Here is a 57671-nt window from a genome sequence, read left to right as displayed (position 1 = left end):
TGACCTGGCCGCCGCTGTTGAGGAAGTCGCCGCCGCCGATGGCCAGGCGGTCGTTGGCGAACAGGCTGCCGCCGTGGTTGTTCAGCGTGTCGCTGCGCAGGTCGATGGCCTGGGCGGTGATGCCGCCCTGCTGGTTGTCCAGGCTGCCGACGCGGCCGTCGATCCGGCCCTGGCTGCTGAGCAGGCCCTGCTCGCGGTTGTCCAGGTGATCGAGGTCGAGGCTCAGGCTTTGACCGGCGGCGAACAGGCCCTGGCGGTTGTCGAGGCTGCCGCCGCTGAGGCGGATGAGCTGACCGCCGATGCGGCCGTTGCGGTTGTCCAGGGTCGCGGCGCTAGCGTTCAGATCGCGTGAGGCGATCAGGCTGCCGGCGTTGCGCAGGGTCTGGGCGGTGATCGAGAGATCGCCCTTGCCTTCCGGACTGACGCCGGCTTCGATCACACCGCTGTTGCTGAGGCGCACGGCGCTCAGCTGGACACGGGAGCCCGCCGCCAGGCTCTGCGCATTGCTCAAGGTGCCAGTGGCCTGCACCGAAGCGCTGCCACCGGCATAGGCCGGGCCGCTCAGCGCTATGTCCTGGCCTTTCAGTGCCAGGTCGGCGCTGGCCGAGGCCTGGGCCAGCTCCAGCTTACCGTTGGCGTCGATGCGGATATCGCCGGCACTGGCCGCCATGTTGCCGGCCAGTTTCACGCCGATACCGGCCTCGGTGCCCACCAGGCGGATGCTGTTGGCGTACATGCCGCCGAGTGCGGAACTGTCGATGGCCAGTTGCGGCTTGGCGCTGCCGTCGTCGGGTTTGGTGCTGGCGGCCAGGGTCTCGGCGTCCACCTGGTTGCGCCCCGCCACCACGCTGAGCTGCTTGGCGTACAGGTCGGCGTTGAGCTTGGCGCTGCGGGTGATCAGTTCGAACTGGTCGACGTTGCCAGCGTTGAGCCCAGCGCCCTCGATGCTGATCGCGCCGCCATCGACGTCATAGCCCTGCAAACGCTCGCCGGCGAGGATCGGCTTGCCGGTGGTGAGGGTGATGCGTGGCGTGTTGATGAAGCCGCAGCCGTTGCACGTCACGCCGTGCGGGTTGGCGACGATGACGTGGGCACCCTGCCCGGCCACTTCGGTATAGCCCTGCAATCGCGAAGGGTTGCCGCCGGTGACCTCGTTGAGGATCTTCTGCGCCGCCTGACCCTTGAGGTTGGGGTTGCCCAGCACGATGCCGCCCAGCTGGGTGCTGGCGGTCTTGCCGGTGGCGTTGTTGAGGATCAGGCCCTGCTGGCCGACGGAATAGTCGCTGAACTTGTTGTGCGAGAGTCCCGCGCCATTCGGCGTGGCGATATTGACGATGGGCACCCCGTTGCCCGCCGCGCCCAGGCTGGCGTTGCCACCAGCGGCCGCGTCCACCGCGAGCTGCGCCGCCGTGGCGACGATGGGGTTGAGGAACAGCAGGCCGGCCAGGACGCTGGCCAGCGCCTGGCAGAGGGGGTGACGGATATTCATTCGGATTCGCGGAGGGCAGTTGCAGACCCGCGAACCCTAGGGGGAGTTCATCCGTCAGGCGTTAAGGAGCGTCGCTGTTCGCTGTAGGGCGCATCCCGATCGCGGATCCTGGTCCAGCCCCGCTGGCCCAAGGCTCAGCGCAGCGTGGCGGCGAACGCCTCCAGTTGGGTGATGACGGTGTTCCAGCCGTCGAAGAAACCCAGCTCTTCGTGGCGGTCGCGGGTGGCCGGGTCGGGGTGCATGACCCGCGCGGTGTAGCGGCAGCCGGGGCCTTCGTCGGCCATTTCGATGATGGCGCTGAAGCCCAGCCAGGGCGTGTGCGGCCGCCAGCCGGCGGTGAGCAGCGAGGTGAATGCCAGGCGCTGCTGCGGGACCACTTCGAGGAAGCTGCCGGGGTTGTCGCTGCGGCCGCCGTCGGGGCCGGTCATCAGGGTGTGGAAGGCGCCGCCGGGGCGCAGGTCGAAGGCCAGCACCTCGGTCTGCCAGGGTTTCGGGCACCACCACTGCTTCAGCAGCTCGGGCTCGGACCAGGCGCGCCACAGGGCGCTGCGCGGCGCTTGCAGGACACGGGTGATGATCAGGTCGCGGGGATCAGGGTTTGCGGACATCGCGGGTTTCCTCCTGGTGCAGGCGTTCGACGAATTCCACCATGCGCTCGGCCCGCGCTTCCCACAGGGCGCGCTGCTCGGCCAGCCAGCCCTCGGCTTCGGCCAGGCGCGCCGGGACCAGCTCGCAGGTGCGCGTGCGGCCATGCTTGCGGCTGCGGATCAGCCCGCTGCTTTCCAGCACCCGCAGGTGCTTGAGGAACGACGGCAGGGCCATGTCGAAGGGCTCCGCCAGGGCGGACACCGACCGCGCGCCACGGCCGAGCGCGCCGACGATGGCGCAGCGGGTCGGGTCGGCCAGGGCGTGGAAGACGTCGACGAGGGCGGTGTTTTTGTTAGCCATATGGCTAACTGTAGTCGCCCTTGGGAAAAAGCCAAGCGCCGGAAAGCACGATGCCCTCCGAGGAGGGCATCGCACGACTTACCGGGCGGCGCGCATCACTGCTGGTTCTGCTTGATGCTCACCTTGCCCGCCGACTGGATGTTGACCCCGGTGGACTGGTGGCTGGAGCCCACCTGCAGGTCCAGCGAGCTTTCGCCTTCCGGGCCCTCCTCCTCTTCCCCGGCCTTGGCACCCTCGGCGGCTTTCGCCGGTTCGGCCTTCTTCGCCGGCTGGGCGGCCTTGCTGTCGCCGCCGGAGGCCGGCTCCGAGCTGCTCTTGCCACTGACCGAGGCCTCGGCCTGGATACCGAAGCTGGACGAGCTACTCTGCGCGGCCTCCTGCTTCACCTGGCCGCCGGCGCTGATCGAGGTGTCGCCGCCGGACTGGATCTGCGTGCCGACCAGGGTGGTGTCCTTGCCGCTGCTGATGCTCACGCCCTGGCCGCCGCTGATCGAGCCGACCCGCGCGGTATCGCTGGACGCGGTGCTGTAGCCCACGCCGACGCCCGCCTCGCCTTCCTTCTCGGTGCCGCCGCTGTCGCTCTTGCCCGAGGAGGCGCTGCCGCTCAGGGAAAGCCCGACCTCGGAGCTGCTGGAGGTGTCCCGCGCTTCCTTGAAGGTGGCGTTGCCGCCGGCGTCCACGCTGGCCTTGCCGCCGGCGGCGATGTCGGTGCCTTCGAAGGTGGCGTCGCCGCCGGTCTTCACCGTGACGTTGCCGCCGGCCTGGATGCTGCCGGTGCGCGCGGTGCTGGAGCTTGAGCTGGAGTGGCTCATGTCGTAGCTGGCCGAAGCGCTGGCGTCGCTCTCGGAGACCTTCACCTCGACGCTGATGTCGTGGCTGCTGCCGCTGGAGCTGCTGGTGTCCTGGGCCGCCTTGTAGTCCAGGGAGCCGGCGCTGATCGAGGTGTCGCCGCCGGACTGGAACTGTGTGCCGACCAGGTTGGTCTCGTCCTTGCTGGTGGAGCTGATGTTGCCGCCGGCCTTGAAGCCGCTGGTGACGGCGGTGCTGGATTTCTCGCTGTCGCTGGAAATCGAGCCCTCGTAGGAGGCCTTGCCGCCGATCCCGCCGCCGGCCGAGCTGCCGCCCGAGGCGCTGGCGCTGGCCTCGACCCCGGCGGATACGCCGATGCGCGCATCGTGGCTCTGCGCGTCGCTGCTGGACCAGCTGGAGTCGGACACCGCCTCGTCGTGGATCGCCCGCGCGGTCTGGGTGATGTTGCCGCCCGCCTCCACCTGGGTGCCCTGGTCGGTGATGGTGTCGCTGGCGTTGCGGGTGAAGTTGCCGCCGGACTTGAAGCTGTTGGTGACCTGGGTCACCGAGCCTTCGCTGTTGCTCTCCGCCTCGTAGGAGTAGCGCAGGCCGGCGCTGACTTCCGCCGAGGCGCTGCCTTCGGCGTCGGCCTTGCCGGTGGAACTGGCCGAGGCGCTGCCCGACGCCGAGGCGCTGGTGCCCACATAGACGCCGGCGGTGTGGGTCTGCGCCGAGCTGCTGCTGGTGCTCACGTCCTGGGCGGCGACGTTGCGGATGTCGGTGGCGTTGATGTCCATGTTGCCGCCGGATTCCACCTGCGCGCCCTGGAAGGTCGCGGTGCCCTTGGCGTTGATGCTCATGTCGCCGCCGGACTTCAGGGTCGAGGCCGAGTTGCTCAGGTTGTAGCTGGACTCCTCGGAATGCTCGTGGCGCGCGCCTATGGTGGTGGTGGTGCTCGCCTCGGCACCGGCTTCGGCGCCCGCGCCGGCCACGCCGAGGCCGCTGACGCCGGCGGAAGCCGAGGCCCCGGCCTTGGCCGACGCGTCGTTGTAGATGCCGACGGAGGTGGTGTTGGTGGTGCTGTCGTGCCACTCCTCGTTGCGCCCGGTGAGCACCTGCACGTCCTTGGCGTCGACGTTCAGGTTGCCGCCGGCCTCGACGTTGGAGCCCTGCACGGTGACGGTGCCGTCGCTCTTCATGTCCAGGTTGCCGCCGACCTTGAGGTTGGAAGCGACGCTGGTGTTCTTGCCGTCGTGGCTGGTGGTCACGCTGGTTTCGGCGAGCTTGAGGTTCGCCGAACCGCCGGCGCTGGCCTCGGCCGAGGCGCCCGCCTGCATGCCGCCGGCGCCGGCCAGGGCCTTGGCCTCGGCGCCGCCGGAGCTGTCCGCCTTGAGGAAGGTGGTGGTCTCGGTGCGGGTGGTGGTGCGCTTCTCGTCCAGGCCGTCGAGCACCGAGATGCCCTGCTTGGCGTCGAGGCTGGCGTTGCCGCCGATGTCGACGTCGGAGCCCTGGATGACCATCGACTTGCCGGCGTTGACGTCGGCGTTGCCGCCCACGCTGAGGGTCGAGCCGACGTTGGTGCCGGTGAAGTCGGTGGTGGTGGTCTTCTGCGTGCCGTAGAGGCCACCGCCGACGCCCAGGCCGGACTTGCTGGTGACCGTGGAGACGGTTTCCTTGTCCTGCCGCGCTTCGACGCGGAAGTCGCCGCCGGCGTCGACGCCGAGGTCGCCGCCGACCTTGGCCTGGCTGCCGGCCAGCACGGTGTCGCCGCCGCTGCTGATCTTCAGGTTGCCGCCGGTGGACAGGGTCGAGCCGATGTTCTTCTCGGTCTGTACGTTGGTGGTGGTCGAGCTGCCGCCGAGGAAGCCGCCGTGGGACACGGTGTCGGTGGTGGCGCGGGAGTCGACGATGGTGTCGACGGTGACGTTGCCGCCGGCCGCCAGCGAGGCGTCGCCGCCGGCGCTGACATTGGCGCCCTTGACGTTGATGTCCTTGGCCGCGTCGATGTTCAGGTCGCCGCTGGACTCGATGCTGGCGGTCTTGCCGATGGCGGTGCCGCGCGAGGCGTTGTCGCCGTTGGTGATGGCCAGGGTCTGGTTGGTCACGCTGCCGCCGGTGGAGGTGACGCTGACGTCGCCACCTTTCAGGGTGCCGCTGGTGTTGGTCACGTCGCCGCTGGTCTTCACCGTCAGCGAGTTGCCGCCGGCGATGGTGCCGCCGGTGTTGTTCAGGGCGTCGCCGGCGATGTTGACGTTGCTGCCGGAAATCACCGCGCCGCTCTCGACCGCCGCGACAGTGGTCGGTGCCAGGTAGACGCGCGGGGCCAGGACCTTCTGCCCGCCGACATCCACCTCCTCCATCCAGACGATGTCCTGGGTCAGGTTCGCCGCCTGCTCCGGGGTCAGCGCCTTGCCGAATTCCAGGCCCAGGCTCTGGCCCTGCTCGTAGGCCTGGTCCATCAGTTTCTGCATCTGCGCGGCTTCGTTGTCGTAGCCGGCGATGACGTTGTTGCCGGTCAGCTGGATCAGCTGCTGGCGGATCAGGTAGGCCTCGTAGTTGGCGTCGCCCAGGCGCTTCTGCACGTCGTCCGGGTTGTAGCCGTAGCGCTCGGCCAGGTAGTCGGAGCCGACGAAGTCCGAGCCCACGGCGTAGTTGGGGTTGGTCTCGACCAGGTACTTGGCCTTCGGGTCCTTGCTGACCACGAAGTAGCCGTTGGGGTTGGTCGGCAGGCTGATGTTCAGGCCCGGCAGCACGGAGCCGCCGGACACGCCGCTACCGCTGCCCGCGCCCGAGGCGCTGTTGCTGCCGGTCGCGCTGCCCGCCCCGCTGGCACTGCCGGCGTTGCTCCCGCCGCTGGTGCTGTTGACGCTGGCGCCGACGCTGGAGCCCCGCTTGACCAGGCTCTCGTCGTCCGGCCAGGGCGAGCCGATGTTGTTCAGGGTGCCAGAGGTAAAGTTCACCGTGCCGCCATAGATGCCCGCGCCGCTGGAAGCCACGGTGCTGGCGCCGACGAAGGCCGCGCCGGCGATGGCCGCTTCCTTCGCCTGGTTGACATCCCGGTACGACACCCAGCCTTCGCCGACGGCCCAGTGGCCGCCACCGGGGGTCCAGTTGTCCCAGTTGAAGTCGTCGTCGTCCGGGCCGTTGGGGCCGCCGTCGTCCTTGCCGGTGCAGCCGGCGGTGCCGTTGTTCCAGTAGCACAGGTACTGCGGGTCGCTGTCGATGCGCGCCCAGTAGATCCAGTTGCCGCCGTCCTCGATGGCGATCCAGCGGCGGGTCAGGTTGTACTTGTAGAGCACCAGGTCCTGGTTGGTGAAGGTACCGCTGCCACCGATGTTCACGGTATTGGCGGAAATCACCGCGCCATCGTTCAGGCCGCTGGCGCCGTAGTTGATGGATAGCGTGCTGCCGGCGCCGTTGGCGATGATCTGCGCCTTGGTCAGCCCGGTCACCAGGGCGGTGTCGAGGGTGTTGCCGTTGCTGTCGACGAAGTGCTCGGTGCGGGTGATGTCCTGGTTGTAGACGTCGGCGTTCATGCCGTCGCTGCCGGCGCCGTCGTCGGCGATCTCGACGCTGTGTTCGCCCCCTGGCACCGCCACGGCACCGTCCCAGGCCTTGCCGATGGCGCCGCCGTTGTACAGGGTCTGGTTGACGAAGGAGTTGCTGGTGGTGATGGTGCCGTTGCCGGCGATCACCACCGCGCCGTTGTTGACGAAGTCGCGGCTGCTGGAAGTCAGCGAACCGCTGCTGTTGATCTCGGCGTTGCTGCGGTTGCGCACGGTGCCCGAGCTGGCGGTGAGCTTCAGCGCGGTGCCGGCGTAGAGCGAACCGTAGTTGTCGATGTTGCCGCTGGAGGCGGTCAGTGCCAGCTGTTGCAGGCCGGCGATGCCCGCGGTGGCCGAGTTGTAGAGGCTGGCCGCCTGCACCGTCAGGTTGGTGTTGGCGAGGATCAGCGCGTAGTTGTTCAGGGCGCCGCTGGCGTTCAGGGTGACGCTGCCGCTGCGGGTGGCGCCGACGATCTTCGCGCTGCTGTTGCTGGCGCCGCCGTTGGTGAGCGAGGCCAGGGTTGCGGTCAGGCTGCCGTTGGCCTGCAGGGTGCCCTGGTTGTTCAGGACCACCGCGCGACCGGCTTCACCGAGGGTCAGGTCGGCATTGGTTACCAGGGTGCCGTTGTTGTTCAGCTGGCTGGCCTGGACGTCCAGGTCGCCGTTGGAATGCAGGCTGCCATAGTTGGCCAGGGTGCCGCTGATATCGAGGTTGCTGGTACCACCGAGCACGGCGCTGTTGAGGCTGGCGGTGGTGTTGCTGGCGCTGCCGTTGGTGAGCGAGGTCAGGGTCGCGGTCAGGGAGCCGTCGGACTGCAGGGAACCCTGGTTGTTCAGGGTCAGGGCGCGGCCGGTTTCACCGAGGATGAGATCGCCCTTGCTGACCAGGGTGCCGTTGTTGGTCAACTGCGTGGCCTGGATATCCAAGTCCGAGTTGGACTGCAGGGTGCCGTAGTTGCTCAGGTTGCCGCTGACGTCCAGGCTGCTGGTACCACGCAGCACGGCGCCGCTGAGCTGCGCGGCGGTGTTGCCGGCGCCACCGTTGGTCAGCGCGGCGAGGGTCGCGGTCAGGTTGCCGTCGGCGGTGAGCTTGCCCTGGTTGTTCAGGGTCAACGCCGGGCCAGCGGCTCCGAGGGTCAGCTCGCCGTTGGTGCCGAGGGTGCCGTAGTTGTTCAGCTGGGCCGCCTGGATATCCAGGTCCGAGTTGGACTGCAGCGTGCCGTAGTTGCTCAGGTTGCCGCTGATGTCCAGGCTGCTGGTGCCGCGCAGCACGGCCGCGTTGAGTTGTGCGGCGGTGTTGCCGGCGGCGCCGTTGGTGAGCGCGGCGAGGGTCGCGGTCAGGCTGCCGTCGACGGTCACCTTGCCCTGGTTGTTCAGGGTCAGCGCCGGGCCGCCGGCGCCCAGGGTCAGGTCGCCGTTGACCGCCAGGGTGCCGTTGTTGTTCAGCTGGCTGGCCTGGACGTCCAGGTCGGCGTTGGAACGCAGCGTGCCGTAGTTGCTCAGGGTGCCGCCGACCTTCAGGTCAACGTCGCCGCTGTCGTGGGCGCCTTCGATCACTGCATTGGCGTTGCCGGCGCTGCCGTTGCTCAGCGAGTCGAGGGTGGCCTGCAGGTTGGCGGCGCTGCGCAGCGTGCCCTGGTTGTCCAGGGTCATCGAGTGGCCGCTGGCGCCGAGGGTCAGGTCGCCTACCGACTCCAGCGAACCGCCGTTGAACAGGCTGGCGGACTGGATGGTCAGGTCGGTGCTGGCGAGCAGCTTGCCGTAGTTGTTCAGCGCGCCGCCGACCTGCAGGTTGGTGCGGCCGTCGCGGTTGGCGCCCTGGATGCTGGCGCTGGAATTGCTGGCGCTGCCGTTGGCGAGCGAGTCGAGCTTGGCGGTCAGGCTGCCGTCAGCCTGCACCGAACCCTGGTTGTTCAGCCCCAGGGTATGGCCGTCGGCGCCGAGGTTCAGGTTGCCGCTGGTCTGGATCGAGCCGCTGTTGTTCAGCTGCGCCGAGGCGTCGCTGGCCTTGAGGGTCATGTCGCCCGCGCTCTGCAGGCTGCCCTTCTGCTCCAGGGTGCCGGAGGCCGCCGCGGTCAGCGTGGCCTTGCTCTTCAGGCTGCCGCCGCTGCCGACCTTGAGGTCGCCGGCGCTGGCCAGCAGATTCATGTTGCCGACCGATTGCAGCGAGGCGTTGGCCAGGTCGATCTCGCCGCTGTCGGCGCTGATGCTCAGGGCGTTGCTGGCGCCGGCGTTGGAGCCGCTGTACAGCGTCGCGCCGAGGGCGCCGACGTTGAAGGTGCCGGTTTCCACGCCCAGGTCGTTGCCGGCGCCCCAGCTGGAGCCGTCGACGCGGGTCGCGCCGCTGATGTCCAGGTGGCTGTCGGCGCTGGCGAAGCGGGCCGCGCCGGACGAGCTGTCGGTGAGGCTGCCAGCCTCGATATCGAGGTTGCGGCCGGCGCTCAGCGCGCCCTCGTTGAGGGTCACGCCACCGCCGTTCTGCGCGGTCAAGGCCAGGTCCTGCTTGGCGCTCAGGCGCGCCTGGCTGCCGGAGACGGTGATGGCGCCGGCATCGCTGGCGTCGCTGCCGGTGTAGGTCACGGCGAGGTCGCGCTGGGCGCTGACGCTGCTGTTCAGCTCGATCTTGCCGGCGCTGGTGAGGGTGAAGTCGTCGGCGCTGGCCGCCGCTTCGCCGCGCATGCGCACCCCTACCCCGCCTTCGGTGGCGAGCAGGCGGATGCGGTTGGCGTACATGCCGCCCAGGGCGGTGGAGTCGATGGCGTACAGCGGCTTGTCGGCGCTGCCGGCCTTGGCCGTGACGCTGCGGTCGGCGTAGGCGAAGTCGTTGCTGCCGGCGACCACGCCGACGTCCTGGCCGTTGAGCTGGCCGTCGAGTTTCACCGAGCGCGCCACCAGGTCGAGTACCTGCTGATTGCGCGCGTCGATGCCGGCGCCTTCCACGAGGATGTCGCCCTGGGTCACCGAGAAGCCGGCCACGCGGCCGTCGGCGCCGATGGTCGGCACGCCGGTGGTCAGGGTCGCGCGGTCGCTGTTGATGAAGCCGCAACCCGAGCAGGTGATGCCGTAGGGGTTGGCGACGATCACGTCGGCCTTGCCGCCGACCACCTCGGTGTAGCCCTGCAGCGAGGAACGATTGGGCGCCACCACCTCGTTGAGGATGACCTTGGCCTCGTTGGTCAGGTTGACGTTCGGTACGATCTGCCCGGCCAGCTGCGATTGCAGCGCGCCGGCCTTGGTCAGCGCCGAGTTGTTGTTGAGCACCTGGCCGGTGGGGTCGACGTTGTAGTTCAAATAGCGGTTATGCGATACGCCGGCGCCGTTGGCGGTGGCGATGTCGACCACCTGCACGCCGTTGGGCGCGTTGTACACCTGAGTGTTGCCGCTGGCCACCTGGGTGCCGGCGGCCATCACCGTATTGATGCTCAGCGCCGCGCAGATCGGCGTGAGCAGGAACACGCCGGGGCGGCTGCCCAGCCACAGGCCGGCGCGTTCGCCGCGCTTACCGCGCACGCTGGCCAGCTCGGAGACGACCACGAAGGCACCGCGGGCGACGCTCCAGATGATCCGGAAGACATGGTTCATGGTCTATGTCCTTATAGGGCCAGGCTGACGTTGAAGAAGGTGGAGTCGCCGTCCGCGGCGGAGCCCAGGTAACCCGGCGAGCTGATCGGGTGCGATTCCAGCAGGTCGATGCTGAGCGCGCCGTAGTACAGGCCGAGGCCGGCGGAGACGCTGCTCAGCTCGCCGCCGGGGGTGTTCGGCGCGCGGTTGCGCACGCTGCCGTAGTCGGCGCCCAGGTACGGGCGCAGGGTCAGCGCGCGGCCGCCGATCAGGGCCAGCGGGCGGGTCCAGCTGAGGTCGTTGCGCAGGTAGTAGCCGTGGTCGCCGCTGATCGGCGTTTCGGCGAAGCCGCGCACGGTGAAGGGGCTGCCGATGGACAGTTGCTCCGAGCCGTAGAGCACGTCCAGTGCGTACTGGCCGGAGAACGAGGAGTTCAGCGAGAAGCTTTCGCCGGCCAGCTGGAACGGCCGGTAGTAGCTGACGCCGTACTTGAGCTTGGTGAACTGCGCGCGCGGCGCCCAGTCCGGCAGGTGGTCGGCGTCGTCCAGTGCGTCGAACCACTTCAGGCCGCGGGCCACGCCGCCGCTCAGGGTCAGGGCGCCGCCGGCGACCTGGGTGGTGAAGTTGGAGTCGAGGTCGAACACCGTCAGGTTGCGGCTGCTGACTTCCAGCAGGATGCCTTCCAGGTAGTTCTCGCTCTTCTTCTGGGTCAGCGAGCCGGACAGCGTCCACAGCGACTGCTGGCCGCGCCAGAGCACGTGGTCCAGGCGTATCGAGTAGTTCTTCGAGTTGCCGTTGGTGTGCAGCTTGGCGCCGCTGGGCGCGCTGAGCAGGCTGGCGTACTCGGAGTCGGAGGCGCTCAGGCTGAGGGTGCTGTAGCCCAGCGGGATGACGTACGACAGGTTGCTCAGGTAGGACGAGTGCTGGCCGGTGTCGTAGGGCTGCGAACGCTGGTGGCTGAAGCTGATGTAGTCGTTCAGGCCCAGCGGGTTGTCCAGCGCCAGGTTGGCGCCCAGCTGGTTCTGCCCGGTGGCTTCCTGGCCGTAGTTGTCGAAGCTCAGGCCGGCGTGCCAGCGCCGGGTCGGCGCGTTGTGGAAGGTCACCACGCTGTCGCCGGGCGCGCTGCCGGGCTGGATGTCCATGGTCGCGTCGTTGGAGCGCAGGCGGTTGATCTGGTCCAGCGCCTGTTCCAGGTCGCGCAGGTTCAGCGGCTTGCCGAGCATGCCGAGGGTCACCCCGGGCAGCCACACGGAATCCTTGCCGCCGTCGTCCAGCAGCACGCTGCGCAGCTTGCCCTCCTCGATCTGCACCTGCAGCTTGCCGGTGGTCAGGTCCTGCCCCGGCAGGTAGGCGCGCGCCGCCACGTAGCCCTTCTCGATGTAGGCGTTGGTGAAGGCGCCGAGGATGCGTTCGATCTCCGCCACGCCCAGGCACTTGTCCTGGTACGGGGCCAGCAGTTCGTCGACGCGGGCCTTGCTCAGCAGGGTCACGCCGGTCACCGAGATGCTGCGGATCTCCCGGCAGGTGGCCGAGACCCGGTCCGGGGTCGCGCGCGGCTGCACTTGCAGGCGCGTGGGCGCCGCTTCGGAGTTGAGGTCCTGCTGGCGCTGGCGCTCGATCTGTTCGCGCTGCTGGTTCTGCAGGCGGTCGGCCTGGCGCACGGCGGCGCCGATGTCCGCGCCGGGCTGGGCGGCCTGGGCGAGGTTGAACAGGCTGCACAGGGAAACCACGACAACGGGGCACAGCGGGGCCAGGGGAAAACCTCGGAAACGAGGCTCCAGGGAAGGGGCGAAGCGCATCGGGTTGCTCACAAACTGGGAAGTGTTGGTGGCGGGCCCTCGATCGTCCTGATCGGGGCGCCTTTATCGTTGATCGGCGCAGATGATAGCGTTTTGGAATTAAAACGCTATAGCTGGCCGTCACCCTTGCTGTCCCGATTTGTCACTGTCGTCCCACGAGCCGCTCTAGGCCGCGCTCGCCGGCTGATTCACAGGTGTGAACGCCCCCTTGCCATTGGCCACCGGGTGGGCCCCGGTGGCGCGTCGGGTCAGACGCCGGACTTGATGCGGCTCCAGTCGCGGGTGATCAGACGCAGGATCGCCGGCGCCGGCGGTAGGCTGACGTACATGCTCTTGACCAGCTGCGCGTCGGGGTAGACCGCCGGGTTGTCGCGCACCTTCGGGTCCATCAGCGCCTTGGCCGGCAGGTTGGCGTTGGCGTAGTGCAGGTAGTCGCTGGTGCGGGCGATCACGTCCGGGCGCATCAGGTAGTTGATGAAGGCCTGGGCGCCTTCGGGGTTCTTCGCGTCCTTGGGCACCGCCAGGTTGTCGAACCAGATATTGGTGCCCTCCTTCGGCACGCTGTACTCCACGTCCACCTTGGCGCCGGCCTCGCGGGCGGTCTTCTGCGCCTGCAGCACGTCGCCGGAGAAGCCGATGGCCACGCAGACGTCGCCATTGGCCAGGTCGGCGATGTACTTGGTGGAGCTGAAGTAGGTTACCGATGGCTTGAGGCTTTCCAGCAGCTTGGCGCCGGCTTCGTAGTCGGCCGGGTTGTTGCTGTTCGGGTCCTTGCCCAGGCAATGCAGGGCCAGCGGGATGATCTTCGCCGGCGAATCGAGGAAGGCCACGCCGCAGCCCTTGAGCTTGGCCAGGTTTTCCGGCTTGAACACCAGGTCCCAGGAATCCAGCGGCGCGTCGGCGCCGAGGGCGGCCTTGACCTTCGCCGGGTTGTAGCCGACGCCCACGGTGCCCCACAGGTAGGGCACGGCGTAGCGGTTGCCGGGGTCGGACTGCGCCAGGCGCGCCAGCAGCGCCGGGTCGAGGTTCTTGCGGTTGGGCAGCTGCGCCTCGTCCAGCGGGCGGTAGACGCCGGCCTTGAGCTGGCGGGCGAGGAAGTCCGCCGAGGGCACCACCACGTCGAAGCCGGAATGCCCGGTGAGCAGCTTGGCTTCCAGCACCTCGTCCGACTCGAAGGCGTCCAGCACCACCTTGATGCCGGTTTCCTTCTGGAAGTCGGCCAGCACCGTCGGCCCGATATAGTCGGCCCAGTTGGCGAAATGCACTTCCTGCGGCGCCGCCGACGCCTGCAGCGACACGCCGGCCAGCAACCCGGCCAGACAACCCAACGCACGCTTGTTCATAGTCTCTCCCAGGGTGAATTCTTGTTAGGCAGGAGTCTCGTCGGGCCTTGTTATGGTGGTTGCGGCCCTGGCCGCAAACTAGGCGCGCCGGGCCGCGCCGTCGTTCTTCCGGGCCCGCTCGGAATCCGCGTGCCCGCAGCGCTGGGCAGCGCACCGCGCGCGCCCTATGCTGGGCCGCACGAACCGCGGAGGATATGGATGGACGAGGAAACCGAACGCACCCGCGAGGTGGTCACCCGCTATCACCAGTGCTGGATGAACCGCGACATCGAGGGGGTGCTGGCGCTGTTCCACCCCGAGGTGCACTACTGCGACTTCTTCAACGACCTGGAGATTCCCGCCGCCGAGCTGCCCAATTACGTGCGCACGGCCATGCCGCGCAGCCCGCAGCACCGCATCGAGCACATCGACCGCATCCGCGCCGACGGCGACACCGCGTTCATCCAGTACCAGTCGCGCCTGACCCTGCGGCGCAGCAGCCGCCTGGCGTCGTTCCGCGCCAGCGAGGCGATCACCGTGCGCGACGGGCTGATCTGGCGCGTCCACGAATACGCCACGCCGGTGCGCGAGCAGAGCCTGGACGGCGGCGCCGAACGCCAGCGCCTGGGCCTGAGTTCGGCGCAGGTGGGGCAGATGCTGCTGGACATCGAGTCGCACTTCGCCAGCGCCCGCCCCTACCTCGACCCGGACATGGACCTGGAACGCCTGGCCAAGGCCACCGGCTACACCCGCAACCAGATTTCCTACCTGCTCAACCAGGTGCTCGGGCAGAGCTTCTACCGCTACCTGAACCAGGCGCGCATCGGCCACCTGCTGGAGCGCCTGAAGCAGGAACCGACGGCGCGCATCGACGAACTGGCCTTCGCCGTCGGCTTCAACTCGCTGTCGGTGTTCTACCGCTGCTTCCGTGAACACACCGGCATGGCGCCGCGCGCGTACCTGGCCGGCATGCAGGGCGGCGAGGACAGCCTTTCTTAGGAACGCGGGGCGCCCATTCCCAGTGTCACTCCCGCGGACGCGGGAGCCCAGCGACTTCGCACTCAGCCATGGGGTGGGTGATACGGACGGTGTGGCGGCGTATAACCGCGAACGGTTATACGCCCTACGTCAATCTCGACCCTGGTGTAGGGCGTATAACGCTCCGCGTTATCCGCCGCCTGGCCTCAGCCACCGGCGTTGGCCAGCAGCCGGCGGGCGCGGCCGAGCACCGGGGCGTCGACCATCTGCCCGTCGACCTGGAAGGCCGCCGCGCCGCTTTGCGCGGCGTCCACCACGCGCTTGGCCCAGGCCAGTTCCTCGGCGCCGGGGGCCAGCGCGGCGTGCAGCACGGCCACCTGCTTCGGATGGATGCACAGCGCGCCGATCAGGCCCAGGTCGCGGCCATGGCGGATGGTCGCGGCGAAGCCGTCGGCGTCGTCGAAGGCCGGGAACACCGTATCCAGCGGCGGTTGCAGGCCGTTGACCCGCGAGTGCAGCAGCAGGCTCAGACGCACCTGGTCGTAGACGCTCGCGGCGGCTGCCGTGCCGCTGCTCATGCCGATGTCCAGGGCCAGGTCGAGGCCGCCGAAGGTCAGGCGCTCGACGCCCTCGCAGGCGGCGATCTGCGGCACCGCGAGCAAGCCACGGGCGCTTTCGATGAGTACCCACACCGGCTTGCCGCCGGCCGCCGCGGCGGCCACCTCGGCGGCGCTCTCGGTCTTGGGCAGGAGGATGCCGGCGACGCCGGCCAGGCTCGCGCAGAGGGCCAGGTCGGCGGCGTGCTCGGGATGCCCGGCGGCGTTCACCCGCACACGCACGCGGGCTTGCGGGTTGGCGTCGAGGAAGGCCGCCAGGTCGGCGCGGGCGCGGGCCTTGAGGTCGGCCTCGACGGCGTCCTCGAGGTCGACGATCACGGCGTCGGCGCCGGCGGCCAGGGCCTTGGCGAAACGCTCGGGGCGGCTGCCGGGGACGAACAGGGCGGAACGGACGATCGCGGTCATGGAAATTCCTTGGTCAGGTTCGGCTCACACCGCGCCCTGCTCGTGCAGGCGCTGGATATCGGCGGCCGTGTAGCCCAGCTCGGCGAGCAGGCCGTCGGTATGTTCGCCGAGGCCCGGCACGGCGTCCATGCGTGGCGCGTAGGCGTTGCTGCGCGCCGGCGGCAGCAGCGCCGGCAGGCGCCCGACCGGGCTGTCGATTTCGCGCCAGGCGTCGCGGGCCTGGAGCTGCGGGTGGTGCCACAGGCCCTGCATGTCGTTGACGTGGGCGTTGGCGATCTGCGCCTGCTCCAGGCGCGCCACCGCCTCCTTGGCGTCGAGGCTGGCGAAGGCGTCGACGATCAGCGCGCGCAGCGCCTCGCGGTTGGCCACGCGCAGGCTGGTGGCGGTGAAGCGCGGGTCCGCCGCCAGTTCCGGGCGTTGCAGCACGATTTCGCAGAACAGCTTCCATTCGCGCTCGTTCTGCACGCCGAGCATCACCTTGCCGCCGTCGCCGGTGGGGAACGGGCCGTAGGGGTAGATGGTGGCGTGGGCGGCGCCGGCGCGCGGCGGCTGGGCCTGGCCTTCGAAGGCGTAGTACATGGGGAAGCCCATCCACTCGGCCATGCCTTCGAGCATCGACACCTCGACCCGGCTGCCCTCCCCGCTGCGCTCGCGCAGCAGCAGCGCCGAGAGGATGCCGCTGTAGGCGTACATGCCGGCGGAAATGTCGGCGATGGAGCAGCCGGCCTTGGCCATTTCGTCGTCGCCGGGGCCGCCGGTGACCGAAAGGAAGCCGCTCTCGCTCTGGATCAGCAGGTCGTAGGCCTTCTTCTGCTCGTAGGGCCCGCCTTCGCCGTAGCCGGAGATGTCGCAGACGATCAGGCGCGGGAAGCGCTCGTGCAGCGCCTCGAACGACAGCCCGAGGCGCGCGGCGGCGCCCGGCGCGAGGTTCTGCACCAGCACGTCGGCCTGGCCGAGCAGTTGCTCCAGCACCTGCTGCGCCGGCTCCTGCTTGAGGTCCAGGGCCAGGCTTTCCTTGGAGCGGTTGGTCCAGATGAAGTGCGAGGCCATGCCGCGCACGCGTTCGTCGTAGCCACGGGCGAAGTCGCCGACGCCGGGGCGTTCGACCTTGATCACGCGGGCGCCGAGGTCGGCCAGCTGGCGGGTGCAGAACGGCGCCGCGATGGCGTGTTCCAGGCTGATGACGGTGATGCCGTCGAGGGGACGTGGGCTCATGGGTGCTCCAGGTCGGGCCGGCGCGCCTACGGAGGGCGCGCTGGCGAAATAAGGTATCCAGGGTCCGGGCGGGCGACGCCCCGCGCTCTGTGAACCCCCAAGGTTCCGGGGGCCGCCCGACCGGGCCCTGGGCTACTCAGGCAAGGCGGTCGAGGTTCTGCAGGTCGTGCAGGCCCCAGCTGGCGTCGATCAGGCGCGTGGCCTCGGCCGCGTCGCGGAAACCGGCGAAGGCCAGCAGGCGGCGGAACTTGTCTTCCAGTTCAGCGCGGCTGAGGCTGTTGCCCGGATCGCCCTTGGGTTCGTCGATGGCGCCGTGCAGGCTGCGGCCGTCGACGGTGGTCACGTCCACCCGGCCCAGCCAGCGCTGCGGGTAGGCGCCGTCCACCTCGGCGTCGAGGCGCATCTCCACCTTGTCGCGGAACGCCGCCACGCGCGGGTCCTGCAGGGCGAATTCCTCGAACTCCACCAGGCCGGCCTTGCCGTGCACGGCGATCAGGCCGAGCACGGTGCCCATGGAGAACTTCGCCTGGTGCACGGTCTGCGGCACCAGCACGCGGCCGAGCACGTCGATGGCGCCCTGGTGCACGCGGGTGGTGACGCTGGCGATGTCCTCGGCGCCCAGGCCCTCACGCTGCATCAGCGCCAGCAGGGCGTCGGCGGCCGGGTGGGTGTGGCGGCAGGACGCGTGGAACTTGAACGAGGTCTCGGCCAGCGCCCAGCGCGTGCCCAGGCCGTCCACCAGCCAGCGCGGGTCGGCGTCGCTGGACATGCCGGCGGCCATGCCCTGCTCGCCTTCGAGGATGTTCTGCGCGCCGCTCAGGCCGTCGGCCGTCAGGTAGGCGGCGAGCAGGCCATCGGCGGCGGCCTTGGCGGTGTGCAGCTGCTTGGAGTCGGCGGCGTCGCGGAGAAATTCCCAGAGCCCGGCGGCCTGGGTCCCGGCGCTGCCCAGGCAATTGACGAACTGGCGGCTGTCGAAGCCCAGCAGCTTGCCCACGGCCACCGCGGCGGCCAGGGTGCCGACCGTGGCGGTGGTGTGGAAGATGCGGTAGTGCGAGCGGCCGAGGAATTCGCCGATGCGGATGCCCGCCTCGTAGCCGGCGACGCTGGCCAGGATCAGCTCGCGGCCGGACTTGCCGAGGTCCTGGGCGGCGGCCAGGGCCGCCGGGAAGACCACCGTGGCCGGGTGCAGCACCGAGCTGTTGTGCAGGTCGTCCTGCTCCACCAGGTGCGAGCTGGCGCCGTTGACCAGCGCGGCGAAGTACGCCGAGGTGGCCGAACCGTCGACCAGCACGCGGCTGCGGCCGTCGCTCGGGCCCATGCGCCGGGCGTAGCGCTGGAACAGCGGGATCGGGTGGCGCTGCTGGCTGGCCAGGGCCGAGCCGAGCCAGTCGAGGAACAGGTCCTCGGTGCGCGCGACCACAGTGGCCGGCAGGTCTTCGTAGCGCAGGCCGGCGAGGAATTCGGCGAGGGCGTGGGTATTGTTCATCGCTTGTCGTCCTTGGGCACGCAGGTCAGAAGGAGCGCGGCAGTTCGAGCAGGTGCTCGGCCACGTAGGACAGGATCAGGTTGGTGGAGATCGGCGCCACCTGGTACAGGCGCGTCTCGCGGAACTTGCGCTCGACGTCGTATTCGCAGGCGAAGCCGAAGCCGCCGTGGGTCTGCAGGCAGGCGTTGGCCGCTTCCCAGCTGGCCTTGGCCGCCAGGTACTTGGCCATGTTCGCCTGGGCCCCGGCGTTGCGCCCGGCGTCGTACTCCTCGCAGGCCTTCCAGCGCATCAGGTCGGCGGCTTCCACCTCGATGTGCGCCTCGGCGATGGGGAACTGCACGCCCTGGTTCTGCCCGATCGGGCGGCCGAACACCACGCGGTCGCGGGCGTACTGGCTGGCCTTCTCGATGAACCAGCGGCCGTCGCCGATGCACTCGGCGGCGATCAGCGTGCGCTCGGCGTTGAGGCCGTCGAGGATGTAGCGGAAGCCCTTGCCCTCTTCGCCGATCAGGCTGCTGGCGGGGATTTCCAGGTTGTCGAAGAACAGCTCATTGGTCTCGTGGTTGACCATGTTGGCGATCGGCTGCACGGTCAGGCCGTTGCCGATGGCCTCGCGCAGGTCGACCAGGAAGATCGACATGCCCTCGGATTTCTTCTTCACCTCGGCCAGCGGCGTGGTGCGCGCCAGCAGGATCATCAGGTCGGAGTGCTGGATGCGCGAGATCCACACCTTCTGCCCGTTGATCACGTACATGTCGCCCTGGCGCACGGCGGTGGTCTTGATCTTGGTGGTGTCGGTGCCGGTGGTCGGCTCGGTGACGCCCATGGACTGCAGGCGCAGCTCGCCGCTGGCCAGCTTCGGCAGGTAGAAGCGCTTCTGCTCCTCGCTGCCGTTCCGCAGCAGGGTGAACATGTTGTACATCTGCCCGTGGATGGTCCCGGAGTTGCCGCCGCAGCGGTTCACTTCCTCGAGGATCACCGAGGCCTCGGCCAGGCCCAGGCCGGAGCCGCCGTATTCCTCGGGGATCATCGCCGACAGCCAGCCGGCCTCGGTCATGGCCTTGACGAAGGCTTCGGGGAAGCCCTTGCGCTCGTCGATCTCGCGCCAGTAGGCGCTGGGAAATTCCGCGCAGAGGGCGCGCACGCCTTCGCGGATGGCCTGCAGTTCTTCGTGGCTGCTAATCATGTCGTTCCTCGATATCGGTCGGTGTTTCAGTCGAATTCAACTTCGCCGCGCTGGGCGACGCCGGCGCCGTTGCCGGCCCACACCTCGGCCTTGCCGGGGCCGCTCGGGCGGCCACCGAGCTCGAAGGCCTCGGGGCAGATCAGCGGGCGCAGGCCACGGTAGGCGTAGCGGCGCAGGCGCGCCTGGGGGTTGGCGCGGCAGAACGCGCGCAGGTTCAGGGTGGCGATCAGCGGGCCGTGTACTACCAGGCCGGGGTAGCCCTCGGCGCCGGTGACGTAGGGCCAGTCGTAATGGATGCGGTGGCCGTTGAAGGTCACCGCCGAATAACGGAACAGCAGCACCGGGGTGGGCTCCACCGCCTCGCGCCAGGCGCCTTCGGGCAGCGCCTCGGTGCCGCCGAGCCTGGGCGGGCTGGGCTCGCGGTAGACGATGTCCTGTTCCTCGCGGATCGCCAGGCGGCCTTCCTGGGAATAGTCATGGCGCAGGGTGACGAACAGCAGCGCGCCGGTGCGGCCGTGCTTTTCCTCGACCTTCAGGATGGTGGTGACGCGACTGGCCAGCTCGCCCACCCGCAGCGCCTCGTGGAACTCCAGGCGGCCGCCGGCCCACATACGGTTGCGGCCGTCGGCCGGGGGCAGGAAGCCGCCGCGCGCCGGGTGGCCGTCGGCGCCCAGGCCCGGCTCGGGCACGGCGTCCTGGAAGAACGCCCAGTGCCACAGCGGCGGCAGCGCCGCGCCGGCGCCGGGGGCTTCCTCGCCGAGGGTGGCGGCCAGGCGGCGGACCAGCAGTTCGCTGAGCTGTTCTTGGCTCTCCTGGGTACGACCTATCCAGGACTCGTAGGACATTTCACTCATTTGCACGCTCTTCCGTGGAAGTTTCCCAGCAGGATGCCGAGGGGCTTGCGTTCCGAGAATCCGCATTTTCATAATCCGGCGTTAACGATAGACGAACGCCGATTCCACCCGGAGACTTCGCCCCATGCACTTCGACCTGGCCGACCTGCGGCTCTTCGCGCACATCGCCGAATCCCCCAGCCTGACCCAGGGCGCGCGCCGCGCGCACCTTTCCGCGGCGGCCGCGAGCGCGCGCATCAAGGCCCTCGAAGGCCAGCTCGACAGCCGCCTGCTGTACCGCGACAACCGTGGCGTCGAACTGACCCCGGCGGGCCAGCGCCTGCTACAGCACGCGCGGCAGATCCTGCGCCAGGTGGAGCAGCTCAAGGACGACTTCAGCGAGCTGGGCGGCGACCGCGTCGGGCACATCCGCATCTTCGCCAACACCACCGCCGTCACCGAGTTCCTCCCCGAGGTGCTGGCCGGCTTCCTCGCCGGGCGCCCGGCGGTCACCGTCGACCTGCAGGAGCGCCTGAACCGCGACATCGTCCGCGCCATCCTCGACGGATCGGCGGACCTCGGCATCGTCGCCGGCCCGGTGCGCGCCGAGGGCCTGGAAGTGCTGCACTTCAGCACCGACCAGCTGGTCCTGGTGGTACCGCCGGGGCACCCCCTGGAACGCCTGCGCCGCCCTACCCTGGCCGACACCCTGGACTACGCCCACGTCGGCCTGCACGAAGGCAGCACCCTGCAAAGCTTCCTGCGCGAGCAGGTCGAACGCCTGGGCGGCAGCCTCAACCTGCGCATCCAGGTGGCCAGCTTCGAGGCGGCCTGCCGGATGATCGAGGCCGGCGTCGGCATCGGCGTGCTCCCGGAAACCGCCGCGCGCCGCCACCAGCGCAGCATGGGCCTGAGCATCCTGGCGCTGGACGAACCCTGGGTGGAGCGCGAACGCAGCGTGGTGATGCGCGAGCGCGAGGCCCTGCCCGGCTGCGCCCGGGCGCTGGTGGAGTTGCTGCGCGGCAGCGCCGCCGCGCCTTCACGAGAGCAGCCCGAGTGAGGTGGCGCGGAGGATCGCCTGGGTGCGGTGAGGCCGTGCTCGACGTCCTTGGCCACGCCGGCCTGCTCGTCGCCGTCGGCGTGACGCCAGCACGGGCCGCGGCCAAGCAAGCCCTGAACCCGCGCGGGGCCGCGTTCAGTGGAACACCAGGCTGCCCAGGTGAACCACCTGGAAGCCCGGCCCCGCCTCGATCAGCAAGGGCTCGTCCGGCGCGTTGCGCAGCAGCGCCACCAGCAGCGTGCGGCCATCACCGAGGTCGCCCAGCAGCGCCTCGCGTTCCTCGCCGCGCACCGGCACCAGCAGCGTCCGCCAGTCGGCCGGCGTGGCGCTGACGAAGGCGTCCGCCGGCAGCTTGCCCGGCGCGGCGCTGAACACGCCCGCCTCGCCCAGGCCCTGGTCCTTCAGGCGCAGGCGCAGCAACAGGGCCATGGCCGGCTCCTCGTAGTCCAGCACGCGGTTGTCGAAATACGCCGCCAGCGCCTTGGGCAGTTCTTCCGGCGGCGTGGTCAGCCAGGCGCGCAAGAACAGGCCGGCGCGCTCCCACTGGTCACCGCTGGCGGGTTGCGGCGGGTGCTCCAGCGCCGCCTGCAATCCGGGCTGCCCGCCCACCTCGGGGTCCGGCCACCAGTTCGGCACCTGGCGCTCGTAGTACCCGGGATTGTCGTCGGTCGAGGCTTGCGCCAGGTTCATCCGTGGGCTGCCGTAGAACGCCTGCGGCCCGTCCATCAGGCTGGTGTTGGCGGCCACGGCGCGACCCTGGGGCACATCCCGTTCGGCGAACCAGCGGGCCTTGCTGGTCTTGGTCTGGGCCTGGCAGAACAGCGTGACCGGACCTTGCAGGTCGGCCCAGGTCCGCGCCGGAGCCAGGGCGGCGAGCGGTTGACGGTAGCGCAGCAGAAGCTCGTAGCTGCTCTGCGCGGCGGCCGCGCAGGCCACGGGGTCGCGATAGGTCTGGTCGGCAGCGTGGGAGGTGGCGCCGCCGCGGTCCGCCGGGTGCGCCCACATCCACTGCGCCGGGCACGGCGCCACGCTGTCCGGTACGCCACGATGGGAGTAGGAATCCTGCCAGCCATGCAGCGCCTGGCCGAACTTCAGCAGGCGCGCGCTGGCGGCGTGGTCCGCCTCGGCCACCACGCTGTCGGCCTGGGCACGGGCGAACACCGCGTGGAAGTCCACCGGGCGCTGTTCGGGCGGCGCCGGCGGCTCGCGTTGCGAACGGAAATGCAGGTTGCGGGTCTGCAGGCTGGCGGCGGGGTTTCGCTTGATGCACAGCTCCCAGATCATCGCGTGCTTGGCGTCGAGCAGGCCGCTGTCGGTCAGTTCGTCGCCACGGGCGATGGCGTGGCTCTGCGCGGCGTCGAAGCCGGCCTGGCGCGCCAGCCACCAGGTCAGGCCGTAGTGCAGGTCGGATTCGTAGGCCCAGGCGGACGGGCACAGCAACAGCAGGAGGATCAGGGTGGCGCGCATGGGGGCTTTCCATCATTGGCAGCGGCCTTTACCCCAGTGTAGAAAGCCGCCACCCGGGTGTCCCCGTTTGGCGGCCTGTTATCTCGTACGAGACCTACTTCTTTTCTGCGGCTGAGCGAATAGCTTCCAGCCTACGGAAGTCCGGCTCTGAACGACCATCAGTCACAATACTTCCGTCGGGATAGGTAAACGAGGCGAAGAGACCTTTTTTATGTACTTTGGGTTGTTCCGAGTAAACAACAAATCTGGAGTGAAGAACTGGCTCAAAGTACACTTCGCGAGCCTCGGGAGCTTTATACATCAAGTAGATATCTCCCCCTCCAGCCAAGCTTATCGTTTTCCTATGCCCTCCAATGAATGCTTCGCTGACCCAAGGGTAATAGCTTCTCTCAATTTTTAAATCTCCATTGGCAGGAATTGGAAGGCCATAGCTTCGTGAGGGTCGGTTGTCGTCAAACATCACTACCACCCCGCCGCCAGCACTGTAGAAAACATTCTCACCAAAGCGCTCCGGCTCCCGGTAGGTAACACCAAAGGTCACGTTGCTCAACCGCCACTGACAGGCGCCGCCGCCATCCCTGGGCAATTTTGCTTCATAGATATCGCTCAGCCCTCGGCGTGCGGGTTCGATATCCATGTTCTGGTAACCATCACGCTGGTAGGGGTCACCATAGGCGCCGTGGTCGGTGAACGTACACAGGGTCGAGCGGTACTGAACCTCCAGGGTTCTCGCTTTCAATTCCGCGGGAACCTTGATCCGGACAATGACCTGCTCGCTATTCGCGGGCGGAGCCAGGCTTTGATCCTTGGCGCAACCGCTCAGGCTGACAAGCATGGCGAGCAGAGCGCTGGAGAGGTGCAGGGGGAGACGGGTTTGCCGGTATTCCGCCATGAGCTCGAGAAGTAGGTGATCACGGCCCCATTCGTCATTGGGCATTATTGCGCCCTCGTCTTGTATTGGCATGATTCCTACTTTTTCTCGGCGGCCAAACGGATGGCCTCTAGCTTTTGAAATCTCGGTTCGTAGTCTCCATCCTCCAAAATACTCCCATCCGGATATTTGAACTTGGTGACAGCATCTTTTGTCTTGATTTTCGGACCTTCTGAGTAAACCGTATACTCTGCGTGCAAGATCGGCTCAAAGTAGACAATCCGGGCTACTGGCGCCTTGTACATCATATATATATCACCAGAACCAATTAGATTTAAGCTTTTCCTGTAATGCCCGATAAACTCCTCATCAATCCAGGGGTAATAATTCTTTTTAATACTTAATTCACCATCGATTTTTATATTTGCTCCCCCACGAGGTGAGGCATTGTCATCAAAGATCACCACCACCCCGCCGCCAGCACCATAAACAGCATTCTCACCAAAGCGCTCAGGCTCCCGGTAGGTAACACCAAAGGTCACGTTGCTCAGCCGCCACTGACAGGCGCCGCCGCCATCTCGAGGCAACCTGGCTTCATAGATATCGCTCTGCCCCTGGCGTGTGGGTTCGATTTCCATGTTCTGGTAACCATCGCGCTGATAGGGGTCACCATAGGCACCGTGGTCGGTGAAGGTGCACAGCGTTGAGCGGTACTGAACCTCCAGGGTTCTTGCTTTCAATTCCACAGGAACCTTGATCCGGACGGTGACCTGCTCGCTGTTCGCGGGCGGCGCCAGGCTTTGATCCTTGGCGCAACCGGTCAGGCTGACAGTCGTTGCGAGCAGCGCGCTGGAGAGGTGCAGTGGTATACGGGCTCGCCGGTACTCAGCCATGGGGCATCTCCATGTAGATATTGTCTTCGGCCACCGCTTCGAAACGCTCCAAAGCGTCTCGGCCACCCTCGAGCTGCCGGGTACATTCCAGCGTCAAGCTGACCTGGCTCTGTAATGCGAGGAACAGGCGATCACGGAGCAATGCGTCCTTGGGTATCAGTTCTTTGTGTTTGGCCATCTGATCCTCGAGTTTGCGGCGATCGCTCTGGCGCTCCTGCATCCGAGAGGGATCGATGGACTCAACCAACTGGCCATAGATGAACGGCTGGTACTTACCCAGGAAGTGGTTGCGCAGCCCCAGCAAGTTGCCGCGCTTGGCATTGCGCCCCTGGGGGAAGTAGCGCTCCCGGCTTTCAGGCGTGAGGGAGGCGGTGTAACGCTGCTGCGCGGCACGAGTCTGTTCGTCGTCCGTTTCGCTCAGGCTCGGCACCAGGAACAGCTTGACATCGGCTGGCAGGCGTTGATTGAGCGTGGTGTGGTAGGGCGCGCCCAATCCTTCGCGCATCTTGTAGAACGGGTTATCCGAAGCGCGAACCTGCGTGTACTGTTCGGTACGGTAGAAGGCGGCGATTTCACCGTGATGGTAGAACGGGTCCTGCCCCTTGATAAGTGGGTCGGCCAGAAGCTGCCCTATCGACCAGGCCGTACCCAGAGTGGCGCCCAGTGGCCCGTAGAGTTTGTACAGCGAATTCTCCAGGTCGGCTTCGGGCGGTACCTCGGGGATCAGGTCGGTATCGTTGACGTGACGAAAATGCCGCACATCATCCAGGCAGGCCACGGCTTGCAGGGTGAAAGTACGCGGCATGCCATAGGTGTATAGCAGGGGGTTAAGGTCTTTCAGGGAGGCCGCGTGGATGAGCCCTAGAGCGCCCCCCAGGCTGTGACCGCAAATAAACAAGTCTTTACCGACCAACCGGTCTCGAAAGGTATTTCCTAGGTCGCGTTTGAATGCTCTTCGAGCAACCTCATAAGCGTCGCGAAACCCCAGGTGCACACTCCCACTGGGCGTGAGGTCGGCACAGAGTACCTTCGGCTCGCAATTGGCCTGCACCTCCGGTTTGACCGGGCGAAAGGTGACATCCGTGACCAAGTCAGGAAAGGGAAAATTCATTTCAGTGCCACGCCACCCCACCAGCACCTGCGACGCATTGATCGCATAGAACAGTTGGGTGTCCCCCTCCGGTGGCTTGGCATTTTTGCTGTCCAGCATTGCCGCTTGGACGTAGCGCTCGCTGAAAGGCACATCGACCACGACACAAGGCGGGTTCGCGTACCTATCCCTGACCCGAGGTGTGCGTGACAGGTCCAGGCATTGCGCCAAGAAGAACTCTTCCACGGAACCGTACTTCCCTGGTTTGTCAGTGCTATACGCCAGCAAACTCATCAGACCCAGGTTGTAGGCCGTGACCAGGCTGTAGTCACGTTGGTGGTGCAGCACCAGCGACCAGGCGCGGAACGGGCACACCTCCAGGACATGGCGACGGTCCAGGCGCTTATAGGCTTGGCGATACCCCACCTCGCTGCCGAGGGTGTATCCACTGAAGCGGCTGTCGGGGAAGTGGTAGAGCGGTAGTGGCTCCCCTTCTGGCAATGGCGGATCGAGTCGAGGAGGCCTGTCGCACAGTTGGCCGATGCGCACGTGGTGATAGTCGTGCCCCGCCGCGATTGCCTGCGCCTCGACGGGGGAGTAGCCCGTTCGCTGCGGGCTGTGCAGTGGCGTGGGGTCACCGATGACGGGTCGCTTCGGTTCGGCGCGCCTGGCACGCAAGCGCCGGGTTTGCAGTACTTCCGCCAATGGGTCGGCATCGATGAACAGGGTGATGGGAATCGAGTGCAACCCTTCGATGCGGATCACACCATCGGCGTCGGTCTGCCCACGGTACTCCGGCACGACGCCTTCTCGCGTGGCGTCGTTCTGTGCTCGATAGGGAAGGTATGGCAGGGCTTCGCCGTGCTCGTCCACCAGTTGAATTTCGAGCCAGCGTTTTCTTTGCGGACCACACACGACGACCTTGTCTGGGCATAGCGTATCCGTACGGTGCGTTGTATCGAACTTGTCCATCGTCACTTCCTTTCGCTCACGGCCAGAGCAGCGGTGCCACGGGCGGATCACGACCGAGCACCGACCAAAGGAGTGATGGGAGCAATCTGCTCAGCGAGTGTCTGTCAGACACATCTGGAAATCCGGAGCGATCCGACGTCGGAGCAGTGCAGCCTTCGCGTCAGGCACCATCCTGCGCCTTTTCCATTTCCGCCAACCTGGGAAGCCCGGGACAACCGGGGTTCGCGGACAAGAACCAGGCGCCCCCGAAGCCGCGAAGAGCACCCAGATCTTCCCTGCCCTGCGCACGAAAAACAAAGACCGCCAACCGGACGTCGCCGGTTGGCGGTCTGTTGGGTCGCGCGCGCCGCTGCAGCGACGCCCGCAACCTCACTTGCCGGCGGTCAGGGTGCTGTAGCTGGTGATCAGGTTGCGGTAGTCGGGGATGTGTGCGGAGAACAGCGCGGCCAGGCCCTCGATGTCGTTGCGCCAGTCGCGGTGCAGTTCGCAGGCCACGCCGAACCAGGTCATCATCTGCGCCCCGGCGGCCTCCATGCGGCGCCAGGCGGCGTCGCGGGTGACTTCGTTGAAGGTCCCGGAGGCGTCGGCCACCACGAACACGTCGAAGCCCTCCTCCAGCGCCGACAGCGCCGGGAAGGCCACGCACACCTCGGTGACCACCCCGGCGATGATCAGCTGTTTCTTGCCGGTGGCTTTCACCGCCTTGACGAAGTCCTCGTTGTCCCAGGCGTTGATGTTGCCCGGCCGGGCGATGTACGGCGCTTCCGGGAACAGTTCCTTCAGCTCGGGCACCAGCGGGCCGTTGGGGCCGCTCTCGAAGCTGGTGGTGAGGATGGTCGGCAGCTTGAAGTACTTGGCCAGGTCCGCCAGGGCCAGCACGTTGTTCTTGAACTTGTCCGGTTCGATGTCGCGGACCAGGGACAGCAGTCCGGCCTGGTGGTCGACCAGCAGGACGGCGGCCTGGGTCTTGTCGAGGCGAACATAGGGCTTGCTCATTGCGCTTTCCTCTTGCTGGGGAGTGCCCGGCCTCCGCCGGGCAAGTGCGGACTCAGCGTTGCGAGTCCAGGATCTCGTGCTCGGTCACCACCTGCTGGGCCTTGGTGTAGCTTTCGATCAGCAGGCGGTAGTGCGGGAAGATGTGGCTGTAGGCCTCGGCCCACTGCGCCGCGTCGGGGCGGTTCCAGGTGCGCTGGATCTCCGAGCACACCGCGGCGGTGTCCATCGGCACCACGCCGGCCTGCACCACACGGGCCAGGGTGATTTCCTGGGCGGCCTTGGAATAGGTGCCGGAGGCGTCGATCACCGCGAACACCCGGTAGCCAGCGTTGACCGCGGCGATCGCCGGGAAGGCCATGCACACGCTGGTGATGGTGCCGGCGATGACCAGGGTCTTCTTGCCGGTCTTCTCCACCGCGGCGACGAACTCGGGGTTGTCCCAGGCGTTGATCTCGCCCTTGCGCGCCACGTACTGCGCGTGCGGCGCGGCTTCGTGGATTTCCGGGATCAGCGGGCCATTGGGCCCCTGCGGCACCGAGGCGGTGGTGATCAGCGGAATCTGCGCCAGGCTGGCGATCTTCGCCAGGGTGATGGCGTTGGCGCGCAACTCGGTCATGGGCATGTCCTTGACCGTCTGGAACAGCCCGCTCTGGTGGTCGATCAGCAGCATGGCGGTGTCGTCGGGGTCGATCACCGGGCGCTGGCCGTTGAAATTGGCGATGTTGCTGAAATGGCTCATCTGGGTTTCCTCAGGGGGTGGGCCTCCTGCCCGGCTAGCCCGCGCGTCCTGCGCCGGCATCCAACCAGACTAGGCGCTCGCCGAGTCCGGCACGTGACAATCACTCGGCCATTGGTCCGAAGCGGCCCAGGCGCCAGTCATCCAGCGCCTGTTCGATCTGCTCGCGGCTGTTCATGACGAAGGGCCCGTAGCCGACGATCGGCTCGTCCAGGGCTTCGCCGGCGAGCAGCAGCGCCAGGGTGTCGCTTTCGGCTTCCAGATCGATGGCGTCGCCGCGCCGGCCGAACAGCGCCATCTGGCCCTCACCCAGGCGTTCGTCTCCGTTAATCCGCATGCCGCCACGCAACACCACCAGCGCGGTGTTGCGCCCTTCGGCGACGCGCAACTCGAAGGCGCGGCCCGGGCTCACGCACAGGTCCCAGACGTCGAGCGGGCTGAAGGTGCGCGCCGGGCCGCGCAGGCCGCCGTAAGCGCCGGCGATCACGCGCAACTGGCCGGCGCCGCCGGGCAGCGCCACGCGCGGAGTGCCGGCGTCGGGCAGGGTCTGGTAGGCCGGCGCGGTCAGCTTGTCGCGGGCCGGCAGGTTGACCCACAGCTGCGCCATATGCAGGGTGCCGCCGGCGCGGCTGAAGGCCGGGGCGTGGTATTCCTCGTGGAGGATGCCGCGGCCGGCGGTCATCCACTGCACGTCGCCGGGGCCGATGCGCCCACCGCCGCCGCTGGAGTCGCGATGTTCCAGCTCGCCCTGGTAGACCAGGGTCACGGTCTCGAAACCGCGGTGCGGGTGCTGGCCGACACCACGGCGTGGCGAGCCGGCCGGGAAGTCGTGGGGGCCTGCGTGGTCGAGCAGCAGGAAGGGGCTGAGCTGCTCGCCGAGGCTGTCGTAGGAGAACAGGGTGCGAACCGGGAAACCGTCGCCGACCCAGTGCGGCCGTGGCGCGCTGTAGATACCGAGGATGTCTTTCATGGGGTGCCTCCTGAAGTGCATGGAGACACCTTAGATTTGCAACAGCCAACCCACTAGACTGCAAAATCCAGCCTCAGCGTTCCAAATGGAGAACACTGCCCATGGAAGATCTCAACGACCTGTATTACTTCGCCCGGGTGGTCGAGCACGGCGGGTTCGCCCCCGCCAGCCGCGCCCTCGACCAGCCGAAGTCGAAACTCAGCCGGCGCGTCGCGGCCCTGGAGGAGCGCCTCGGAGTACGCCTGATCCAGCGCTCCACCCGCCACTTCTCGGTGACCGAGATCGGCCAGGAATACTATCGCCAGTGCCTGGCCATGCTGGTGGAGGCCGAGGGCGCCGCCGAGGTCATCGAGCGCCACCGCGCCGAGCCCCAGGGGCTGGTGCGCCTGAGCTGCCCCACGGCGCTGCTGAACTTCTGGGTGGGACCGATGCTGGCCGAGTTCATGCTGCGCTACCCGCTGGTGGAGGTTCAGGTGGAAAGCACCAACCGCCAGGTGGACCTGATCCAGGAAGGCTTCGACATCGCCCTGCGCGTGCGCTTCCCGCCGCTGGAGGGCAGCGAGCTGGTGATGAAGGTGCTCGGTGAGAGCCGCCAGTTGGTGGTGGCCGCACCGCCACTGGCCGGGCGCCTGGGGCCGCGCCCGGCGCCTACCGCGGTGGCGAGCCTGCCGACGCTGCACTGGGGCTCGCCGCAGCGCGACTACCAGTGGCAGCTGGAGGGCCCCGACGGCGCCCGCGCCCAGGTGCGCCACCGGCCCCGGCTGGTCACCGACGACCTGGCCGCGCTGCGCCAGGCGGCGTTGCTCGGGGTCGGCGCGGTGCACCTGCCGGCGGTGGTGGTGCGCGACGACCTGGCCGCCGGACGACTGCTCGACCTGCTGCCCGACTGGGCCCCGCGCACCGGCGTCGTGCATGCCGTGTTTCCGTCCCGGCGCGGCCTGTTGCCATCGGTGCGCGGCCTGCTCGACTTCCTCGGCGAGGCCTTCGCGCGCAGCGACATGGCCTGACTCACCCCCTCGCGGCCGGCGGTAGCGTCCAGGGCGCCGGGCTGTGGAAGCAGCAGGCGTTGCGCGTGCGCTTGGCCCGGTACATGGCGGCGTCGGCGGCCTTGAGCAGTTCCTCGGGGCTGTCGGCGTCCTGCGGGTACAGGGCCACGCCGATGCTGGCGGAGACGAAGTCGATGCGCTGCCCGGCGATCACGTAGGGCTGGCCGAGCACACTCAGCAGGCGCCGGGCGAAGGCTTGCGCCTGGGCCTGGCGGGCGTTGCCCAGCAGCACGGTGAATTCGTCGCCGCCCAGGCGGAAGGCGTCGTCGCCGCCGCGCAGGCAGCGCCGCAGGCGCTCGCTGAAGGCCACCAGCAGGCCGTCGCCGATGTCGTGGCCGAAGCGGTCGTTGGCCTGCTTGAAATTGTCCAGGTCGATGAACAGCAGCGCGCTCGAGCGCGCCGGCCGCGTGGGTTCGGCGCACAGTTGCAGCAGGCGCGCCTGCAGGGCCTTGCGGTTGGCCAGGCCGGTCAGGGCGTCGCTGAAGGCCAGGTCCTCCAGTTCGCTCTGGTAGGCCACCAGATCGCTGATGTCGCGCAACAGGGCGCGGTAGCCGATGACCTCCCCGGTCGAACCGCGGATGGCCGAAAGCCGCGCCTCGCAGTGGCGCGGCCCCTCGGGGCAGTGCCAGGGCGCGCTGAACACGGCGTGGCGCTGCTCGTCCAGGCTGGCCAGCAGTTGCTCCAGCTTGCCCGCCTCGCCCGACTCGGCCAGCAACTCGCGCAGCGACGCGCCTTGCAACTGCTGGTCCGTCCGCCCGAGCAATTCGCACAAGGCCGGGTTGCTGGCGCCGAGGTGGCAGTCGCGGTCCATCTCGAAGTAGCCGTCGCTGATTCCGGCGAGAATGCTGCGATCGCGCTGTTCGCTCAGGCTCAGGCGTTCGAGCATGGCGTTGAGGTCGGCGCCGAGACGGCCGATTTCGTCGTCGCCGTCGAGGCTCAGGCGCGGTACCGGGGTGTCCGGGCCGATCGCCGCCACCTCTCCGGCCAGCCGCTGCACACGGCGCAGCACCCAGTGTTCCAGGCTCCAGGCGGTGAGGCCGATGGCCAGTAGCGAGAGGCCGGCGGCCAGGCCGAGGAACAGCCAGACCGCGCGCCGCCCCTGCAGGTACAGGTAGCGCGGCTGGAGGATGCGCATGCGCAGTTGCGGGGTGTTGCGGTTGTCGCTGAAGCCCAGGTCGATCCGCTGGGCGCTGTCGCCCACCAGGCTGCGCTCGCCCAGATGGATGTAGGGCTCGTGGAGGAAACGACTGCCGGAGATCGGCTGCCAGGCCTGGTCTTGCGCCGCTGGCAACACCTGCAAGGTGCCGAGGATGAAACGCCCCAGGTGTTCGACGCGACGCGGCCCGAGCAGCCGACCGGCGATGGCGTTGCCCATCGGTACGGCCTGGCCGAGCGCGTCGCTGACCGGCGTGCTGACCAGCACTGTCGGCACGCCCTGCACGCTGAGCAACTGCGCGCGGGTCTCCAGCGCGCTGTGGTGCGCCACCAGCAGGCCCAGCTCGCGACTGCGACGGATGATCTCGGTGCGTAGCGCGTGCGGGTTGGGCAGGGCCTGGCCGTCGCCCCATTCGGTGTCCGTGGGCATCACCCAGCGTTCACCGATCAGGTGGCCCTGGTTGTCGAAGTAGAGGATGAAGTTGAAGTCCAGGTTGCGCACGCTGTCGAGGTCGAGGTTCTTCGCGGCGAATTCGGGGTTTCGATGCTGGACGAAGGCGTAGGCGTCGGCCGAAAGCGCGGTACTGCGCAGCACGTTGAGGCTGCGGATGATGAAGCTGTCGATCTGCAGCGCCAGGTTGTCGGCCTGCTCGCTGATCTGGAACTGGTCGCCGGCGTCGAAGCGCTCCAGCAGCAGGCCCCGCGACAGCAACTGCACGGCCAGCAGGGTGGCGACCAGCAGCGGTATGGCGACCCAGAGCAAACGTACGCGGATGGACATGGCCGAACTTCCTTGCCGGGGTCGAACCTGTCGGCGGGCGTGCCCCGGCGGTGCACGCCCGTCGCCGTCGCACTCAGGAACGCGGCGCCTCCGGCTGGCCTTTGAGGCTGTCGGTGACCGCGCTGGGGAAGTAGGCGATCTTCAGGCTATGGCGCTGGCCCATCAGTTGGCCATCGCCGTACCAGGTGATGTTGTCCTGGCGCAGGGTCATGCCGTCGCTGCCGTATTCGTACTCGGCGCCATTGGAGCTGCTGAAGGCGAAGCGCTGGTTGTCCAGGCGCTGCAGGTCGAAGCGCGCGCCGGCCGGCGGCATCTGTTCCCTGGCCCGTTTCAGGAAGGCCGGCGCCAGCTCGGCGAACAGCTCGCGGGTACGGCTCTGGTACTGCGCGTCGGTCAGGCCGGGGGTCTGTTGCAGCTTGTCGGCGATCAGGCTGAAGTACTCGGCGTCGGTGCGGGCCAGGGCCAGGCGTACGGCCATGACCTCACTCAGGCGCGCCTGGTCGACCTGCAGCTTGCCCTGGGCGTCGCGGGTCGGAGCGATGAACTCGTTGCCGTCCACCTGAACCAGCGGTGTGGTCGCCAGGTAGGCGGCGCAGGCGATCTGCTGGGCCGCGAGGTTGCCGCTGACCAGCAGGCCGGTCACCCCGCCCTTCTTCTCCAGGCCCTCGCGGGTTTCGCCGCTGGCGGCGATGAAGCGGTCGACCTCGGCCTGGGAGGTTTCGCCACGGGCCAGGCCGCAGACCTGCCCCATCACCGCCGGGTTGCGTTTGCCGTCCACCAGCGGGGTCATGCTGAACACGGCGTTGCGGATCACCGGCAGCGCCGGGTAGTCGATCGTGCCCAGCTGTTGCTGTTGCGCCACCGGAGCGCTGGCGCGGGGTGTCTGGTCGGCGCCCTTGCAGCCGGCGAGTACGCAGATCGGCAGCAGCAGCGCGGCCAGCCATTGGTTGTGGGTAGTCATGGCTCGGTCCTCACTCTTGATGGGTTTGCGCCGCGCGGGCGGTGCTTTCGACGACGACCCGGCGGTCGGCCGCCAGGCACTGGATCAGTTCGGCGCGGGGGGCGTCCGGGCAGGCGGCCACGGGCTCGGCGGCGCCGACCCCGCTGACCCGCATCACGCCGGCCGGGATGCCGGCGGCGGCCAGGTAGTCGCGTACCGACTCGGCGCGGCGCAGCGACAGGTCGAGGTTGTAGGCGCGCGACCCGAGGCGGTCGGTGTGCCCGGTGATGTCCACGCGTTCAAGCGCCTGGGCCTTCAGCTGCGCAGCCAGACGCTCCAGGCTGGTGCGGCCGGCGGCGCTCAGTTGCGCGCTGTCGAAGGCGAAGGTGGCGTCGCCGGCCAGGGTCACCCGTTGCGGTTCCACGACGGCGGCCGGCGCCGGGCTGGCCGGACGGGCCCGGTCGAGGCAATCGGCGGGCGAGAAGTAGAAGCTCTGCGCCTGCATGTCCTTGTCGAACAGCACCTTGTACTGGCAGACCAGGTCTTCCTGGCCGCTGCGGCGGAAGCGCAGGATGTAGTCCCACTCGTGCACGCCGAACATGCCTTCGTGGAAGTGCGGGGTGCCGAGCAGTTCATAGAGCTGCGCCTTGGCCATGCCCGGCTGGACCTTGCTCAGGTTCTCCAGGTTCACGTAGCTGCCCTGCTCGCGGTACGACTCGCTGATCGCCGGGAATTTCGGCTCGGCGCTGTGGCCCTGGGCGTCCACCGTGCTGTGGCTGCCGCAGGCCGCCAGCAGCATGGCGCTGCCGGCCAGGGCCAGGGTGCAGGCGCTGCGGATATTGAGAATGTTCATCGTTGACCTCCTGGGGACGGCCCGGCCGTAGCCGGGCCCGGAATGGGAACTCACCACTGGTAGCCGAGGCCGACCGCGACGCCGGTATCGCCCTGGCTGCTGGTACTGCCCTGCAGCTTGGTGATCCATTTGCCGTTGTCGGAGATCTTCGACACGCCCACCGCCAGCGCGCCCTGGCCGCGGTAGTTGCCCAGGCCCACGGTGGCCATGCTGGCCCCCGGCGAGTAAGGCTGCGGCAGGGTCGCCATGGCCATGGCCCCGGCGATGCCGGCGCTGAGGATGTCGTCCTGTTTCTTCAGGTCGTGGCGCAGCGCGTTGTAGCGGGAGTCGGTGTAGTCGTAGAACTGGTTGGAGATGTCGCCGATGCTGCGCTCCAGCTGGCTGACGTTCACCGCGTCGGTGGGCGCCGTGCCGGCCGCGACATTGGTGATCTGTCGCTCGTTGCCGGCGCTGCCGACGGAAACGCTGTTGGCGCGGTCGGCCACCGAGTTGGCGCCCAGCGCCACGCTGTTGGCCGCCTGGGCGTTGGAACCGTTGCCCAGCGCGGTGGCGTTGTTGCCGCTGGCCCGCGCGCGAGTGCCGATGGCCGCGCTGTTGTTGCCGGAGGCCTCCGCCCCCGCCCCGCCGGCCACCGCGTCGGTGCCGGTGGGCCGCGGTTTCGGCAGGTTGCTGGTGTTGTTCACCTGGAACATGCCGTCGGTGCCGTTCTGCAGCTTGGTGATGTCGGTCGTGGCCTGGGTCACGCGGTTGTCGACGTTGCTGATGTTGTTGTTGATCGTGGTGCCCTGGTCGCGCAGCTGCGAGACGTTCACCGCGTCGGTGTCGTCGGTGCCGGCGGCGACGTTGGTGATCTGCCGCTCGTTGCCGGCGCTGCCGACGGAGACGCTGTTGTCGCGGTCGGCCACCGAGTCGGCGCCGAGGGCCACGCTGTTGGCGGCCTGGGCGTCGGCCCCGGCGCCGATCGCCGAACTGCGCTCGCCGCTGGCCGAGGCGCCATCGCCCATGGCCACCGAGGAACTGCCGGTGGCGCTGGCGCCGTTGCCCACCGCCGTGGCCGCAGCCCCCGTGGCGCTGGCGTTGCTACCGATGGCGCTGGCGTTGTCGCCGCTGGCGTTGGCGGTATCGCCCATGGCCAGGGACGAGGTGCCCGAGGCGGTGGCGGCCGGGCCGACGGCGATGGAGTCGGTGCCGCTGGCGACCGAGTCCGGCTTGGTCGAATTGGCGTGGAAGTACTTGATGCCGCCCAGGGTGATATTGGTGATCTGGGTGGTCACCTCGTACAGCTGCGAGCCGTTGACGGCGTCGGTGGAGTCTTCCGTGATGTCGCCCTTGGCGACGTTGGTGATCTTGTTCGGGCCCTTGCCGCCGTGGTTGGCACTGAAGGCGCCATTGCCGCCGTTGGCGGTCGGGTCCCAGAGCAGCGCGTCCTGGGCCAGCTGGTCGGTGCGGTCGGACACACCCTTGAGCTGCGAGACGTTGACCGCGTCGGTTTCATCGGCGCCAGCGGCCACGTTGGTGACGCGGCGCTCGTTGCCGGCGGAGCCGACCGAGACTTCGCCCACCGGGGCCACCCCGGCTACCGTGGCGCCATTGGGCGCATAAGCCGGATTGAGCAGGTTGGCGGTGGTGCTGCTGTTGGCGCCCAGAGCCACGCTGTTGTCGGCCGAGGCGCTGGCGTTGCGGCCCAGCGCCAGGGCGCTGTCGCCGGTGGCTTCGGCCTGGTAGCCGACCGCCGTGGAGCCCTGCCCCTTGGCGTAGGCGTCCTTGACCTCCAGACCTTCGTCATTGGTGCGCACGTAGCGGATGCCGCGACCGTTTTCCGCGACGTTGGCGTCACTGTCGTCGCCGAAGACGTTGCTCACCCGGCTGTCGACGTTGGTGACGCGATTGTCAACGTTGGTGACGTTCTGGTTGGTCTCGTTGAGCTGCGACATGTTCACCGCATCGCTGTCGTCCGCCCCGCGAGCGACGTTGGTGATGCGGGTGCCGCCGATCTTGGTGGTCGAGTTGTAGGTGTCGCCGGTCATCGTCACGCTGTTGTGGGTGCTGTTGTCGTACATCACCGCATCGGCGGTGGCGCTGCCGACCACCCCCTTGAGCTGGGCGACGTTGACCGCATCGCTGTCCTGGCTGCCGGCGGCGAGGCCGGTGATCTGCCGGTACTGCCCGCTCGCTGCGTCGCCCACGGCGACCGCGCCCAGGGTGCCCTGGGTGGCGTTGATCGCGGCGGTCTGGGCCGTGGTGGCGCCGCCGGGCACGTAGCCGGCCTGGCCGGGGGCGGTATTGGCCACGGAGCCTGCGCCCAGGGCCACGCCGCCAACGGCGCTGGCCTGGGCATTGGTGCCCAGGGCCATGGCGTTCTGCCCGCTGGCGATGGCGTCGTTGCCGATGGCTACCGAGTCCTGCGCGGTGGCGCGGGTGCCGGTGGCGTTGCCGAGGGCGTCGGTATTGACGTTGCCGATGGCCAGGGAGTTGGTGCCGTCGAACTTGTTGTTCAGGCCGATGCGACCGCCGTTGACGTAGAGTTCGGCGCCCAGGGTCAGGGAGTCGGTGCCGTCGGTGCGCTTGCCGGTGCCGTAGAACAGTACACGGTCGGTCTGGCTGGCCTTGTCGTTGGCCTTGCAGTTGGCGTTGTTGCTGTCGTACTTCCAGCCGGTGCTGCCCGTGTTACCGGTGTCGTGGACGAAGATGCAGCCGGCGTCGTTGCCGCTGTCGTTCACGTAGATGCCGGGGTTGCCGGCCACCCCGGCTTCCAGCGGGGAACCGGGTGTATAGGGCGTAGCCGCCAGTGCCGTGCCGGCCATGCCGCACAGTGCGGAAGCGGCCAGGATGCCGACCAGCGCGCCACGTCCCGCCTTGCGGCGGGCGGTGGCGGATTCGGGCGCGGCGACCCAGGCGTTGCGCGTGGTGTTCCACACCAGACGATAAATCCTGTTCATGAGGGGACTCCTTCCGGGAGTCGTGCTCCCGGAAATCAGCGAGGGGAAATCAGCGGGAAGACAGTTCGAGGGCGCGGCTGGACTGGATCAGCTGCGGGCGCTCCATGGCCGTCGGGCGCGACTGCTGCAGGGCGCGCTCGTAAGTGCGCTGGGCGCCGGCCTGGTCCTGGCGGACGTAGTCGAGGTAGGCGCCGGCGAACAGCCCGGCCTCGGTGCGCAGGTCACGCTTCACCGCGTCCGGCGCCTTGAGGGCGTCGATCTCGGCGAACACCGCGGCGCTGTCGGTCTTGCCCTGGTAGAGGGCCAGCAGCGCGCGCTGCTGTTCGGTGACCGGCTGGATGCCGCGGGCGACCTTCTGTACCCGCGCCTTGGCGGCGTCCGGCTTGAGCCCGGCGTCGCTGGCCTGGCGTGCGGTCAGCCAGAGCTTCCAGAGGCCGGCGTAGGCCTTCACCTGTGGGTTCGGGGAGTTTTTCTGGAGCTCGGCGAAGGCCTTGCCGGCCTGCTCGAAACGCCCCAGCGCGGCGAGGTTGACCGCCGAGGGCACGGCGATCACCGCGGCCTGGTCGCTGCCCTTGAGGGCGTCGTAGAACTGCCGGGCGCGCACATGGCGGCCGCCGGCGTCCTCGATGAAGGCCTGCTCGGCGAGGGCGCGGTTGCCGCCCTGGCCACGGGCGCCCGCCTCGCGCAGCAGCGCCTGGGCGGAGGCCAGGTCGCCTTCGAGCAGTTGCTCGTGGGCGAGCATCACCAAGGGCTGGAAGCCCTTGGGCGGTTGCCCGGCGGATTCGGCCATGGCGGCGCCCGCGCCCAGCAGCAGGGTCGCGGTGAGTACGGTTGAAATCAGGCGCGCAGGGAAGCGGCGCTGGGTGTGGAGGGTGGGAAGCATGGTGGCGACTCCTAGTCGGGATTCGAGTTGCCGCCATGCTAGGTAGGGCCGCCGCGGATGGAACTCGGAGTCCTCCCGCTGTCGTTGTAGGAGTTTTTCCGCTGTCTCAGGCCGACGCGCTCTCCGGCAGCTCCAGCTCGAGCTCCACCACCAGCGCGTCATCGGCGTCGGCGGCGTACTGCAGGATCACCCCCAGGCGCTCGGCCAGGCGCTGGCAGTGAGTCAGGTTGATTACGCTCGCCAACCCGGCCGCGCCACGCAGGCGCAGGCGCACCTGCAGGTAGCCGCGGCTTGCGGCCTGCGTGGCCAGGTCCAGTTCCAGCGCTTGCGGCTCACCCTGGAACAGCGCCAGGGTGCTGCCCAACAGCTCACGGAAGGCGCGCACGTCGAGCCAGACCCGGGTCGCCTCCAGACGCGAAATCACCAGCCGCGCGCCGGGTCGCGCCGCCAGCAGGCGGGTTAGCAGCGCCGGCAGCTCGCAGGGTTCGGGGGCGCTGGGGAGCGGGCCCTCCTCCAGGTCACAGGTCCGCCGCAACCGGTCCAGGCGCTCGCTGAGCCGGGCCAGCCCGGGCGTGGCCGGATGCAGGCCGAGCCCGCCGAGCAACTCGGCCAACTCGGCCAGCGACGCCTCCCAGCTTTCCAGCAGGCGACGCGATTGCGATTCGGCGGCGAGCAGGCGATCGCGCAGCTCGGCCAGGTGCTGTTCGCTCTCGGTGACGTCACGAATGCCACCCAGCAGGCCGACGAACTGGCCGCTTTCACCACGATAGGGAACCATCCAGAAATGCAGCACGCGGGTATCCCCATAGACCTCCACCCGCCCTCTCTCCGCCACCGGCACGCCTTCGCGGACCCGCCGCTGCCAGGATATGGGCAGGCGCTCGCGCACCTCCGGAGGAAACCAGCGGGCGTCGGCCAGGCTGGAGCCCAGGGCCTCGCCGGCGCTGATCCGGTAGTAATCGAGAAACCGCTGGTTGCACAGCAGCAGGCGCCCGGTCACGTCACGGACGAACATCGGGTCGGGCGCAGAGTCCACCAGTTGGCGCAGCAATCCCGCCTCCTCCGACACGCCTTCGCGGGCGGCGCCGCCGGTGGCCTGGCCGCCCGGCACCAGGCCGTTGCGCCGGGCGATCTCGGCCAGCTCGACGTTGGAGCCGACGTGCAGTTTCTCCAGCAGGCGGGTCTTGTAGGTGCTCACCGTCTTGAAGCTGATCAGCAGGCTGTCGGCGATGCGCTGGTTGCTCTGCCCCTCGGCGAGCATCTGCAGCACGCTCAGTTCGCGCGGCGTGAGGCGCCCCAGCTCGTCGCCGCTGCCCTGCTCCATGTGCTCGCGGGCGAAATGCGCGCGGCCGGCGAGTACGTCGACGATGGCCCGGCGCAACTCGCCCAGGTCCTCCTGCTTGCTGACGAAGCCGCCCGCGCCAGCCTGGAAGCACAGCGGGGCGAAGTGGCTGGCGCTCTGCCGGCTGTAGACCAGCACGCGCTGCGTCGGATCGCGCGCCTTGAGCCGGCGCAGCAGGTCCAGGCCGCCGGCGCCGGGCAGCGCCAGTTCGAGGATCACCAGGTCCGGCCGGTGTTCGCGGGCCAGGCTCAGCGCCGTCGGCGAGTCCGCCGCCTCGGCCGAGACCTGGTGGCCCATCTGCTGCAGCAGGTCGCGCAGGGCGCTGCGCACGATCGGCGTCGCGTCGGCCAATAGCACCGTGCTCATCCATTGCCTCCCGTTCTCGTTCCATTCGAGAGGCAAGCATAGGCGACGGCCTTCGCCTCAGCGGCGGAATCGTCCTCCGCCGCCGCCGAAGTGAGCGCCGCCCTGCCACTGCCGCTGGGTCTGCACGAAGCGCTGCTGGCCCAGTTCGCGCGACTGGCGCTGCTGGTCGAGTTGGCTACGCACCTCGCCGTTGCCGCTCTGCACCGGCTGCCAGCCGCTGTCGGTGTGTTTCTGCCAGCCCGAGTCGGTACGCTGGTAGATGTTGCCGTCGTGCCCGGCGTAGACGTCGCCATTGTTCCAGGCCACGCCGCTGTCGGTGCTGTGGCTGCCGTCGTAGGCGTTGCCGCTGATGCCCTTCTCGGCGATCACCGTGCGCCCGGTCTGCGCGTTGTGCCCGGCCACCTGGCGCCCGGCGGCGTAGTCGCCGCTGTCGCGGTTGCCGACCACGGCGCTGCGCCCGGCCCCGGAGATGCCGGTGGAGGGGTTGCCGAAGGAGCCCTGGCGGCCGCCGGCGAAGTTCTGCGAATAGGGGTTGAAGGCGGCGCCCCGGCTGCCCTGGAAGTGCGCGCCGGTGAGCGGGTCGTAGCCGTGGGCGGCGCTGCCCTGCCACTGGGTGCCGGTCCAGGCGTTCCAGCCGTTGGCGTGGGTCACGCTGCCCTGCCCCCAGCGTCCGTAGAAGTTCGCCTGGTTGATGTTCACGTAGTTCCAGCCGTGGCTCGGCCCGGGGCCCCAGTACGGCCCCCAGCAGGGGTATTCCGAGCCCCAGATGGCGCCGGCGGCGAAACCGAAGGCGAAGCCCTCCAGGGTGCCCAGGGCGAAGCTGGCGCCGTAGCCGTAGGTGGGCGGATAGCCGTAGTACACGGTTTCGCCGACGTAGGCCGGGTAGGCGTAGCCGGTGCCGTAGACCACGGTGCCGCCGTCGTTGACCACCACGCCCAGGTAGCCAGGGGTGTAGCCGACCACCACGGTTTGCGGCGTCACCGAGTAGATGTGCACGTAGGTCACGTAGTACAGCGGCGAGCTGGGCGGAATCCCGTAGATCGCCGCCGGCACCTCGGTGGCCACCGCCCAGGGCCCGGCGGCGCCGGGGGCGACGAACCACACACCGTTGCTCACCGCGTAGAACTGCGTCGTCGCCACCTCGATCACCGGCGTCGGCGTGTTCACCGCGTACTGCAGCGCGGTGCCCTCGATCGGCGCGAAGCGCGGCGCACCGTCATAGACGACCTTGAGCCCGGCCTTGCTGCGCGAGACGCTGGCGGTCTGCGGGATGTTCGCGGCGATGGCCGCCTCCTTGGCCTGCGGCGTGCCCGGCACCGAGACCAGCACGTTGGCCTTGGGGTCCTTCGGCGAGATCTTGGCGAAGTCCGCCGGCAGGTCCTTGCCCGCCACGTATGCCCAGGGGCCCTTGTCGCCCGGCGCGCTGAACCAGCGCCCGGACACCAGCACGTACCAGGTGTTGCTCGCCGGGTCGACGAACACCGCGTGGTCGGCGTTGCTCAGGGTCAGCAGCGCCACGCCGTCCACCGGGCTCATCTGCGCCGTACCATCGCTGACGATCAGCTCGCTGGGCTGGGTGGCGAGGACGATGGCCGGGGCCTTGGCGGCCTTCTTGGCGTCCTTGGGCAGCAGCGGATCCGGCAGGCTGGCCTTGGCCGCCAGCGTCGCCGCGTCGAGCAGCGCCTTGGGCGGCTGGCTCAGCACCCGCCAGGCGCCGTCCAGGCCCTGGGCCAGGTACCAGTAGCCGGCGGCCTGCAGGTAGGCGTTGTTCTGCCCGTCGCGAAGGATCAGCGCGCGGCTGTTGAGCACGCGCTGGTAGTCGCTGCCGTCCACGGTGCGCCACTGCGGCGCGCCGTCGATGCGCACCAGCACGCTGGGGCTGTCGGCGAAGAGGATGCGCGGCGCGTCGTTCTTCACCTCAACGCGGCGCAGCTTGTCCAGTTGCTGGGACACCGCGTAGCTGGCCTGCAGTTCGTCGAGGGACACCGTCATCTGCTTGGGCAGGCGCTCGGTCAGGGCCTGGCGGGCCTTCTCGGCGCTGTCCGGCGCGGTGGGCACCTCGACCTTGTCGATGCGCAGGTCGCTCAGTTGCACCAGGCCGCTGCTCTTGTCGATGTCGGCGGCGGCGGAGAACTGCGCCACGCCGTAGGTCGGCGTGCCCTTGGCGTCGCCCAGGGCGATCGCCGCGCGGCCGCCCAGGCGGGTGCCGTCCCAGCTCTCGATCTGCGGCTGGAACACCTGCAGGTGCTGCTCGCCGAAGGGAAAGTCGCGTGGCCACTTCAGGCTCTCGGCGCTGGGCGGCGCAGCGGGTGTTTCTGCGGCGGGCGCCGACACGACGAAGACACAGGCGAGGCTCAGCAACAGCAGGCGGGACAACAGGCGGCGGACGGTCATGGTCGGTCTCGGGCAGGCGCGGGTGCGCGCAACCGGTAACGATAGTGCATCGCCGGGGCTCCGGCGGCCGCCGCGGGGCGAGTTCGAAGGCGTTCGACCCTTCAGGCGCGAGGCGAGTTGCCGTTTTCCGCCCTGGCGACGTCACGACGGTAGATCAGCGTGTCCTGCAGGCCATGCCATGCATCCTCGCGCACCCCGCGCAGGCTGCGGATCAAGCGGAACCCGGCGGCCTCGGCAAGGCGCTGGCTGCGGGTGTTGGCCGAGGACGTGGTGAGGTACAGCGTGGCCCGTGGCAGTTGCGTGCAGAGGTCACGCAGCGCCGCGCTCAGGTAACCCTGGCCGGCGAAGCGCGAGTTGGCCCAGTAGCCGATCACATAGCTGTCGCCCCTGCCCCGCGGCTGCAGGCCGATGCAGCCGATGACCTCGGCGCGGTCGGCGGACACCAGGAACAGGCGCTTCTCCGCCAGCGGCGCGGCGTAGTTGGCGATGGCGCCCCTGAGCGAGCGCAGCACCTGCTCGGCGCTCACCTGCGGGGTCACCCAGTCGAGAAAGGGCGCGTGCTCGGCGTAGCTGTCCAGCAACGCCCGGCGCAGCGGCGCGCAGAGTTCCAGGCTGGGGCGCACCAGCCAGGCGTCGCGGGTCGTCAGGCGGTACTCCGGGGGTGACGTCGGCATAGGGGGCTTCGGGCGATGAAAGTGCCCCAGCCTAACGCAGCGCGCCTCCGTCGGCACCTTCGGAGGCCGCCGGGACGGGGGATCACTGGCGGCGCTCCCGGCGCCTGCTTTACTTCGATTAGCCCCGGCCGATAGGCGGCGAGCCACGCCAAGGAGGACGCCCATGCCCCGTGTACACAAGGACCCGCTGGAGCCCCAGCTGGAGAATGAACGGGAACGCATTGCCTTCCGCCGCGAAAGCCTCGGGCTGCCCCTCGGAGCGCACAAGTGGGGGCTGGGGTTGTCGGGTGGTGGCATCCGCAGCGCCACCTTCTGCCTCGGTGTGCTGCAGGCCCTGGCCCGGGCGCCGTCGCCGCGCCGTGACAAGCAGGCGGATGGCAAGACACCACCGCTACTGGCCGACTTCGACTACCTGTCCACGGTGAGTGGCGGCGGCTACGTGGGCAGCTTCCTCTACAGCCTGTTCCTGCCCGGGCGCCTGCGCGAATTGCCGCCACGCCACCCGCCGGCGCCGGCCAGCGATGCACGCCAGGCCGCCGAGGACGCCTATGACGTGCTACGCCAGGAGCCACCAGGGCGGATCAGCACCAGCACCGACTACCAGGGCGAGCAGATTTTCAAGGCGCCCGGCGCCTGGCTGCGGGAGAACGGCCGCTACCTCACCCCCACCGGGGCCGGTGACATGTTCTATGCCCTGGCGATGACCTGGCGCAACTGGATATCGCTGCACCTGGTGATCGGCATGCCGCTGCTGCTGGCCTTCGCCTTGCTGTACCTGTTCCGCCTGGGGGTGACCGCCAACCTGCTGCTGGAACCCGCCGCGCTTCTGCTCTTCGGCGTACTGCCACTGGTGATCGCCTACTGGCAGGTCATTCCGCGCAACGACCTGGACGAGCGGCCGAGCCTGCTCAACTGGGCCGCCGGCGCCACGCTATTCATATGCTTCGCGCTGTTTGTCGGCGCAGGGGTTTGCCTGCTGCTGGGTTATCGGCCGCTGGCCACCTGGCACCTGGCGGCCGCCGTGGTGGTCGCGCTGTCCATCCTCGCCGCCGCCATGCTGGTCCGCCGCATGGTGCCGAAGCGGCCGCGAACGGGTGGCGACGGCGGCTTCCGGACGCGCCTGGGCGCCGCCATCGAACGCATGGCGGGCGCGCCCAGGGGCGGCGATGTGCTGCGCGGGGTGATCCGCAACTGGCTGCTGCAACTGGCTGCCTGGGTGCGCCCGGAGCCGGGCGACGACCTTGGCCCCGACTCGGTGCGCAATTACCGGGTGCTGGTGACCCGCCGGCTCAGCCAGGCGCTGATACTCACCGCAGCCCTGCTCTACCTGACCCTGCTCGGCATCCTGGCCGAGGAACTCTACGAGAAGCTGCATGGCCCCTGGGCCGCCGGCGTGGGCGGGGTATTGCCGCTGCTGATATGGCTGGTGCGCAAGCTGGCCGTGTTCAAGGACGAAAAGTCCATTCCCGGCTGGCTGACGAAACTGCCGCTGGATGTGCTCGGGCTGCTGGCGGGGGCCCTGTTGCTGTCGGTCGTGTGCCTGGCCTGGGCGCTGTTCGCCCTCTGGGTGGGCGCCGATGGCGCCGCCTGCCTGGACCAGGGCGGTGCGCCGCTGCGGCTGCTCCTGCTCGGGCTCTCGGCGGCGGCGGTGGCCTTGTTGAACAGCCAGTTCGTCGGCTTTCTCAATACGTCGACACTGCAGCCCTACTACGCCGCGCGGCTGACCCGCGCCTACCTGGGGGCCTCGAACGGCCAGCGCTTCGCGGAAACCGACAGCGCCACCCGCAAGCGCCAGATGAGCGTCGCCGAGCCGCAACGCGGCGACGACCTGTCCGTGGAGCACTACTACGGCCCGCCCACCGCCGGCCCGCTGCACCTGCTCAACGTCACCCTGAACCTGACCGTCGACCCGGCCGAACAGCTGGTCCAGCGCGACCGCAAGGGCAAGCCTCTGTGCCTGGCGCCCAACGGCCGGCATCTCAGCGAACCGGCGTACATCTATGACGGCACGCCACAGCTTCGCGGCCCGGCCCTTGGCCTGGCCTCGGAAATCGGCATGCCGCTGAGCATCGGCCAGTGGGTCGGCATCTCCGGCGCCGCGGTCAGCACCGGCCTGGGCCGCGCCACCAGCCTGGGCTATTCCCTGGTGCTGGGCCTGGCCAACGTGCGCCTGGGGGTCTGGTGGCCGAGCCGCTTCGAGGCCGTGCACGGGCAGGCGCCGGGGCTCGCGAGCCTGCTGCCGACGCAGACCTACCTGCTCTACGAGCTGACCGCCAGCTTCCACGGGCACCGCCGCGAGTACCAGTACCTGTCCGATGGCGGCCACTTCGAGAACACCGCTGGCTACGAGTTGCTGCGCCCGGGACGCGACATCGAGCTGACGGTGCTGTGCGACTGTGGCTGCGACCCCGAGTACCGCTTCGACGACCTGGCCAACCTGGTGCGCCTGGCGCGCATCGACCACCACCTGGAAGTGCGCGAGGACCCGGGCGTGCTGCGCAACCCGGTGCTGGCCAAGGTCTTCGGCAGCCTGGACGAGTTCCGCCAGGCGCCGGCGGCGCACGCCAGCAAGTGCGCAGTGCTGTTCGAAGTGGAAGACTGCGCCGACGGCCAGCCGCGTCCGCCCGGCCCGGGGGCACCACAGCGCCGCTGGCTGCTGGTGTTGAAGCCACGGCATATCGCCGGTCTGTCCGCCGACGTGCTCAACTACGCCCGCGAGAACCCCGAGTTTCCCAACCAGACCACCGCCGATCAGTTCTTCGACGAAGCGCAATTCGAGAGCTATCGCCAGCTCGGCCTGAGCATCGGCAGCCTGCTGTTCGGCGCCGCTGCAGGCGACAACCGCATCGCGCGGGAGCTGTGGAGCTACCTGGAAGTCGGCGCGGCCGACAAGGCGGCAGCAGCTCATTAGAGGGTCCACGGGCGCGGACGCAGAGCCGCTCCGAACAACGTTGTCATTCGCAGATGATTGCGGTTTCAAGCCCGAGGACCAGGAGCGAGACCCGTGCACTCCCGATGCCGACGCGTCCTGGGCCCGAGCCAACCTGGTCGGCAACCGCACCGAGGCGATCGTCACGACGGGCGCCGGGATCGCCCTGCGCGGCGTCAACGTGGCGGCCCTGAACAACGAGACGGCGGCCACGGTGCTGGAAACCTTCGTCGGGATCACCGCGCGCAAGGCCGTGCAGAAGGTCTACGCGCGGTGCAACAGTGCGCCGCTGCTCGAAGTGGAGCATGGCGGCATGCACGATTAGGCACCGCGAGGGCGCGCCCCTGGTTGCTGCGGCCTACTCGCAGAAGCGCCCGTGGCGCGCTTCGGGCATCAGCTCCAGGTACTGGCTGGCGCTCATGTGCACCAGCGCGGCGTGGTCGCCGGCTTCGAAATACACCTCCGGCTGGGCGCCCAGGGCGTCGTCGATCAGGGTTTCCAGGCCGAACAGGTTGCCCACCGCCGGGATCGCCCCCGGCGCGCAGCCCTCGAAGCGCGCGGCGAAGTCGCCCTCGTGGGCCAGGCGCCAGTTGCGCCGGGTCAGCTTGTGCACCTTGTGCAGGTCGACCTGGCGGCTGGCCGGCACCACCGCCATCAGCCAGTGGCCCTGGAAGTCGTCGAGGATCACCGCCTTGGCCATCTGCTGCGGCGGCACCCCGGCGCTGCGCGCGGCCTGGCGCGTGGTCATGGATGTGGCGTGGGGCAACAGGTCGTAGCGCGACTGGTGCTGCGACAGGCAACTCTGCAAGCGACTGGACATGCTCATGGCACACCTCCGCTGGGTGGCGCCGCGCCTCGTTCCCGCGCGTGGCGGCGCCGCTGGCGCCGGGGAAGCGTCCCGCTCCCCGTTACGCCGCAGTGTAACGCCGTCGGCCGCGCGCGGCCGGCGGGCCGACCGGGTGCTAAGCTGGCAGCACGCCCTCGCGGAGAACCCCATGATCGACCTGACCCTGGTCCGGCGCCTGCTCGAAGGCGCGCAACGCGCGGCCGGCGGGCCCTTTCCGGTGGAGGCCATCGCCCGCCACTACCACGCCCAGCTGCGCCGCGAACAGGGCGAGCAGGCCCTGGACGCCGACGTGGTGATCGCCAACGCGCTGATCCTCACCGACCTGCTGCGCCGCCTGGGCCTGCTGCAACGCCTGTACGACGGCCACGAGGTCGGCACCGCCGGCGATGGCGAACGCCTCACCGCCGACGGCGAGCGCTTCCTCGCCCTGCTCGACGACCCGGCCTTCGTCGCCTACCTCGGCGAACGCCCGCTGCGCGGCGACCGCGATACCGTGCTGGAGGCGATTCGGCGCTTCAGCCCCTAAGGCCAGGGAATAGCGTAGGGCGCATAACGCCTACGGCGTTATCCGCCATCACTCCCAGGCTCCGGCGCGACGGCCAGCGGCGGATAACCGCGAACGGTTATCCGCCCTACGGCTGAACGCCTCGCTCAGCCCCTCCCCCTCAGAACCCCACGCTGGCCTGGACGAAGAAGGTCCGCGGCTGGCCCACGTAGATGCCCGAGTTGTTGTCGCTGGAGCGGGTGTAGCTGAGCTTGTCGAACAGGTTCTTCACCCCGGCGCCGAGCTTCAGGTTGGACAGCTGCGGGCCGAAGTCATAGCCCACGCGGGCGTTCCACAGCGCGTAGCCGGGGATGTCGCCGTACTGGCCGTCGGCCGTCGGGTCGGTGATGTAGTTGTGGGTGAAGTTGCCGTTGGCGTCGGTGGTCGGGCCGGGCGCGCGCTGTTTCGACTGGGCGAAGGCGTCGACGTTGTAGGTCCAGCGGTCACGCACGTAGCGCATGCCCACGGTGGCCACCTGGCGCGAGTAGAACGGCAGGTCGCGACCCTTGAAGCCGGGGATGTCGCCTTCGTAGGTGGCGCGGGTGTAGGTCAGCGTGCCGTAGGCGGTCAGGCCTTCCAGGCGCGGGTCGAGTGCCGCCAGGTCGTAGTGCGCGGAAGTCTCGATGCCCTGGTGCTTGGTGGCGCCGAGGTTGGTCCAGCCCACGTCGTTGCTGATGTATTGCAGCTCGTCGTCGAAGTCGATGTAGAACAGCGTCACCTCGCCGCCGAAGGCGCCGTCGTCATAGCGCGTGCCGATCTCGTAGGTGCGCGCCTTCTCCGGTTCCAGGCCGTCGGCGGTCTGGTTGCCGCGCCCGCCCTGGCCGAGCTGGAAGTACTGCAGGCTGCCGAACGAGGTCTCGTAGTTGGCGAACAGCTTCCAGGCGTCGGAGACGTGGTACATCACGCTCAGCGCCGGCAGCGGCTCGTTGTAGTCCTTGCTGCGGCTCTTGGCCTGCACCGGCTTGCCCTTGTTGTCGAGCACCGGGCGGTCCTGCCAGTCGGTGGAGATGCGTTCGAAGCGGATGCCCGGGGTCACCGTCCAGTTGCCGACGTCGATCTTGTCGTCGATGTACAGCGAGTTGGCCTCGGTGCCGCCGGTGCGGTCCTGGTAGATATGGCCGTCGGCGCCCGGCTGCGGGGTCGGCACGTTGTTCACCAGGCCGACCTGGGAGGCGCGCTCCTCCATGTCTTCCTTCAGGTAGCGGTAGCCGACGCTGGCTTCCTGGGTGGTCGGGCCGACGAAGAAGATCCGCGACAGGCGCGGCTCGAAACCGAAGGTGTGGTAGTCGCGCGGGTAGGACGCCAGGGTCTTGAGGTCGCGGTTGGCGATGTCGCTGCCACGGAAGCTGTCGCTGTAGTAGGTCAGCACTTCCAGCTGGGTCAGGTCGTCGATCTTGCGCGTCCACTTCAGCGAGCCGTCGCTGCGGCGGCCACGGAAGCTGTCCCAGTCGCGCACCGACTGGTAGGGGTCATGGTCGAACTGCGCCTGGGTCAGGCCGCCGGGCATGTCGGCGGTGCCGTCGTAGTAGTGCAGGTTCAGCGCCAGGTCGTCGCTGTCGGTGGGCGCCCAGTGGGTCTTCAGGGTGACGTCGTCGATGTCGTTGTGGTTGTTGCTGTCGCGGTAGCCGTCGCCCTTCACCCCGGAGTACAGCAGGGCCATGCCGATACCGTTGTCCGCGGTGCCGCCGATGAAGGCGTTCTGCATCTGCTTCCAGCCGCCGTGGCCGGCGTGCTCGACGGTGGTGCCGACCTCGCCGGAGAACGTCTCCGGAATCGCCCGGGTGACGAAGTTGATCACCCCGCCGACGTTCTGCGGGCCATAGCGCACGGAACCGGCGCCGCGCACCACATCGATGCTGTCGTAGCTGCCGGCCACGCCGGGAAACATCGACAGCTGCGGTTGGCCGTAGGGCGCCACGGCGGCCGGCACGCCGTCGATGAGGATGGTCGAGCGTGGCGACAGGCGCGAGGTCAGGCCGCGCACGCCGACGTTGAGGGAGATGTCGCTGCCGCCGGTGCCGTTGTTTTCCTGCACCTGCACGCCGGGAATGCCGCGCAGCGCTTCACGCACGCTGACCACCCCGCGCTCTTCCATGGCCTGGCGGCGCACCACGGTGCGCGCGCCGGGATGGTTCTGCACGTCGCGCTCCTGGGCGTCGGCCAGCCAGTCGCCGACCACCTTCACTTCGCTGGACTCCATCTGCAGCGGCGCGTCGGCGCCGGCCTCGCGCTTGCGCAGGACCACGCCGTTGCCCACCACCTGGTAGTCCAGGCCGCTGCCCTGCAGCAGGCGCTCCAGGGCCTGTTCCGGGGCCAGCTCGCCGCTGACCGCCGGGGCCTGCTTGCCCTGCACCAGCTCCGGGGTGAAGAACAGCTGCAGCGAGGTCTGCTGGCCAAGCTGGCGCAGCGCGGCGTCCAGCGGTTGTGGCGGGATATCGACCTGGGCGGCCTGGGCCTGGCCGATGGCGGCACCGATGGCCAGGCTCAGGGCCAGCGGCAGCAGACGACGCGAGGAAGACATGCGAAGCGAGGGGTTTGTCACGATGTTCCTGTTCCTTGAAGTCCCAATGGCAGCCCGCGCTTTCAGTGCTTCGCGAGCCTTTGCCGGGGTAGACGAAACAGGGTGATGAAAACCTGAATCTAACGGAGAATTATTTCGTTTGAGCCATCGGCAAGGGTCTGCACCCGTACCGGCAGCAGGTGCGGCAGCGCCGCCAGCAGCGCGTCGGTGTCGTCCACGCGGAACACGCTGGTCAGGCGCATCTTCGCGGCTTCCGGGCTGACCACGCTCACCGGCTTGGCCCGGTAGCGCGACACTTCACGGACCACCTCGGCCAGGGTCGCGCCATTGAACACCAGGCGGCCGTCGCGCCAGGCGGTCTGCGCGGCGACGTCGGCGGGCGCGGCCGGCGCCACCCGACCCTCGGCGTCGATGCGCGTGGCCAGGCCGGCGGTCAGCAGCTGTTCGGCGGTCGTCGCGTCGCGCCCGGCGACCCGTACCCTGCCCTGCTCCACCGCCACCCGCACTTCATCGGCGTCGCGGCGCACGTCGAAGCGGGTGCCGGTGACCGTCACCTCGCCAAGCCCGGCGTCGACCACGAAGGGCCGTTGGCTGGCATGGGCGACGCTGAACATCGCCTCGCCGCGCTCCAGGCTGACGCTGCGCCGCTCGTCACCCAGGCGCACCTTCAGGTGGGTGTCGCCGTTGAGCTCCAGGTAGCTGCCGTCGGGCAACTCCACCTGGCGGCGTTCGCCCAGCGCGGTGTGGAACTCGGCGCTGTAGTCGCGGCCCCAGCCGCCGAACAGCGCGACCCCGGCGGCCAGGCCGGCGACACAGGCCGCGGCGGCGAACGCCGGCCAGCGCCGTTTGCCGGCGCGCGGGCGCAGCGCGATGGGCTCGTCGGCGGCGAGTTGGCGCAGGCGCTGCGCGGGAATCAGGTCGGCGGCGCCCCACAGGCGCTGCAGCGCCTCGAATTCGTCGCGATGCACGGGCGCCGCCAGCCAGGCTTCGAAGTCGGCGCGCTCGGCGCTGTCCAGGGCGCCATCCTGCAGGCGCACGAACCAGCGGGCGGCGGCGTCGCGCGGGTCTTCGCTCAGCACCATAGGGCGCTCCGGGGCGATGTCCTTGGGTTCGGTTTCACGGGCTGGTCCTTCATCACGGTGTGTCGCCCAGGCGGTCCCTGAGATGGCGCAGGGTGCGGATCATATATTTTTCCACCATGTTCTTGCTCAGCCCCAGGCGTTCGGCGATCTCCGCCTGCGACAGCCCTTCCAGCTTCTGCCAGACGAAGACCTTGCGGCAGTTGGCCGGCAGTTCGGCGAGGGCGCGTTCGATGGAGCTGGCCAGTTGCACCGCATGCATGGTGGTCTCCGGGTCGCCGTCGGGCGCCTCGTGTTCGTCCAGGTGCTCGATGCCCACCGGGGCGTGGGCGCGCTCGCGGCGGAAGGCGTCGATGGCCAGGTTGCGCGCCGTGCGGTGGAGGTAGGCGCGCGGCTGTTCCACCGCGGCCTGCGGGGTTTCCAGCAGGCGCAGGTAGGTGTCGTGGGCCAGGTCTTCCGCATCGACGCGATTGCGCAGGCGGCGGGTCCAGGCTCCGATGAGCTCCTCGTAGTGTTCGAAAAGCCCTGGCTTGCGCGGTCGATTGGCGGACATGGAGGGATAAACGCGAAGAAGGATCAAATGATAATGCTTCCTGTTTTCCACTTGCAATCTCCACTCGGCGCGCCAGTGGAAAAACGCGGAACCTCGCGGCGCCGGCTCCGTCAATGCACTAGCCAGTACTCATCGACACAAGGAGCATCCGCAATGAGAGGAACCGGCATCCTGCGCGGCGCACTGGTCTGCGCCGCCCTGCTGGGGGCTACGCCGCTCTGGGCCGCCGACCCGGCGCAGGCGTTCGTCGAGCGCGCCTCGGCCACCGGCCTGGGCGAGATCGAAGCGGCCAAGCTGGCCCTGGGCCGCAGCCGCGCGGCCGACGTGAAAACCTTCGCCGTGCACCTGGTCGACGACCACACCAAGACCAATGTGCAGCTCAAGACCCTGGCCGAGAGCCGCCAGTTGAAGTTGGCCGACGGCCCCGACGCGGCCACCCGCGAGCGCCTGAAGACGCTGGCGGCGAGCCCGGACGACGCCTTCGACACCGCTTTCGCCCAGGCCGAGGCGCAAGCCTACGAACAGACCCTGAAGCTCTACGGCGAGGCCGCCGAGCACGCCGAAGACCCGGATATCCGTCAGTTCGCCCAGACCACCCTGGCGGTGCTGCGCCTGCACCTGGAGATGGCCCGCCAGCTGGCCGAGGCGCACCCGGCCAGGTGAACGCTCGTCCGTATGGCTGAACCTCGGCGACTCAAGGCTTTCTCTTGACTACACCTATAGGAGGAATCCGCCATGTCACGCGCCAGCAAGGACACCTACAGCGCCGAGCAGAAACGCAAGGCTCGGCATATCGAGGAAAGCTACGAACGCCAGGGTGTGCCCGCCGACGAAGCGCGGGCGCGCGCCTGGGCTACGGTGAACAAGCAGTCCGGCGGCGGCGAGCTCAAGGACGGCTCGGGGCGCGCCACCAGCGAGCGCGCCAAGGCTGCCGCGCGACGTTCCTCGGCACGCCGGGCGGCGGCCACGCGCAAGGGCGTGCTGCGCCCCGACCGACCGCTGGAGGCCATGAACAAGCAGGAGCTGCTGGCCGTGGCCCGCGCGCGCAACATCGCCGGGCGCTCGACCATGCGCAAACAGCAATTGATAGAGGCGCTGCGCTGAAGCGGCGCCCAAGGAGCAGACGATGAGCCAATCCCGATGGTCCCTCGGTCGCCGCCCCAGCGGCCTGGAAGAACTGCAGAGCCTGGTGGCGGACCTCGAGTCCCTGCTGGAAAGCAGCCGCGAGCTGGCCGCCGACGAGGTGCCGGCGTTCAAGGCGCGCCTGCGCCGCCTGACCAGCGACGGCCGCGACGCCAGCGAGCGCCTGGCCTACCGCAGCCGCCAGGCGTTGCGCGCCGGCGGCGAGTACGTTGGCGAGCATCCCTGGCAGGTCGGGCTGATTCTCGCCGCCAGCGCCGGGTTGCTGGCTGCCGCCTGCCTGCTCGCCCGGCAGCGCTGAGGCTCAGGGCACCAGCGGCGGCTCCGGCGCCGGCTGCAACTGGCCGGGGAAGCTGCCGTGGGGCTCCACGTAGCGCAGCGCGGAATTCGCGTCGCGCCAACCGACGTAACTCATCAGCGCCTTCTGGTCCCAGCCGCTGCGGCTGGCCCAGGTGGCGAAGCCACGGCGTAGCGAGTGGCTGCTATACAGCTCGGCGGGCAGCCCGGCGCCGCGCAGCACCGCGCGCAGCAGTGGAATCACGCTGCCGGGATGCAGCGCGCTGGTGCCCAGCCGGCCCCAGCGGTCGACGCTACGCAATACCGGGCCCTCGGCCAGCCCGGCGGCGTCGACCCACTCCAGGTAGGCCTGCACCGGGCACAACCGCGCCAGCGCCGGCGCGCTGAAGGTGCGCCCCTGGTTGTCGCGGTCGCCCTTGCTCCAGGGCAGGAACAGTTGCATGCCCTCCCCGGCCCGCGCGCGGATGTGCTCCACGCGCAGGCGGCACAGCTCGTCGCTGCGGAACGCGCGCCAGAAACCGATGAGCAGTAACGCGCGGTCACGCAGGCTGCGCAGCAGCACAGCCGTGTCGCCTTCGGCGCGGGCGCGCCCGGCGTTGTCCTCGAGCCAGTTCACGCACTGCTCCAGCTCGCGCAGTTGCAGGGGCTCGGCCTGTTTCTCCTGGCGTGGGTGCAGCGCACGGATGCCCTTCAGCACCTGGCGCACCAGCGGCGCGCGGGTCGGGTCGGGAAAGCCCTGGCTGGCGTGCCATTGCGACAGCGCCGCCAGGCGCAGCCTGAGGGTGTTGGCCGAAAGGCTGCCGGCGTGCTCCGCCAGGTAGCGCGCCACCGCCTCGGCGGTGGCCGGCAGCAAGCCGCCCCAGCTCACCTCGTAATGCTCGATGGCCGCCCGGTAGCTGCGCCGGGTATTGGCGCGGGTGGCCGCGTGCAGATAACGCTCGACTTCCTGGCTCACCGGCACACCTCTATTTCGTAACGCCACGGCCGGCAAAACCGCCCGGGGTTATCGATCACATTGAATAATTCGTGATTATCCAATGCTAGATAACGCTGTTCAAATGCTTTCTAAACGGGAATTTTTAGTATGTAATTACATGCTATGTAACACACTACGAAATCGTCGGAGAGGCCATGGCTCGGGGCGGAATCAACAAGGCGCTGGTACAGAAGGCACGTCAGGCCATACTGGCCCGTGGTGACAACCCGAGCATCGACGCCCTGCGCGTGGAGCTGGGCAACACCGGCTCCAAGACCACCATCCACCGCTACCTGAAGGAACTGGAAAGCGAGGTTCGCGGCCCCGCCGGGCAGCCCCTGCCCCTGGGCGACGAGCTGGGCAATCTCGTCATGCAGCTGGCCGAACGCCTGCAGCAGGAAGCCCGCGATTCGGTGGCGGACGACCGCGCCAGGCTGTCCCGCGAGCGCCTGGACTACCAGCAGCAGGTGCGCCTGGCCCAGGCGCGCATCGAGCAGCTGGAAAGCCAGAACCAGGCCCTGGAGACGCGCCTCAAGGAAGCCCTCGACTCGCTGCAACTGAGCCAGCAACAGAAGCACCAGGGCGAACTCACCAACGCCCGCCTGCGCCAGGCCGCCGGCGACCTGGAGACGCGCCTGGGCGAACGCGACGCGCAGATCGCCTCGCTGGAGGAAAAGCACAACCACGCGCGCATCGCCCTGGAGCACTTCCGCCAGGCGGCGAAGGAACAACGCGAGCAGGAACAACGCCAGCACGAGGCACGCATCCAGCAGTTGGGCGCCGAACTGCGGCAACTGCAGCAGAACCTGGTGCTGCGCCAGGACGAACTCACCCGCCTGAACCGCGACAACGAGCGCCTGCTCACCGAGGCGCGGCTGCTGCGCAATGAACAGCACGAGCAGCAGCAACAACTGGCGCGCCAGGCCCTGGCCAACGAGGCGCTGCGCCAGGAGCGAGCCCAGGCCGAAGGCGCGCGCACGGTGCTGGAACAGCGCAACCAGGCGCTGGACGCGGAACTGGGCCGCCTCGACCAGCACAGCCGCGAGCAGGCCGGCCAGCTGCAGGCGCTGCAACGGCGCCTGCTGGAGCTCAGCGCCGCGCTGAGCGAGGAATCACCCTCCGAGGAGTGACGCGCAGGGGTGCGACGCCGCCACGGTGGCGCCCTGCGTCTCGCCAGCTAGGCTATAGCGACCACCCGGGCGACTTGCGCATCGACCAGCGTCCCCGGCAAACCGGGTCGTCCGCCCCGCCCTTGCCGGCGATTGGTCCAGCGCTTTTCCAGGCTTTTGTCCCTGGGACCGTCCGCAACGCTGAAATAGCCTGGCCCTATCGCAACCTGCAAGGTATTCCGCAATGCACGATATCGACCCCGTAGAAACCCAGGAGTGGCTGGACGCCCTGGAATCGGTTCTCGACCGTGAAGGCGAGGACCGCGCCCACTACCTGATCTCCCGCCTCGGCGAGCTCGCCAGCCGCACCGGCACCCAGCTGCCCTACGCGATCACCACGCCGTACCGCAACAGCATCCCGCTGACCCATGAGGCGCGCATGCCCGGCGACCTGTTCATGGAGCGCCGCATCCGCTCGCTGGTGCGCTGGAACGCCCTGGCCATGGTGATGCGCGCCAACCACAAGGACCCGTCGCTGGGTGGCCACATCTCCACCTTCGCCTCCTCGGCGACCCTCTACGATATCGGCTTCAACTATTTCTTCCGCGCGCCCAACGGCGAGCACGGCGGCGACCTCGTCTACTTCCAGGGCCACGCCTCCCCCGGCATCTACGCCCGCGCCTTCCTCGAAGGCCGGCTCAGCGAGGAGCAGCTGGAGAACTTCCGCCAGGAAGTCGATGGCCATGGCCTGTCGTCCTACCCGCACCCCTGGCTGATGCCGGACTTCTGGCAGTTCCCCACGGTGTCCATGGGCCTCGGCCCGATCCAGGCGATCTACCAGGCGCGCTTCATGAAGTACCTGGAAAGCCGCGGCTTCATCCCGCCGGGCCAGCAGCGCGTGTGGTGTTTCCTCGGCGACGGCGAGACCGACGAGCCGGAATCCCTCGGCGCCATCTCCCTGGCCGGGCGCGAAAAGCTCGACAACCTGGTGTTCGTGGTCAACTGCAACCTGCAGCGCCTGGACGGCCCGGTGCGCGGCAACGGCAAGATCATCCAGGAACTCGAAGGGGTGTTCCGCGGCGCCAACTGGAACGTCATCAAAGTCATCTGGGGCCGCCTGTGGGACCCTCTGTTCGCCAAGGACACCGCCGGGCTGATGCAGGCGCGGATGGACGAAGCGGTGGACGGCGACTACCAGAACTACAAGGCCAAGGACGGCGCCTACGTGCGCGAGCACTTCTTCGGCGCCCGCCCCGAGCTGCTGGAGATGGTCAAGGACCTCTCCGACGACGAGATCTGGAAGCTCAACCGCGGCGGCCACGATCCCTACAAGGTCTACGCGGCCTATCACGCCGCGGTGAACCACAAGGGCCAGCCGAGCGTGATCCTGGCCAAGACCATCAAGGGCTATGGCACCGGCACCGGCGAGGCGAAGAACATCGCCCACAACATCCACGAGATCGACGTCGCCAGCCTGCGCGCGTTCCGCGACCGCTTCGACATCCCGATCAAGGACGCCGACCTGGAGAAGGTGCCCTTCTACAAGCCCGACGAAGGCAGCGCCGAAGCCCGCTTCCTGGCCGAACGCCGCGCCAGCCTGGGCGGCTCGATGCCGCATCGGCAGGGCAACGCCTTCAGCGTGCCGGTGCCGCCGCTGGAGACCCTCAAGGCGATGCTCGACGGTACCGGCGACCGCGAGATTTCCACCACCATGGCCTTCGTGCGGATCATCTCGCAGCTGCTCAAGGACAAGGAGATGGGCCCGCGCATCGTGCCGATCATCCCCGACGAGGCGCGCACCTTCGGCATGGAGGGCATGTTCCGCCAGCTCGGCATCTATTCCTCGGTGGGCCAGCTGTACGAGCCGGTCGACAAGGAACAGCTGATGTTCTACCGCGAGGACAAGCAGGGCCAGATACTCGAAGAAGGCATCACCGAGGCCGGCGCCATGTCCTCGTTCATCGCCGCCGGCAACGCCTACAGCAACTACCGCCAGCCGATGCTGCCGTTCTACATCTTCTATTCGATGTTCGGCTTCCAGCGCATCGGCGACCTCGCCTGGGCCGCCGGCGACGCCATGGTCCGCGGCTTCCTGCTCGGCGGCACCGCCGGGCGCACCACCCTCAACGGCGAAGGCCTGCAGCACGAGGACGGCCAGAGCCACATCCTCGCCGGGGTGATCCCGAACATCCGCACCTACGACCCGACCTACGCCTACGAGCTGGCGGTGATCATCCACGACGGTTCGCGGCGCATGCTCCAGGAGCAGGAAAACATCTTCTACTACATCACCGTGATGAACGAGAACTACCCGCAGCCGGCCATGCCGGCCGGCGCCGAGGCAGGCATCATCAAGGGCATGTACCTGCTCGACGAGGAGAACAAAGACAGCGCCCACCATGTGCAACTGCTGGGTTCGGGCACCATCCTGCGGGAAGTCGAGGCGGCGGCGAAGATCCTTCGCGAGGACTTCGGCATCGGTGCCGACGTCTGGTCGGTGCCCAGCTTCAACGAGCTGCGCCGCGACGGCCTGGCCACCGAGCGCTGGAACCGCCTGCACCCCGAGCAGAAGCCCAAGCCGAGCTACGTCGAGGAATGCCTGACCGGGCGCAAGGGCCCGGTGATCGCCTCCACCGACTACATGAAGCTCTACGCCGAGCAGATTCGCCAGTGGGTGCCGGGCAAGGAATACAAGGTGCTCGGCACCGACGGCTTCGGCCGCAGCGACAGCCGCCGCAAGCTGCGCGACTTCTTCGAGGTGGACCGCCGCTGGATCGTCCTCGCCGCCCTGGAGGCCCTGGCCGACCGTGGCGACATCGAACCCAAGCTGGTGGCCGAGACCATCGTCAAGCTGGGCCTCGACCCGAACAAGCGCAACCCCCTGGACTGCTGAGGAGACGCATCGTGAGCGAGTTGATACGCGTGCCCGACATCGGCAACGGTCAGGGTGAAGTCATCGAACTGCTGGTCAAGGTCGGCGACCGCATCGAGGCCGACCAGAGCCTGCTGACCCTGGAGTCGGACAAGGCCAGCATGGAAATCCCCTCGCCCAAGGCGGGGGTGGTGAAGAGCATC

Annotated in this window: 43 protein-coding genes (1 of these 43 running past the window's edge); 12 read left to right on the top strand and 31 right to left on the bottom strand. The window is 68.7% G+C overall.

All coding sequences use genetic code 11. From position 1 onward, the window contains the following. From P3W75_RS17880 to P3W75_RS17855, 6 genes are all read right to left on the bottom strand, one after another. Positions 1-1489: part of a filamentous hemagglutinin N-terminal domain-containing protein coding region (locus P3W75_RS17880; RefSeq protein WP_276228650.1), annotated on the bottom strand (this coding region is incomplete at its 3' end). 1324 nt of the annotated region lie to the left of the window's left edge; the window shows 1489 of its 2813 annotated nt. 134 nt (positions 1490-1623) lie between these two features. Beyond that, positions 1624-2097, bottom strand: coding sequence for an SRPBCC family protein (locus P3W75_RS17875; protein ID WP_276228649.1), 474 nt, complete (start codon positions 2095-2097; stop codon positions 1624-1626). After that, entirely contained in the window at positions 2081-2437 is a 357-nt protein-coding gene (locus tag P3W75_RS17870; protein ID WP_276228648.1) for an ArsR/SmtB family transcription factor, read from the bottom strand. The genes P3W75_RS17875 and P3W75_RS17870 overlap by 17 nt, the downstream gene beginning before the upstream one ends. A 95-nt stretch (positions 2438-2532) precedes the next feature. Next, positions 2533-10353 (bottom strand): hemagglutinin repeat-containing protein, encoded by a 7821-nt coding sequence (locus P3W75_RS17865; protein ID WP_276228647.1) that lies wholly within the window; start codon positions 10351-10353, stop codon positions 2533-2535. Positions 10354-10364: 11 nt separating this feature from the next. Continuing rightward, entirely contained in the window at positions 10365-12062 is a 1698-nt protein-coding gene (locus P3W75_RS17860) for a ShlB/FhaC/HecB family hemolysin secretion/activation protein (RefSeq protein ID WP_276228646.1), read from the bottom strand. Positions 12063-12379: 317 nt separating this feature from the next. After that, the gene (locus tag P3W75_RS17855; protein WP_430765382.1) at positions 12380-13474 is read right to left on the bottom strand and encodes a polyamine ABC transporter substrate-binding protein; all 1095 of its coding nucleotides are present in this window, start codon (positions 13472-13474) and stop codon (positions 12380-12382) included. Positions 13475-13672: 198 nt separating this feature from the next. Here P3W75_RS17855 and P3W75_RS17850 point away from each other — a divergent pair, with 198 nt between their 5' ends. Next, positions 13673-14452: an AraC family transcriptional regulator gene (locus P3W75_RS17850; protein WP_276228645.1), complete on the top strand. Its 780-nt coding sequence runs from the start codon at positions 13673-13675 to the stop codon at positions 14450-14452. 185 nt (positions 14453-14637) lie between these two features. Here P3W75_RS17850 and P3W75_RS17845 read toward each other — a convergent pair whose 3' ends face one another. From P3W75_RS17845 to P3W75_RS17825, 5 genes are all read right to left on the bottom strand, one after another. Next, positions 14638-15453, bottom strand: coding sequence for an HpcH/HpaI aldolase/citrate lyase family protein (locus P3W75_RS17845; protein ID WP_276228644.1), 816 nt, complete (start codon positions 15451-15453; stop codon positions 14638-14640). Positions 15454-15477: 24 nt separating this feature from the next. Next, entirely contained in the window at positions 15478-16668 is a 1191-nt protein-coding gene (locus tag P3W75_RS17840) for a CaiB/BaiF CoA transferase family protein (protein ID WP_276228643.1), read from the bottom strand. A 136-nt stretch (positions 16669-16804) separates the two neighbouring features. Continuing rightward, a complete protein-coding gene (locus P3W75_RS17835; RefSeq protein ID WP_276228642.1) occupies positions 16805-18154 on the bottom strand; it encodes an MmgE/PrpD family protein in 1350 nt (449 codons plus the stop codon). 25 nt (positions 18155-18179) lie between these two features. Beyond that, positions 18180-19340 carry an acyl-CoA dehydrogenase family protein gene (locus P3W75_RS17830; RefSeq protein WP_276228641.1) on the bottom strand — a complete coding sequence of 387 codons (1161 nt, stop codon included), beginning with the start codon at positions 19338-19340 and terminating at the stop codon, positions 18180-18182. A gap of 26 nt (positions 19341-19366) precedes the next feature. Beyond that, on the bottom strand, positions 19367-20194 hold the full coding sequence (locus P3W75_RS17825; protein ID WP_276228640.1) for an FAS1-like dehydratase domain-containing protein: 828 nt from the start codon (positions 20192-20194) through the stop codon (positions 19367-19369). Between the two features lie 124 nt (positions 20195-20318). Here P3W75_RS17825 and P3W75_RS17820 point away from each other — a divergent pair, with 124 nt between their 5' ends. Continuing rightward, entirely contained in the window at positions 20319-21233 is a 915-nt protein-coding gene (locus tag P3W75_RS17820) for a LysR substrate-binding domain-containing protein (protein WP_276228639.1), read from the top strand. Between the two features lie 135 nt (positions 21234-21368). On the opposite strand, the gene P3W75_RS17815 is transcribed toward P3W75_RS17820, so the two are convergent. The 7 genes from P3W75_RS17815 to P3W75_RS17785 all read right to left on the bottom strand — a co-directional run bounded on the left by P3W75_RS17815 (position 21369) and on the right by P3W75_RS17785 (position 29228). Next, the gene (locus P3W75_RS17815) at positions 21369-22700 is read right to left on the bottom strand and encodes a hypothetical protein (RefSeq protein WP_276228638.1); all 1332 of its coding nucleotides are present in this window, start codon (positions 22698-22700) and stop codon (positions 21369-21371) included. Positions 22701-22794: 94 nt separating this feature from the next. Next, positions 22795-23637 carry a hypothetical protein gene (locus P3W75_RS17810; RefSeq protein WP_276228637.1) on the bottom strand — a complete coding sequence of 281 codons (843 nt, stop codon included), beginning with the start codon at positions 23635-23637 and terminating at the stop codon, positions 22795-22797. A 32-nt stretch (positions 23638-23669) separates the two neighbouring features. Continuing rightward, positions 23670-24464 carry a hypothetical protein gene (locus P3W75_RS17805; protein WP_276228636.1) on the bottom strand — a complete coding sequence of 265 codons (795 nt, stop codon included), beginning with the start codon at positions 24462-24464 and terminating at the stop codon, positions 23670-23672. Beyond that, on the bottom strand, positions 24457-26526 hold the full coding sequence (locus tag P3W75_RS17800; RefSeq protein WP_276228635.1) for a lipase family protein: 2070 nt from the start codon (positions 26524-26526) through the stop codon (positions 24457-24459). The genes P3W75_RS17805 and P3W75_RS17800 overlap by 8 nt, the downstream gene beginning before the upstream one ends. Positions 26527-26895: 369 nt before the next feature. Beyond that, positions 26896-27522: an isochorismate family cysteine hydrolase YcaC gene (ycaC, locus tag P3W75_RS17795; protein WP_276228634.1), complete on the bottom strand. Its 627-nt coding sequence runs from the start codon at positions 27520-27522 to the stop codon at positions 26896-26898. Positions 27523-27574: 52 nt separating this feature from the next. Further along, on the bottom strand, positions 27575-28261 hold the full coding sequence (locus tag P3W75_RS17790; RefSeq protein WP_276228633.1) for a hydrolase: 687 nt from the start codon (positions 28259-28261) through the stop codon (positions 27575-27577). A gap of 100 nt (positions 28262-28361) precedes the next feature. Continuing rightward, a complete protein-coding gene (locus P3W75_RS17785; protein ID WP_276228632.1) occupies positions 28362-29228 on the bottom strand; it encodes a pirin family protein in 867 nt (288 codons plus the stop codon). Between the two features lie 101 nt (positions 29229-29329). Between P3W75_RS17785 and P3W75_RS17780 the strand changes: the two genes are divergently transcribed. Next, positions 29330-30235, top strand: a complete 906-nt coding sequence (locus tag P3W75_RS17780; RefSeq protein WP_276228631.1) for a LysR family transcriptional regulator — start codon at positions 29330-29332, stop codon at positions 30233-30235. A gap of 1 nt (position 30236) precedes the next feature. Here P3W75_RS17780 and P3W75_RS17775 read toward each other — a convergent pair whose 3' ends face one another. The 8 genes from P3W75_RS17775 to P3W75_RS17740 all read right to left on the bottom strand — a co-directional run bounded on the left by P3W75_RS17775 (position 30237) and on the right by P3W75_RS17740 (position 42601). Continuing rightward, positions 30237-32210, bottom strand: coding sequence for a sensor domain-containing diguanylate cyclase (locus P3W75_RS17775; RefSeq protein WP_276228630.1), 1974 nt, complete (start codon positions 32208-32210; stop codon positions 30237-30239). A gap of 73 nt (positions 32211-32283) precedes the next feature. After that, positions 32284-33171: a hypothetical protein gene (locus tag P3W75_RS17770; protein ID WP_276228629.1), complete on the bottom strand. Its 888-nt coding sequence runs from the start codon at positions 33169-33171 to the stop codon at positions 32284-32286. A gap of 10 nt (positions 33172-33181) precedes the next feature. Next, entirely contained in the window at positions 33182-34003 is an 822-nt protein-coding gene (locus P3W75_RS17765; protein ID WP_276228628.1) for an OmpA family protein, read from the bottom strand. 50 nt (positions 34004-34053) lie between these two features. Next, the gene (locus P3W75_RS17760; RefSeq protein WP_276228627.1) at positions 34054-36942 is read right to left on the bottom strand and encodes a YadA-like family protein; all 2889 of its coding nucleotides are present in this window, start codon (positions 36940-36942) and stop codon (positions 34054-34056) included. A 49-nt stretch (positions 36943-36991) separates the two neighbouring features. Continuing rightward, positions 36992-37825: a hypothetical protein gene (locus P3W75_RS17755; RefSeq protein ID WP_276228626.1), complete on the bottom strand. Its 834-nt coding sequence runs from the start codon at positions 37823-37825 to the stop codon at positions 36992-36994. A 106-nt stretch (positions 37826-37931) separates the two neighbouring features. Beyond that, positions 37932-39533: a response regulator gene (locus P3W75_RS17750; protein WP_276228625.1), complete on the bottom strand. Its 1602-nt coding sequence runs from the start codon at positions 39531-39533 to the stop codon at positions 37932-37934. Positions 39534-39590: 57 nt separating this feature from the next. Then, complete coding sequence (locus P3W75_RS17745; RefSeq protein WP_276228624.1) at positions 39591-41927, bottom strand: carbohydrate-binding family V/XII; 2337 nt, start codon at positions 41925-41927, stop codon at positions 39591-39593. A 101-nt stretch (positions 41928-42028) separates the two neighbouring features. Next, positions 42029-42601, bottom strand: coding sequence for a GNAT family N-acetyltransferase (locus P3W75_RS17740; protein ID WP_276228623.1), 573 nt, complete (start codon positions 42599-42601; stop codon positions 42029-42031). A gap of 163 nt (positions 42602-42764) precedes the next feature. Between P3W75_RS17740 and P3W75_RS17735 the strand changes: the two genes are divergently transcribed. Both P3W75_RS17735 and P3W75_RS17730 read left to right on the top strand, forming a co-directional pair. Further along, positions 42765-45512: a hypothetical protein gene (locus tag P3W75_RS17735; protein WP_276228622.1), complete on the top strand. Its 2748-nt coding sequence runs from the start codon at positions 42765-42767 to the stop codon at positions 45510-45512. Between the two features lie 40 nt (positions 45513-45552). Then, positions 45553-45855 (top strand): hypothetical protein, encoded by a 303-nt coding sequence (locus P3W75_RS17730; RefSeq protein ID WP_276228621.1) that lies wholly within the window; start codon positions 45553-45555, stop codon positions 45853-45855. A 33-nt stretch (positions 45856-45888) separates the two neighbouring features. Here the strand turns inward: P3W75_RS17730 and P3W75_RS17725 are convergent, their stop codons facing one another. Continuing rightward, positions 45889-46356, bottom strand: a complete 468-nt coding sequence (locus tag P3W75_RS17725) for an aminoacyl-tRNA deacylase (RefSeq protein ID WP_276228620.1) — start codon at positions 46354-46356, stop codon at positions 45889-45891. Positions 46357-46525: 169 nt separating this feature from the next. Here P3W75_RS17725 and P3W75_RS17720 point away from each other — a divergent pair, with 169 nt between their 5' ends. After that, positions 46526-46903, top strand: coding sequence for a hypothetical protein (locus P3W75_RS17720; protein ID WP_276228619.1), 378 nt, complete (start codon positions 46526-46528; stop codon positions 46901-46903). A gap of 139 nt (positions 46904-47042) precedes the next feature. Here P3W75_RS17720 and P3W75_RS17715 read toward each other — a convergent pair whose 3' ends face one another. From P3W75_RS17715 to P3W75_RS17705, 3 genes are all read right to left on the bottom strand, one after another. Continuing rightward, positions 47043-49442, bottom strand: a complete 2400-nt coding sequence (locus P3W75_RS17715) for a TonB-dependent siderophore receptor (RefSeq protein ID WP_276228651.1) — start codon at positions 49440-49442, stop codon at positions 47043-47045. Between the two features lie 119 nt (positions 49443-49561). Continuing rightward, a complete protein-coding gene (locus P3W75_RS17710) occupies positions 49562-50524 on the bottom strand; it encodes a FecR family protein (RefSeq protein WP_276228618.1) in 963 nt (320 codons plus the stop codon). Between the two features lie 52 nt (positions 50525-50576). Then, positions 50577-51074 (bottom strand): sigma-70 family RNA polymerase sigma factor, encoded by a 498-nt coding sequence (locus tag P3W75_RS17705; protein WP_276228617.1) that lies wholly within the window; start codon positions 51072-51074, stop codon positions 50577-50579. 153 nt (positions 51075-51227) lie between these two features. On the opposite strand from P3W75_RS17705, the gene P3W75_RS17700 reads away from it, so the two are divergent. From P3W75_RS17700 to P3W75_RS17690, 3 genes are all read left to right on the top strand, one after another. After that, positions 51228-51737: a DUF4142 domain-containing protein gene (locus P3W75_RS17700; RefSeq protein ID WP_276228616.1), complete on the top strand. Its 510-nt coding sequence runs from the start codon at positions 51228-51230 to the stop codon at positions 51735-51737. 72 nt (positions 51738-51809) lie between these two features. Beyond that, positions 51810-52178: a Rho termination factor N-terminal domain-containing protein gene (locus P3W75_RS17695; protein WP_276228615.1), complete on the top strand. Its 369-nt coding sequence runs from the start codon at positions 51810-51812 to the stop codon at positions 52176-52178. Between the two features lie 22 nt (positions 52179-52200). Next, positions 52201-52515, top strand: coding sequence for a DUF883 family protein (locus P3W75_RS17690; protein ID WP_276228614.1), 315 nt, complete (start codon positions 52201-52203; stop codon positions 52513-52515). Between the two features lie 3 nt (positions 52516-52518). Here P3W75_RS17690 and P3W75_RS17685 read toward each other — a convergent pair whose 3' ends face one another. Beyond that, positions 52519-53466 (bottom strand): site-specific integrase, encoded by a 948-nt coding sequence (locus tag P3W75_RS17685; RefSeq protein WP_276228613.1) that lies wholly within the window; start codon positions 53464-53466, stop codon positions 52519-52521. Between the two features lie 176 nt (positions 53467-53642). Between P3W75_RS17685 and P3W75_RS17680 the strand changes: the two genes are divergently transcribed. The 3 genes from P3W75_RS17680 to P3W75_RS17670 form a co-directional block, all read left to right on the top strand. Continuing rightward, on the top strand, positions 53643-54617 hold the full coding sequence (locus P3W75_RS17680) for a DNA-binding protein (protein WP_276228612.1): 975 nt from the start codon (positions 53643-53645) through the stop codon (positions 54615-54617). Positions 54618-54840: 223 nt separating this feature from the next. After that, positions 54841-57489 carry a pyruvate dehydrogenase (acetyl-transferring), homodimeric type gene (gene aceE / locus P3W75_RS17675; RefSeq protein WP_276228611.1) on the top strand — a complete coding sequence of 883 codons (2649 nt, stop codon included), beginning with the start codon at positions 54841-54843 and terminating at the stop codon, positions 57487-57489. A gap of 11 nt (positions 57490-57500) precedes the next feature. Next, positions 57501-57671: biotin/lipoyl-containing protein (locus tag P3W75_RS17670; RefSeq protein WP_346429860.1), on the top strand; the 171-nt coding region annotated here is incomplete at its 3' end.

This window comes from Pseudomonas citronellolis, from assembly GCF_029335315.1.
Taxonomy (GTDB): Bacteria; Pseudomonadota; Gammaproteobacteria; order Pseudomonadales; family Pseudomonadaceae; genus Pseudomonas; species Pseudomonas citronellolis_A.
This window is presented reverse-complemented; position numbering and strand designations above follow the sequence as displayed.

Excerpts from the sequence above, each read along its gene's own strand:
- P3W75_RS17875 (WP_276228649.1), bottom strand. The coding sequence starts at position 2,097 with ATGTCCGCAAACCCTGATCCCCGCGACCTGATCATCACCCGTGTCCTG.
- P3W75_RS17870 (WP_276228648.1), bottom strand. The coding sequence starts at position 2,437 with ATGGCTAACAAAAACACCGCCCTCGTCGACGTCTTCCACGCCCTGGCC.
- P3W75_RS17865 (WP_276228647.1), bottom strand. The coding sequence starts at position 10,353 with ATGAACCATGTCTTCCGGATCATCTGGAGCGTCGCCCGCGGTGCCTTC.
- P3W75_RS17855 (WP_430765382.1), bottom strand. The coding sequence starts at position 13,474 with ATGAACAAGCGTGCGTTGGGTTGTCTGGCCGGGTTGCTGGCCGGCGTG.
- P3W75_RS17850 (WP_276228645.1), top strand. The coding sequence starts at position 13,673 with ATGGACGAGGAAACCGAACGCACCCGCGAGGTGGTCACCCGCTATCAC.
- P3W75_RS17845 (WP_276228644.1), bottom strand. The coding sequence starts at position 15,453 with ATGACCGCGATCGTCCGTTCCGCCCTGTTCGTCCCCGGCAGCCGCCCC.
- P3W75_RS17840 (WP_276228643.1), bottom strand. The coding sequence starts at position 16,668 with ATGAGCCCACGTCCCCTCGACGGCATCACCGTCATCAGCCTGGAACAC.
- P3W75_RS17835 (WP_276228642.1), bottom strand. The coding sequence starts at position 18,154 with ATGAACAATACCCACGCCCTCGCCGAATTCCTCGCCGGCCTGCGCTAC.
- P3W75_RS17830 (WP_276228641.1), bottom strand. The coding sequence starts at position 19,340 with ATGATTAGCAGCCACGAAGAACTGCAGGCCATCCGCGAAGGCGTGCGC.
- P3W75_RS17825 (WP_276228640.1), bottom strand. The coding sequence starts at position 20,194 with ATGAGTGAAATGTCCTACGAGTCCTGGATAGGTCGTACCCAGGAGAGC.
- P3W75_RS17820 (WP_276228639.1), top strand. The coding sequence starts at position 20,319 with ATGCACTTCGACCTGGCCGACCTGCGGCTCTTCGCGCACATCGCCGAA.
- P3W75_RS17815 (WP_276228638.1), bottom strand. The coding sequence starts at position 22,700 with ATGCGCGCCACCCTGATCCTCCTGCTGTTGCTGTGCCCGTCCGCCTGG.
- P3W75_RS17810 (WP_276228637.1), bottom strand. The coding sequence starts at position 23,637 with ATGCCCAATGACGAATGGGGCCGTGATCACCTACTTCTCGAGCTCATG.
- P3W75_RS17805 (WP_276228636.1), bottom strand. The coding sequence starts at position 24,464 with ATGGCTGAGTACCGGCGAGCCCGTATACCACTGCACCTCTCCAGCGCG.
- P3W75_RS17800 (WP_276228635.1), bottom strand. The coding sequence starts at position 26,526 with ATGGACAAGTTCGATACAACGCACCGTACGGATACGCTATGCCCAGAC.
- ycaC (WP_276228634.1), bottom strand. The coding sequence starts at position 27,522 with ATGAGCAAGCCCTATGTTCGCCTCGACAAGACCCAGGCCGCCGTCCTG.
- P3W75_RS17790 (WP_276228633.1), bottom strand. The coding sequence starts at position 28,261 with ATGAGCCATTTCAGCAACATCGCCAATTTCAACGGCCAGCGCCCGGTG.
- P3W75_RS17785 (WP_276228632.1), bottom strand. The coding sequence starts at position 29,228 with ATGAAAGACATCCTCGGTATCTACAGCGCGCCACGGCCGCACTGGGTC.
- P3W75_RS17780 (WP_276228631.1), top strand. The coding sequence starts at position 29,330 with ATGGAAGATCTCAACGACCTGTATTACTTCGCCCGGGTGGTCGAGCAC.
- P3W75_RS17775 (WP_276228630.1), bottom strand. The coding sequence starts at position 32,210 with ATGTCCATCCGCGTACGTTTGCTCTGGGTCGCCATACCGCTGCTGGTC.
- P3W75_RS17770 (WP_276228629.1), bottom strand. The coding sequence starts at position 33,171 with ATGACTACCCACAACCAATGGCTGGCCGCGCTGCTGCTGCCGATCTGC.
- P3W75_RS17765 (WP_276228628.1), bottom strand. The coding sequence starts at position 34,003 with ATGAACATTCTCAATATCCGCAGCGCCTGCACCCTGGCCCTGGCCGGC.
- P3W75_RS17760 (WP_276228627.1), bottom strand. The coding sequence starts at position 36,942 with ATGAACAGGATTTATCGTCTGGTGTGGAACACCACGCGCAACGCCTGG.
- P3W75_RS17755 (WP_276228626.1), bottom strand. The coding sequence starts at position 37,825 with ATGCTTCCCACCCTCCACACCCAGCGCCGCTTCCCTGCGCGCCTGATT.
- P3W75_RS17750 (WP_276228625.1), bottom strand. The coding sequence starts at position 39,533 with ATGAGCACGGTGCTATTGGCCGACGCGACGCCGATCGTGCGCAGCGCC.
- P3W75_RS17745 (WP_276228624.1), bottom strand. The coding sequence starts at position 41,927 with ATGACCGTCCGCCGCCTGTTGTCCCGCCTGCTGTTGCTGAGCCTCGCC.
- P3W75_RS17740 (WP_276228623.1), bottom strand. The coding sequence starts at position 42,601 with ATGCCGACGTCACCCCCGGAGTACCGCCTGACGACCCGCGACGCCTGG.
- P3W75_RS17735 (WP_276228622.1), top strand. The coding sequence starts at position 42,765 with ATGCCCCGTGTACACAAGGACCCGCTGGAGCCCCAGCTGGAGAATGAA.
- P3W75_RS17725 (WP_276228620.1), bottom strand. The coding sequence starts at position 46,356 with ATGAGCATGTCCAGTCGCTTGCAGAGTTGCCTGTCGCAGCACCAGTCG.
- P3W75_RS17720 (WP_276228619.1), top strand. The coding sequence starts at position 46,526 with ATGATCGACCTGACCCTGGTCCGGCGCCTGCTCGAAGGCGCGCAACGC.
- P3W75_RS17715 (WP_276228651.1), bottom strand. The coding sequence starts at position 49,442 with ATGTCTTCCTCGCGTCGTCTGCTGCCGCTGGCCCTGAGCCTGGCCATC.
- P3W75_RS17710 (WP_276228618.1), bottom strand. The coding sequence starts at position 50,524 with ATGGTGCTGAGCGAAGACCCGCGCGACGCCGCCGCCCGCTGGTTCGTG.
- P3W75_RS17705 (WP_276228617.1), bottom strand. The coding sequence starts at position 51,074 with ATGTCCGCCAATCGACCGCGCAAGCCAGGGCTTTTCGAACACTACGAG.
- P3W75_RS17700 (WP_276228616.1), top strand. The coding sequence starts at position 51,228 with ATGAGAGGAACCGGCATCCTGCGCGGCGCACTGGTCTGCGCCGCCCTG.
- P3W75_RS17695 (WP_276228615.1), top strand. The coding sequence starts at position 51,810 with ATGTCACGCGCCAGCAAGGACACCTACAGCGCCGAGCAGAAACGCAAG.
- P3W75_RS17690 (WP_276228614.1), top strand. The coding sequence starts at position 52,201 with ATGAGCCAATCCCGATGGTCCCTCGGTCGCCGCCCCAGCGGCCTGGAA.
- P3W75_RS17680 (WP_276228612.1), top strand. The coding sequence starts at position 53,643 with ATGGCTCGGGGCGGAATCAACAAGGCGCTGGTACAGAAGGCACGTCAG.
- aceE (WP_276228611.1), top strand. The coding sequence starts at position 54,841 with ATGCACGATATCGACCCCGTAGAAACCCAGGAGTGGCTGGACGCCCTG.